Source organism: Syntrophotalea acetylenica (genome assembly GCF_001888165.1).
GTDB classification, from domain to species: Bacteria; Desulfobacterota; Desulfuromonadia; order Desulfuromonadales; family Syntrophotaleaceae; genus Syntrophotalea; species Syntrophotalea acetylenica.
In genome coordinates this window covers 1,203,701-1,261,371 of the sequence record NZ_CP015455.1, presented here as the reverse complement: position 1 = coordinate 1,261,371, position 57,671 = coordinate 1,203,701, and the positions used below count along the sequence as shown (strand labels likewise).

At 54.6% G+C, this 57,671-nt stretch carries 55 protein-coding genes and 1 tRNA gene (2 of these 56 running past the window's edge); 18 read left to right on the top strand and 38 right to left on the bottom strand.

Annotation, left to right across the window (positions count from 1 at the left end; genetic code table 11):
* The 7 genes from A6070_RS05715 to A6070_RS05685 form a co-directional block, all read right to left on the bottom strand.
* Positions 1–324: the 5' end (the start) of a bifunctional diguanylate cyclase/phosphodiesterase gene (locus tag A6070_RS05715; protein ID WP_072502024.1), read on the bottom strand. The gene continues 1,794 nt to the left of window position 1, outside the view; only the first 324 of its 2,118 coding nucleotides appear in the window; the start codon lies at positions 322–324; its stop codon lies off the left edge, out of view.
* On the bottom strand, positions 315–2,099 hold the full coding sequence (locus tag A6070_RS05710; protein WP_072502022.1) for a PAS domain-containing protein: 1,785 nt from the start codon (positions 2,097–2,099) through the stop codon (positions 315–317). The genes A6070_RS05715 and A6070_RS05710 overlap by 10 nt, the downstream gene beginning before the upstream one ends.
* Positions 2,100–2,393: 294 nt before the next feature.
* Positions 2,394–3,044, bottom strand: a complete 651-nt coding sequence (locus A6070_RS05705) for a class I SAM-dependent methyltransferase (protein ID WP_407703135.1) — start codon at positions 3,042–3,044, stop codon at positions 2,394–2,396.
* A gap of 292 nt (positions 3,045–3,336) precedes the next feature.
* Positions 3,337–4,410 carry a permease gene (locus tag A6070_RS05700; protein ID WP_072287440.1) on the bottom strand — a complete coding sequence of 358 codons (1,074 nt, stop codon included), beginning with the start codon at positions 4,408–4,410 and terminating at the stop codon, positions 3,337–3,339.
* Positions 4,411–4,504: 94 nt separating this feature from the next.
* The gene (locus A6070_RS05695) at positions 4,505–5,899 is read right to left on the bottom strand and encodes a heterodisulfide reductase-related iron-sulfur binding cluster (protein ID WP_072287439.1); all 1,395 of its coding nucleotides are present in this window, start codon (positions 5,897–5,899) and stop codon (positions 4,505–4,507) included.
* 66 nt (positions 5,900–5,965) lie between these two features.
* On the bottom strand, positions 5,966–6,304 hold the full coding sequence (locus tag A6070_RS05690; RefSeq protein WP_072287438.1) for an ArsR/SmtB family transcription factor: 339 nt from the start codon (positions 6,302–6,304) through the stop codon (positions 5,966–5,968).
* Entirely contained in the window at positions 6,301–6,717 is a 417-nt protein-coding gene (locus A6070_RS05685; RefSeq protein ID WP_072287437.1) for an arsenate reductase ArsC, read from the bottom strand. The genes A6070_RS05690 and A6070_RS05685 overlap by 4 nt, the downstream gene beginning before the upstream one ends.
* Positions 6,718–7,464: 747 nt before the next feature.
* Between A6070_RS05685 and A6070_RS05680 the strand changes: the two genes are divergently transcribed.
* Both A6070_RS05680 and A6070_RS05675 read left to right on the top strand, forming a co-directional pair.
* Positions 7,465–8,157, top strand: a complete 693-nt coding sequence (locus A6070_RS05680) for a PilZ domain-containing protein (protein ID WP_158514029.1) — start codon at positions 7,465–7,467, stop codon at positions 8,155–8,157.
* Between the two features lie 337 nt (positions 8,158–8,494).
* Entirely contained in the window at positions 8,495–9,817 is a 1,323-nt protein-coding gene (locus tag A6070_RS05675; protein WP_072287435.1) for a penicillin-binding transpeptidase domain-containing protein, read from the top strand.
* Here the strand turns inward: A6070_RS05675 and A6070_RS15545 are convergent.
* Entirely contained in the window at positions 9,783–10,208 is a 426-nt protein-coding gene (locus A6070_RS15545) for a hypothetical protein (RefSeq protein ID WP_158515870.1), read from the bottom strand. The two genes, A6070_RS05675 and A6070_RS15545, sit on opposite strands and share 35 nt — an antisense overlap.
* On the opposite strand from A6070_RS15545, the gene A6070_RS15540 reads away from it, so the two are divergent.
* Positions 10,209–10,526, top strand: a complete 318-nt coding sequence (locus tag A6070_RS15540; protein WP_158515869.1) for a hypothetical protein — start codon at positions 10,209–10,211, stop codon at positions 10,524–10,526. It begins immediately after the preceding gene.
* Between the two features lie 37 nt (positions 10,527–10,563).
* Here the strand turns inward: A6070_RS15540 and A6070_RS05665 are convergent, their stop codons facing one another.
* Both A6070_RS05665 and A6070_RS05660 read right to left on the bottom strand, forming a co-directional pair.
* The gene (locus tag A6070_RS05665) at positions 10,564–11,412 is read right to left on the bottom strand and encodes a sulfotransferase family protein (protein ID WP_072287433.1); all 849 of its coding nucleotides are present in this window, start codon (positions 11,410–11,412) and stop codon (positions 10,564–10,566) included.
* A gap of 12 nt (positions 11,413–11,424) precedes the next feature.
* Positions 11,425–12,051, bottom strand: coding sequence for a hypothetical protein (locus A6070_RS05660; RefSeq protein ID WP_072287432.1), 627 nt, complete (start codon positions 12,049–12,051; stop codon positions 11,425–11,427).
* Between the two features lie 204 nt (positions 12,052–12,255).
* Here A6070_RS05660 and A6070_RS05655 point away from each other — a divergent pair, with 204 nt between their 5' ends.
* The 3 genes from A6070_RS05655 to A6070_RS05645 are packed head-to-tail and all read left to right on the top strand — an operon-like array spanning position 12,256 to position 15,227.
* A complete protein-coding gene (locus tag A6070_RS05655) occupies positions 12,256–13,056 on the top strand; it encodes a hypothetical protein (protein WP_072287431.1) in 801 nt (266 codons plus the stop codon).
* Between the two features lie 45 nt (positions 13,057–13,101).
* Positions 13,102–14,004, top strand: coding sequence for a hypothetical protein (locus A6070_RS05650; protein WP_072287430.1), 903 nt, complete (start codon positions 13,102–13,104; stop codon positions 14,002–14,004).
* A complete protein-coding gene (locus tag A6070_RS05645; RefSeq protein ID WP_145926426.1) occupies positions 14,001–15,227 on the top strand; it encodes an ATP-grasp domain-containing protein in 1,227 nt (408 codons plus the stop codon). The genes A6070_RS05650 and A6070_RS05645 overlap by 4 nt, the downstream gene beginning before the upstream one ends.
* An 85-nt stretch (positions 15,228–15,312) precedes the next feature.
* Here A6070_RS05645 and A6070_RS05640 read toward each other — a convergent pair whose 3' ends face one another.
* The 3 genes from A6070_RS05640 to A6070_RS05630 form a co-directional block, all read right to left on the bottom strand.
* The gene (locus A6070_RS05640) at positions 15,313–16,359 is read right to left on the bottom strand and encodes an acyl-CoA thioesterase (protein ID WP_072287428.1); all 1,047 of its coding nucleotides are present in this window, start codon (positions 16,357–16,359) and stop codon (positions 15,313–15,315) included.
* Between the two features lie 112 nt (positions 16,360–16,471).
* Complete coding sequence (locus A6070_RS05635; RefSeq protein WP_072287427.1) at positions 16,472–16,684, bottom strand: DUF1232 domain-containing protein; 213 nt, start codon at positions 16,682–16,684, stop codon at positions 16,472–16,474.
* A gap of 15 nt (positions 16,685–16,699) precedes the next feature.
* Positions 16,700–17,473 carry an SDR family oxidoreductase gene (locus A6070_RS05630; RefSeq protein WP_235605413.1) on the bottom strand — a complete coding sequence of 258 codons (774 nt, stop codon included), beginning with the start codon at positions 17,471–17,473 and terminating at the stop codon, positions 16,700–16,702.
* 144 nt (positions 17,474–17,617) lie between these two features.
* On the opposite strand from A6070_RS05630, the gene A6070_RS05625 reads away from it, so the two are divergent.
* The 3 genes from A6070_RS05625 (at position 17,618) to ettA (ending at position 21,806) form a co-directional block, all read left to right on the top strand.
* Entirely contained in the window at positions 17,618–19,681 is a 2,064-nt protein-coding gene (locus A6070_RS05625; protein ID WP_072287425.1) for a [protein-PII] uridylyltransferase family protein, read from the top strand.
* A gap of 143 nt (positions 19,682–19,824) precedes the next feature.
* Positions 19,825–19,944, top strand: a complete 120-nt coding sequence (locus A6070_RS05620; protein ID WP_072287424.1) for an entericidin A/B family lipoprotein — start codon at positions 19,825–19,827, stop codon at positions 19,942–19,944.
* A 176-nt stretch (positions 19,945–20,120) separates the two neighbouring features.
* Positions 20,121–21,806, top strand: coding sequence for an energy-dependent translational throttle protein EttA (ettA, locus tag A6070_RS05615; RefSeq protein ID WP_072287423.1), 1,686 nt, complete (start codon positions 20,121–20,123; stop codon positions 21,804–21,806).
* A gap of 122 nt (positions 21,807–21,928) precedes the next feature.
* On the opposite strand, the gene A6070_RS05610 is transcribed toward ettA, so the two are convergent.
* The 11 genes from A6070_RS05610 to A6070_RS05565 form a co-directional block, all read right to left on the bottom strand.
* Entirely contained in the window at positions 21,929–23,239 is a 1,311-nt protein-coding gene (locus A6070_RS05610) for an HlyD family type I secretion periplasmic adaptor subunit (protein WP_072287422.1), read from the bottom strand.
* A gap of 3 nt (positions 23,240–23,242) precedes the next feature.
* A complete protein-coding gene (locus A6070_RS05605) occupies positions 23,243–25,168 on the bottom strand; it encodes a peptidase domain-containing ABC transporter (RefSeq protein WP_236718927.1) in 1,926 nt (641 codons plus the stop codon).
* Between the two features lie 11 nt (positions 25,169–25,179).
* Positions 25,180–25,335 (bottom strand): hypothetical protein, encoded by a 156-nt coding sequence (locus tag A6070_RS15780; protein ID WP_201787917.1) that lies wholly within the window; start codon positions 25,333–25,335, stop codon positions 25,180–25,182.
* Complete coding sequence (locus A6070_RS05600) at positions 25,332–26,657, bottom strand: TolC family protein (protein WP_158514028.1); 1,326 nt, start codon at positions 26,655–26,657, stop codon at positions 25,332–25,334. Before A6070_RS05600 ends, A6070_RS15780 begins: the two co-directional genes overlap by 4 nt.
* Positions 26,658–26,750: 93 nt before the next feature.
* On the bottom strand, positions 26,751–27,410 hold the full coding sequence (locus A6070_RS05595) for a glycosyltransferase family protein (RefSeq protein WP_072287419.1): 660 nt from the start codon (positions 27,408–27,410) through the stop codon (positions 26,751–26,753).
* Entirely contained in the window at positions 27,407–29,266 is a 1,860-nt protein-coding gene (locus A6070_RS05590; protein ID WP_236718926.1) for a tandem-95 repeat protein, read from the bottom strand. The genes A6070_RS05595 and A6070_RS05590 overlap by 4 nt, the downstream gene beginning before the upstream one ends.
* A gap of 5 nt (positions 29,267–29,271) precedes the next feature.
* Complete coding sequence (locus A6070_RS16015) at positions 29,272–29,856, bottom strand: hypothetical protein (RefSeq protein WP_236718911.1); 585 nt, start codon at positions 29,854–29,856, stop codon at positions 29,272–29,274.
* A gap of 11 nt (positions 29,857–29,867) precedes the next feature.
* Entirely contained in the window at positions 29,868–33,662 is a 3,795-nt protein-coding gene (locus A6070_RS05580; RefSeq protein WP_072502016.1) for a calcium-binding protein, read from the bottom strand.
* Positions 33,605–36,232 (bottom strand): calcium-binding protein, encoded by a 2,628-nt coding sequence (locus tag A6070_RS16475; protein WP_083568951.1) that lies wholly within the window; start codon positions 36,230–36,232, stop codon positions 33,605–33,607. The genes A6070_RS05580 and A6070_RS16475 overlap by 58 nt, the downstream gene beginning before the upstream one ends.
* On the bottom strand, positions 36,225–36,812 hold the full coding sequence (locus tag A6070_RS05570; protein WP_072287417.1) for a hypothetical protein: 588 nt from the start codon (positions 36,810–36,812) through the stop codon (positions 36,225–36,227). The genes A6070_RS16475 and A6070_RS05570 overlap by 8 nt, the downstream gene beginning before the upstream one ends.
* Positions 36,809–37,918 carry a hypothetical protein gene (locus A6070_RS05565; RefSeq protein WP_072287416.1) on the bottom strand — a complete coding sequence of 370 codons (1,110 nt, stop codon included), beginning with the start codon at positions 37,916–37,918 and terminating at the stop codon, positions 36,809–36,811. Before A6070_RS05565 ends, A6070_RS05570 begins: the two co-directional genes overlap by 4 nt.
* Before the next feature lie 279 nt (positions 37,919–38,197).
* Between A6070_RS05565 and A6070_RS05560 the strand changes: the two genes are divergently transcribed.
* A complete protein-coding gene (locus A6070_RS05560) occupies positions 38,198–39,172 on the top strand; it encodes a transposase (protein WP_072287415.1) in 975 nt (324 codons plus the stop codon).
* A gap of 434 nt (positions 39,173–39,606) precedes the next feature.
* On the top strand, positions 39,607–40,971 hold the full coding sequence (locus tag A6070_RS05555; RefSeq protein WP_072286075.1) for an ISNCY family transposase: 1,365 nt from the start codon (positions 39,607–39,609) through the stop codon (positions 40,969–40,971).
* 178 nt (positions 40,972–41,149) lie between these two features.
* Here A6070_RS05555 and A6070_RS05550 read toward each other — a convergent pair whose 3' ends face one another.
* The 6 genes from A6070_RS05550 to A6070_RS05525 form a co-directional block, all read right to left on the bottom strand.
* The gene (locus tag A6070_RS05550) at positions 41,150–41,665 is read right to left on the bottom strand and encodes an alpha/beta hydrolase family protein (RefSeq protein ID WP_072287414.1); all 516 of its coding nucleotides are present in this window, start codon (positions 41,663–41,665) and stop codon (positions 41,150–41,152) included.
* Positions 41,655–42,446 carry a hypothetical protein gene (locus A6070_RS05545; RefSeq protein WP_145926425.1) on the bottom strand — a complete coding sequence of 264 codons (792 nt, stop codon included), beginning with the start codon at positions 42,444–42,446 and terminating at the stop codon, positions 41,655–41,657. Before A6070_RS05545 ends, A6070_RS05550 begins: the two co-directional genes overlap by 11 nt.
* A complete protein-coding gene (locus A6070_RS05540; protein WP_072287412.1) occupies positions 42,443–42,910 on the bottom strand; it encodes a hypothetical protein in 468 nt (155 codons plus the stop codon). Before A6070_RS05540 ends, A6070_RS05545 begins: the two co-directional genes overlap by 4 nt.
* 171 nt (positions 42,911–43,081) lie before the next feature.
* Entirely contained in the window at positions 43,082–44,446 is a 1,365-nt protein-coding gene (locus tag A6070_RS05535; RefSeq protein WP_072286075.1) for an ISNCY family transposase, read from the bottom strand.
* Positions 44,447–44,584: 138 nt separating this feature from the next.
* Complete coding sequence (locus A6070_RS05530; protein ID WP_072287411.1) at positions 44,585–45,106, bottom strand: alpha/beta hydrolase family protein; 522 nt, start codon at positions 45,104–45,106, stop codon at positions 44,585–44,587.
* Complete coding sequence (locus tag A6070_RS05525; RefSeq protein ID WP_072502012.1) at positions 45,106–45,879, bottom strand: hypothetical protein; 774 nt, start codon at positions 45,877–45,879, stop codon at positions 45,106–45,108. Before A6070_RS05525 ends, A6070_RS05530 begins: the two co-directional genes overlap by 1 nt.
* 259 nt (positions 45,880–46,138) lie before the next feature.
* Between A6070_RS05525 and A6070_RS05520 the strand changes: the two genes are divergently transcribed.
* The gene (locus A6070_RS05520) at positions 46,139–47,125 is read left to right on the top strand and encodes a transposase (protein ID WP_327192004.1); all 987 of its coding nucleotides are present in this window, start codon (positions 46,139–46,141) and stop codon (positions 47,123–47,125) included.
* 312 nt (positions 47,126–47,437) lie between these two features.
* On the opposite strand, the gene A6070_RS05515 is transcribed toward A6070_RS05520, so the two are convergent.
* Complete coding sequence (locus A6070_RS05515) at positions 47,438–47,680, bottom strand: hypothetical protein (RefSeq protein ID WP_235605412.1); 243 nt, start codon at positions 47,678–47,680, stop codon at positions 47,438–47,440.
* Positions 47,681–48,028: 348 nt separating this feature from the next.
* Here A6070_RS05515 and A6070_RS05505 point away from each other — a divergent pair, with 348 nt between their 5' ends.
* Positions 48,029–48,274 carry a hypothetical protein gene (locus tag A6070_RS05505; protein WP_072287406.1) on the top strand — a complete coding sequence of 82 codons (246 nt, stop codon included), beginning with the start codon at positions 48,029–48,031 and terminating at the stop codon, positions 48,272–48,274.
* A 38-nt stretch (positions 48,275–48,312) separates the two neighbouring features.
* The gene (locus A6070_RS05500; protein WP_072287405.1) at positions 48,313–48,612 is read left to right on the top strand and encodes a hypothetical protein; all 300 of its coding nucleotides are present in this window, start codon (positions 48,313–48,315) and stop codon (positions 48,610–48,612) included.
* Positions 48,613–48,689: 77 nt separating this feature from the next.
* Here the strand turns inward: A6070_RS05500 and A6070_RS05495 are convergent, their stop codons facing one another.
* The 3 genes from A6070_RS05495 to A6070_RS05485 all read right to left on the bottom strand — a co-directional run bounded on the left by A6070_RS05495 (position 48,690) and on the right by A6070_RS05485 (position 51,654).
* Positions 48,690–49,685 (bottom strand): YhdH/YhfP family quinone oxidoreductase, encoded by a 996-nt coding sequence (locus A6070_RS05495; RefSeq protein WP_072287404.1) that lies wholly within the window; start codon positions 49,683–49,685, stop codon positions 48,690–48,692.
* A gap of 65 nt (positions 49,686–49,750) precedes the next feature.
* A complete protein-coding gene (locus tag A6070_RS05490) occupies positions 49,751–50,602 on the bottom strand; it encodes a DUF4824 family protein (RefSeq protein ID WP_072287403.1) in 852 nt (283 codons plus the stop codon).
* Positions 50,599–51,654 carry a DUF2157 domain-containing protein gene (locus tag A6070_RS05485; RefSeq protein WP_083558770.1) on the bottom strand — a complete coding sequence of 352 codons (1,056 nt, stop codon included), beginning with the start codon at positions 51,652–51,654 and terminating at the stop codon, positions 50,599–50,601. Before A6070_RS05485 ends, A6070_RS05490 begins: the two co-directional genes overlap by 4 nt.
* 214 nt (positions 51,655–51,868) lie before the next feature.
* Between A6070_RS05485 and ppnP the strand changes: the two genes are divergently transcribed.
* Positions 51,869–52,183 carry a pyrimidine/purine nucleoside phosphorylase gene (gene ppnP, locus A6070_RS05480; RefSeq protein WP_072287401.1) on the top strand — a complete coding sequence of 105 codons (315 nt, stop codon included), beginning with the start codon at positions 51,869–51,871 and terminating at the stop codon, positions 52,181–52,183.
* 126 nt (positions 52,184–52,309) lie between these two features.
* Here the strand turns inward: ppnP and A6070_RS05475 are convergent, their stop codons facing one another.
* Positions 52,310–52,573, bottom strand: a complete 264-nt coding sequence (locus A6070_RS05475) for a YkoF family thiamine/hydroxymethylpyrimidine-binding protein (protein WP_072287400.1) — start codon at positions 52,571–52,573, stop codon at positions 52,310–52,312.
* A gap of 152 nt (positions 52,574–52,725) precedes the next feature.
* Positions 52,726–54,141: an FAD-binding oxidoreductase gene (locus A6070_RS05470; RefSeq protein ID WP_083558769.1), complete on the bottom strand. Its 1,416-nt coding sequence runs from the start codon at positions 54,139–54,141 to the stop codon at positions 52,726–52,728.
* A gap of 335 nt (positions 54,142–54,476) precedes the next feature.
* On the opposite strand from A6070_RS05470, the gene A6070_RS05465 reads away from it, so the two are divergent.
* The 3 genes from A6070_RS05465 to A6070_RS05455 all read left to right on the top strand — a co-directional run bounded on the left by A6070_RS05465 (position 54,477) and on the right by A6070_RS05455 (position 57,136).
* Entirely contained in the window at positions 54,477–54,854 is a 378-nt protein-coding gene (locus tag A6070_RS05465; protein ID WP_072287399.1) for a DUF4398 domain-containing protein, read from the top strand.
* A gap of 33 nt (positions 54,855–54,887) precedes the next feature.
* Complete coding sequence (locus A6070_RS05460) at positions 54,888–55,868, top strand: OmpA family protein (protein WP_083558767.1); 981 nt, start codon at positions 54,888–54,890, stop codon at positions 55,866–55,868.
* Between the two features lie 683 nt (positions 55,869–56,551).
* The gene (locus A6070_RS05455; protein ID WP_072287398.1) at positions 56,552–57,136 is read left to right on the top strand and encodes an NAD(P)H-dependent oxidoreductase; all 585 of its coding nucleotides are present in this window, start codon (positions 56,552–56,554) and stop codon (positions 57,134–57,136) included.
* A gap of 95 nt (positions 57,137–57,231) precedes the next feature.
* Here A6070_RS05455 and A6070_RS05450 read toward each other — a convergent pair.
* Both A6070_RS05450 and secG read right to left on the bottom strand, forming a co-directional pair.
* Positions 57,232–57,317, bottom strand: a tRNA-OTHER gene (locus tag A6070_RS05450).
* Between the two features lie 102 nt (positions 57,318–57,419).
* Positions 57,420–57,671: the 3' portion of a preprotein translocase subunit SecG gene (gene secG, locus A6070_RS05445; RefSeq protein ID WP_072287397.1), read on the bottom strand. Its footprint extends 102 nt past the window's final position; 252 of the gene's 354 nt are visible here — the last part of the coding sequence; its start codon lies off the right edge, out of view — the gene reads right to left on this strand; its stop codon occupies positions 57,420–57,422.

Below are 57,671 nucleotides of genomic sequence, written 5' to 3'. Positions count from 1 at the left end.
GTCTTTTCCGAAAAAGTCATCCGTGGTGGAATACAGATTCAAGGTGCCGAAAATGCTGTCTCCCCGGTAAAGCGGAAACAGACCAAAAGAACCGATGCCGCAGCGACGGAGTACACCCTTGACACGCTCATCGGATGCCCCCGCAGCGGCCTGATTGCAGATCACGGAACCTCCGGAAAGCAACGTCCGCGGAGCCTCTTTACGGCCTCCGAACTCATGCAGGGTATGCTCGGGGATCACGTCAAGCAAGGCGGGATCGGCACCGCAGGAAGCAGCAACGGAACAATTCTCCCCATGCGGTGCAAAAACGGTTATCAGGGCCATGCACAGCCCCCCAGTTCCACGGCAATATTGCAGATATCCTCAAACAGCGCCTGCTTGTCTACGTGCCGGACAATCGCCTGGTTGGTCTGACTAAGGACATTGTAAAGCCGGGTAAGGTTCTGGATACGCTGCTCGGCGTGCTTGCGCTCGCTGATGTCGCGAATGATCGATTGGCACCAGACGCGTCCGTCAGCTTCCACCCTCCGGGCGCTGACCTCCACCGGAAAACAGCTGCCGTCCGCCCGCCGGTGAACGGTATCGAACAGCACCCCGCCATCGTAAGCATCCTTCCACCTCGCATCGAAATCGCCCAGCGTATCCGGAGCCCGCAGTTCGCGGACGTGCTTCCCGATCAGTTCTTCGCGAGGGTAACCGTAACTGCTGATGGCGCGGTCGTTGGCCTCGACGACCGTGCCCTCGCCATCGAGCAGCAGAATGATATCGTTGGCAAACCGGGTCAAATACTCCAGGTGCTTGCGCAGCGCCTGCCTCTGCAGTTGTTCCCGGAGTCTGGCCACGGCGAACCCCGCCATCTGCTGTCGCCACCACAGCACGATGCCGGCGGCCGAAGCCGCAATCAGAAACAGCACCGCCATGCCTGAAGCGGCACCGAGACGCTTGAGAGGTCGCTCGACTTCGACACGGTTGACCTTGGCCAGAACCAGCCAATCCGAATCGGGCACTTTTTCCAGCACGGCGAGAACCGGCATACCGTGGTGATCCACAATATCCGCCTGCCCTTGCCGCAAAGCACGCAAAAAAAACGAATGGAAAGACTCGCCTTGTTGGTCAGGGTTGACAACAGGTCCCCGGCCAGCATCCCTCGACAGCGGAACCCCCAGCGGAACCGCGCCCGCCTCACGCTGAACCAGGAAAGTTTCGGCGCCTTGAATATCGGCGGGCAACCATTGGGGATCGGGAAACAGCTCGTTTTCGAGAGCCATGCGAAAAACGAGAGCACCGAAAACTTCCGCACCGGAAGCAACCTCGGCATGCAACGGCACAACGAAATCGACAACCTGCGGACATCCGTCTTGCGGAACATATGCGGCCGAAAAAATCGGACGACCCTGCTGCAGGGCTTTTTTCAGCAACGCATTTCCGGTAAAAACCGCTTCATGGTCCGATCTTCCAACCCGCAGAACGCCTCGGCTGTCAAACAGCAGCAGGGCATGGTACCCGTACGCCTTGCGAAAGGCATCCAGCCTGCGGAGGATACGCTCCGGGGCCGCGGTTCTACCTGCGGGATCCGCCAGCCACGCCCTGAATGACGCCATGACAACCGGATCGTAGGTAATGGTCCGGGCATCCCCCAGCCGCTCCTTGCGCCACGCATCGACCTGCCGGGCCTTCAAGCCGGCCACATTACGCAATGCGGTGCGGGCATTGGCACGCACGGTCCGCGATGCCTGCAGATAGACAGCGGCCCCGGACGCGGCAAGCACCAGGATCATGACCAGAAATATTCCCAGCGGCGCCCAGGGACGAAGGTAACTGGTGGAAGAAAGACCTTTACGGTCCGGGGAGTCCGCGGAAGCACCGTCCAAAAGCGCCGCCGCGACCGTACCTTTTGCGGCATTGCTGCGCATGGCCACGTAGAAAAAGACGGCGGTCCCCAGCACAAACACCAGCCCCTTGACCGTTTGCCACACAATAATTGAGTCAAAGCCGGAAGAAAACCGCCCCAGAAAAAAATCCGTTCCGAGAATCCAGGCGGAGCCGAGAAGAAGATAAAGGCCGATGGTCAGCGCTATGTTTTTTCGTGCTGCGGACATGTGACCTTTTCAAAAGAGGAAGCAGATCAATTTCCAGTGGCAACCACAGCGGAGTCCCATAACGATCCAAAAACCGCGACTGAACCATGTAGAACCATCAAACTTCGTTCAATAATAAATGCTACACGACAACAAATCAAACATCGGCGCAAGCTTTTTCCCGCATTCACGAGACCACCATCATGGACAATGCTAACGAAAGCAGATCCATTGGCGGATTTAAGGCAAGGCTGGCGATGCCTGTTGATGAACACCGCTGAGGTGCAAAGGGACCACCTCGGAAGGGAAAGTGGTTCATGTAAAAGCGGAAGACAGGGGTTTGTGCAGCAGGATGACATCCTGGCCAATGAAAAAAATGTCGCAACCGGCCTGCTCCGCCCACCAGGCCAGGGTCCGGCTGGAAAAAAAACAGACATGGGTGGGATCCCGTCTGTAATGCCAGGTGGCGAAGGCCGCCCGGTCGCATATCAGCTTGGTCATCAGGCCCAGCCAGCCACCGGGCCGCAGCAAACCATGAAGTTGCGCAAGGACCGCACCGGGCCGATAGAGATGTTCCGCCACCTCGCTGGCGGTAATGAAGTCGTAACGCCCCTGCAGCACTCCACTGTCCGCCGCATAATAGGGATCGTAGAGAGCCATGTCATACCCCGCCTCGGCGAACATCAGCGACAGGGTCGGCCCGGGCCCGCTGCCAAAGTCCAATCCCCGCGCCGGGACCGGGACACGCTCTCGCATCGGTTCGAACAACCGCGACAGAAAGCGGCGGTAGCCCCTATCAGACGGATCGTTTTCATGCAGGTCATAGTGGGCTTTTTCCTCAGCCGGAGACAGACGGTCCGCTGGCGGAACAAACACAAGATCGCAACGGCGGCACTGACGGTAGGAACGGCGCTCGTCCCGATGGTAAAAATCAGTGTGCCCATGGCGGCACAGCGGGCAGTCTATCGACAATGGATACTCCGCAGAGGGAAAATGAACGCCTTTTGGCATACTATCGTATCGATCCGAAAACTGCGGATAAACACAGCATGGTTTCCGTACGGGAAGCAAGAAATTTATCTAGTATCCATCCGGAAACTCCGGACGGATACAGCGTAGTTTTCATATGGGAAACGAGCAATTTTTCGTTGTGGCAAGGAAATCAAGGGGTTGCGCGGAGGCGTACATCGGTACGCCGCACAAGCAAGCCTGCGGATTGACGCCGCCACGGCGGAAAAGGGCCGTTTCCGGATGGAAACTAAATGACAAGATTGAACAGGTAACCGACGAGCAGGATACCCACTCCGACGACGCCAATGAAGGTTGCGATGAGCCTCGGTTTGAGGACCTTGCGCAAAATCACCATCTCGGGGAAGGACAGAGCGATGACGCTCATCATAAAGGCCAGCACCGTACCCAGCGCGGCGCCCTTGCCGAGCAGCGCTTCGACCACCGGAATCATGCCGGCGGCGTTGGTGTACATGGGGATGCCGATCAACACAGAAACCGGCACCGACCACCAGGCGCTCTTGCCCATGATACCGGCCATGAAGTTTTCCGGCACGAAGCCGTGAATAGCAGCCCCGGCCAGAATGCCGATGACCACATACAGCCACACCCTGCCGACGATGTCCCGCACGGCGTCGAGGCCGAAACCGACCCGCTCTTCCCAGGTCATGGTCGTGTCAGGTGTTGCCGCGGCGTTGGCATGCATTTCCCGCACCCAGTCTTCCACATGACTTTCCAGTTTCAAGCGTCCGATGGTCCAGCCCGCTACCGTGGCGATGACGATGCCGGTAACGAAATACAGGGTGGCCACCTTCCAACCCAGCAGGCCGAACAGCAGCACCAGGGCAATTTCGTTGACCATCGGGGCGGAGATAAGGAAGGAAAAGGTTACCCCCAGCGGAATGCCGGCGGTGACGAATCCGATAAACAGGGGAACTGCCGAACAGGAGCAAAAGGGCGTTATCACACCAAGAAGGGCAGCCAGCACATTCCCGGTGCTTTCGCGCCTGCCGGCGAGGATTTTGCGCGTCCATTCCGGCGTGATGAAGCTGCGCAATATGCCGACGCCAAATACGACCAGAACCAGAAGCATCAACACCTTGGGGGTATCGTACAGGAAGAATTCCACCGCCGATCCCAAATGCGATTCCGCCCGCAACCCGAACAGGTCATAAGTCAGGAAACGTGAAAGGGGTAAAAGCTGGCGATAGAGCATGAACCATGCGACCAGCAACAGGCCGATTTTAATGCCGAGAAATTTACTGAAAAAATTGTTTGAAAGCGTGTCTTCGGTTACCGGAGACGCGCCGGATTGATTGTTCATGGATGAATCTCCTTCGGGTTTTGCACCGGGGTCTTTAAAATTTGGGCAAACGAAATGCGTACCCCTCGCCCCGGCTTGTATTGACGTATCGCTCTTATTCAGAGGATGCGCTACCACCATAGGCCATCGCCAGCACTTCGACCGGATGGTAAACGGGATATGGCAGGCAGTGCTTGAACTGCAAACGGCAACTCATGCAGTCCGTGACGATCGCCTGCGGATTATGAGCGTGAAATTTTTTCATCAGCGGTTCGCCCAGATCCAGCGACTTTTCATGGAAATGCTCTTTGAAGCCGAAAACCCCGCCCATGCCGCAACAGTCGTAATCGCTGCCGACGGCCTCGATGTCCAATTCCGGAATCAGTTTCAAAAGATCGAGGTAGGGACGCCCCATTTTCTGCTCCCGCAGATGGCAGGGAGCAAAATAGGCCATACGTTTCGGGATCGGTGCAAAATCGGTGGCGAGTTTGCCTTTATCGAGGAGATTTTTCAGGTAAACGCCGAAATCGAAAAGATGATCAGCCAGTTCAATCCGCGCCATGGGATCGATGCTGGCAAAATAGCCGTCATCCTTCAGGAGATGATGATACATGTTCTTTTTCAGATGCCAGAACTGCCCTTCTCCCTTTTCCGGGGCGGGCACCTTGAATTCATCGTCGGCCGCGTTCACCGATTTCTGAAATGTTTCTGAATAATAGGCTTTTTCCTTGAGCAGTTTTTTCAGAAAAAAACCGCAGGTGGGACAGGAATAAATCAGGTCGTTGCCGGCTTGACAGGTTTCGAGTAATTTTTTCATGTTGGCCTCGGCCAACTCCAGGGTACGTTTTCGGTCCCCTTCTGCCAGAAACGGCATGCCGCAGCACTGTTGGGGCGGGACAAACACCGTCGCTCCGTTGTGTTCCAGGATCTCCACCACGCTGCGCCCGATGGCGGGAAACAGATAGCCGGCGGTGCATCCGGCAAAGTAGGCAACCTGATGATTGCCTGATCGCTGCCGGTCCAGTCCCCGGCGCTTTGCCCACTGGAAGAAATTCTCCTTTGGAAAAGAAGGCAAATCCCGATCGGGGTGCAGGCGGAGGGCTTTACGCAGCAGGGGGCCGGAGACCTTGTTCGATTGCAGCGCCTTGACCAGATCGGGAAAAGCACCACACAGCCGGGCCATGCGCGGAACATCGTTGAGCAACCGGGTCGCCAGCGGCATCCCTTCCCGTTCGATAAAGCGGCTCTTGGCCTCCATGACATCCATGGGGATTTTCTGGCAGGGGCACAGCCCGCAGAGAGTGCAGAGTTCGGCCAGATAGCGGAGCTGTTCTTCCGTTATGGGTATGCCATCCTCATGCTCTTGGTCCCAGAGCTTGTAAAGCTCGAGAAAAAAGGCGCAATCTTCTTCCATCATGGTGCGGCAGGTATCGCAATCGGCACACAGTCGCATGACATCGCGAAGGATTTTTTGCGGGGTCTGTTTGTTCTTCTCGTCCGGGCTGTCCATCGTTTCACCTTTCTCCCATGGGGGACAATCTATATCCCTTTTTTCGGATATATTGACCGAAAATATTTATGAGCAGTACCTTTTTTCCATGGAATCCAGAAGATTTTTGCGCGCCATGGCTCCTTCCCGGGTATTCGGAAGGTGACTTTCAAGCATGTCCAGCAACTGGTCCACCAGAGTGTCGTGCCCCTTGGCCAGGGAATAAAGAACCCAGGTTCCGTCACGACGGTCTTCCAGCAGGCCGGCGTTTTTTAAAACGGCCAGATGGCGTGAGACTGTCGATTGCGGCAGGTCAAGAACCTGCATGATCTTGCACACGCACACCTCGCCTTCGAGGAGAAGGCAGATAATCTGCAACCGTGTCCGATGCGCCAATGCCTTGAATAGATCCGTCGTTTGCTTCAATTTAACTCGCTTTTAAAAAATTCAGCCAACTTTTCCCGAATTTCATCACGCACCCGCCGGTAGACGGCAAGCACATCTTCGCTGCTTCCGGTGGCTTTGGGAGGGTCGTCAAACCCCATGTGCAACCGTTTGACTCCGCCCATGAAGAGCGGGCATTTTTCATTGGCGTCGCCGCACAGCGTGATAACGTAATCGAAACTCTGGCCATCATATTTATTGAGATGATCCGAGGTTTGCGTGGTGATGTCGATACCGGTTTCGGCCATCACCTGCACCGCCTTTGGGTTCAGGCCATGCGGCTCGGTTCCGGCTGAAAACGCTTTGATTTTCCCTGCAAAATCATGATTGACCAATCCTTCGGCCATCTGGCTGCGACAGGAATTTCCAGTGCAAACAAACAAAACGCGCTTCATGAAATCTCCGGAGGTTCGCTGAAAAACATTGCCTGCCCTTTTCTGACAATGTTGCTGCAATGATGCATCCTCATAAAACCCTTTGGCCTTGCCCTGTTCGATACGACCGGCGGGTAAAATATCCGCGGATCTTTACCCTCGAAGGCATGGAGCAACCATATAATATCCTTATATCCGGTTTTTGGGATTTATTCAAGCACAAATCACATACCTGGAGGAAGAACGCCTGTCCCATTGACTAAAACAGCATGGCCCAAAGTCTCCGCAATCCGCGCGACTGCGCTTTCTTCCGTCAGCGGAGCAAAAGAATCTGTACACGTCGGATCAAGATGGGTTATCAATATCCGTCCAGAAACTCCGGATGGATACCATCCATAGTCGCCTGCTTTGCCCTGCTTAATAACACTGACCCTTGACACCTCTTACGGATGTTCAGAACCGGGTCTTGAAAAATCTGCTATCATAAAGGGCATGACAGCGTGGAAATGTGACATTATGTCTTTTCCCGACTTTTTTATATAAAACATGAACTCTCTGGTATCCATCTGGAAACTCCGGATGGATACAGGTTAGTTTTCATATGGGAATCGAGCAATTTTTCGTTGTGGCAAGGAAATCAAGGGGTTGCGCGGAGGCGTACATCGGTACGCCGCACAAGCAAGCCTGCGGATTGACGCCGCCACGGCGGAAAAGAGCCGTTTCCGGATGAAAACTCTCTGGTTTTTCAACCCCGGACAAATCGGATCCATGAACAAAGTTCTCATCATTTCAACCAATGCAAAGGCAACGGAGGCCTACCGCAAGGCGGTATCGACTTTGGGTTCGGAGTGTGAAGTCGCCAAAAGCATCGAGGAAATGCAGCAGATCCTACGGAACAGGCCCTTTAACGGCTTGATTCTGGATGTATTGACAGCGGTACGCGCGCCCCACAAGGACAAACCGACAATCCAGCGGTTTTCAGAAATCTATCCGACGTTTCGTGCGCGATGGGATGAAAAAAACCGTAAAATCCGCGGCATGGTCCTGGGACGCAGTCTGGACAAGGCCGACCCTCTGGGAGCCTTTCTGGAAATGTTCTGCCGTCACCGCCCTGCGCGGGTATGCCGGGTCACGCCCCGATATCGAATCCATTTCAACGTTTTGTTGAGCAGGGACGCGAATTGCGCCGAGGCGCAGGCGGAAAAAACCGTCACCCTCGACATCTCTCGGGGAGGCTGCTTTTTAATATCAAATCAAGACTGGCAGGGCACGAAAACGGCCTGGGTGCGCTTCAGGGACATACCCCGGATTCCGCCGGTGCAGGTTGAAATACGCCATTTCTGTGCCTGGGGACATGCCATGCAGGTGCCGGGAATCGGTGTGGAATTCCAGCAGATGGATCCGCTGCATCTGGAAACTATCTGCAGACATTTCCCGATATCCACGGCAACGGACTTATGAAAAGAGCCGATACGCTTTTTACCGGAACCGGAAGCCCGGGACATTGCCTGCAGCGCTGGAAGCTACTGAAAAAGAAAAGTAAGTGGTTGGCCAAATGGCATATAAATGCTATTGTGCGCCGTTGAAAAACCCATGGTTCGAAAAGCGCGGGCGGCATGCATGCGCCCATTCATCCAATGATCAACATGGCCGATTCAGGGCATGTCACATATAAACTATGCGTAAAAAAAATTCATTACCATCGGATGGTCCGGGCGGTTGGCGAGGTTTTCAGTCCGGGTTGCAGAATCAAGGCGGAATGCGGCTGAACGTACGCAGGAATCCACAGGTTGGGTCATTGCGCAAACGTCGCATCGGCAGAAAAATCTGCGCCTTCGCCCTTATGTTTTCCGCGGGAGTGTTCGGCTGCCAGTCGCTGATCAAGAGTGACGTGGCCAAAAACATGGTAACTGCTACCGCAGCGGCGCCCGTGCCGCAAAGTGCCCCGGCAATCTCCGGCAAAAACGATATTCGCAGACTGCTGGACCGGCAGTCTTTTGACAATCTGACCGATGGACGTCTGCAACTGCACCTCGGTCAGCAGACCCTGCAGATCGAGACCAGCCTGGACCAGGACCTGCAGAATTACCTGCTGTCCAACATGGACCGCAAAAATTCCCGGGATATCGGCATCGTGGTCATGGATGCCGACACCGGCCGCATCCTTGCCATGGCGGGCTATGACAAGACCGGAACCGCCGGCAATCCCTGCCTGCGCAGCAACTTCCCGGCCGCGAGCATTTTCAAGATCGTAACCGCGGCTTCGGCGGTAGACATTTGTAACTACTCCGCCGATTCAACCATGCGTTTCAATGGCTACAAACATACCCTTTACAAGCAGCAACTTACCCAAAAGGTCAACAAGCACACCAACACGGTTTCCTTCAAAGAAGCCTTTGCACAATCAATCAACCCGGTTTTCGGGAAACTCGGGGAGCACAGTCTGGGAAAAACGGTCCTGGCGAGAACCGCCGAAACGTTCCGGTTCAATGAAACCATCGACTTTGACATGACCCTGCAGCCGAGTCACTTCCAGATCACCGACGATCCTTACAACTGGGCTGAAATCGCCAGCGGCTTCAACCGCGATACCACCATTTCCCCACTGCACGGGGCGATCATGGTATCCGCGGTCCTGAATCAGGGGCGTAGCGTGAAGCCATCCCTTGTCGATCGCATACTCGACAGTAAAGGCAATCTTCTCTATCAGGGCAGGCAATCCCCCGATTGTCAGATCATGTCCCCGAAAGCGGCGGCGGTTCTCGGCCAGATGATGGAAGCCACCATCACCTCGGGCACGGCCCGCAAATCATTCCAGGGCCACGATAAGGACGAGACCCTGTCACAGCTTCAGATCGGTGGCAAAACCGGGTCGATGGACAACCAGACCCACGACATCCGCTATGACTGGTTCGTCGGTTTTGCCAGAGCGCTGAGCGGCAAGGCCAATCTGGCCGTCGCCGTCCTCGTGGCCCACGAGGATTACATCGGCACCCGCGCCGGCCAATATGCGCGCATGGCGATGACTCAATATTTCAAGAAAATGTTCAGCACCGCCGCGGATCGATCCGCCACCGCCGGCATCCTCAAACATGCTGAAACGGCAGGGAATCAGCCGTAACGCAATGCCTTTGCATGGTTTCGCATGTGGAAAGGTAATTCTCATGAGCTGCTGAAAGCAGATTTTCATCGAGAACAATGGTGGTGTAATCGGATTTTTGGGAAAGAATCTTCCCGGCCTTGATGTTGGCGGAAGGGTCGCCGTGCTTTTCCTGCCCGGTGTATCTGAACGTGGAGTAGGTTGACTGCAGCTTTGCCTCCAGATCCAGCCAGGCCGACAGTGCCTCCAGCAGCCTCCCGGGGCGCTGGATCATATCCCCGGATTCGATAAAAAATCCCGGGATCTTTGTCCGTTTTGCGTAATTGCCAAGGGTTTGCAGCCGTTGATTGTAATAGCTGAAAACCGCAACCGGATCGGTATGCCAGGCTACATTTTTCAGCGTATGGCCCATATGGATAATGCTTTTTACCGCTTCGGCCGGCGGCCTGAGCAGGAATATTTTTTTGATATGGGGATGGTCGCATATGCTGGGGGAAAGGATTTGCGCATCGTGCAGCATTTTATCCAGCGCAAATCGTCCGACAGGGCTTTTTTCCCCACGCTGCTGGAGCTGGTGCCGCAGCCAGAGAAGATCAACAGGAGTTTCATAGGACTGGTGCATCTCGGCATAACCGCAAATACGGGGATGACTGCCAAGAATATGCGAGAGCAGCGTCGACCGGCTTCGCATGTGGCTCAGAATGAATACATAGTCCTTTCTGCCCCATAAAACCCAGGGATGCCGTAAACTCTTACAGACAAGTTTTTTAAGTTTTTTCCGAAACTTCATCTGTTTCATCCAAAATATCCGTTCCAATCACCGGCAAAGCTCCGGAGGACAGGATTTCCGGTGTGCGGACACTGTATCCGAAACGCGCCGCCCGTTTTTCAAAACATCGCGCGAAACATACGGCTTTTATTCCCCAGCCCCTCACACCCTGGCAGTCTGCGTGCCACTGTTGCAGGTATTTTGCATTGATGTCGGTGCGAACCTGCTGATCAAAGGGAAACCTGTCGACACCGAGCCAATCGCAAAGCTTGTCAACATGAAACGCGGGACACCGGACAAATTCTTCATAACGCAGGATCCGCACATGATCAAGCATGACCATGTCCAGGATAAATCGCTCATGACAACGCAAATGGTGTTCAATGAGGGCGGGAATACTGGAATGACACCATTTGCGGGTTGCATAAGCTACCGCAAGCGGATGGCGCAGCACAACGATAAACCGGCTGCCGGGAAACAATTTCTGCAAAAACCGGGTGCGCACCAGATTCGGCGGAGATTTCTCCAGAAGCACGGGTTTGGAGACATCCCAATGCGGCCGCCACTGTTTGTACAAAAGCGTGGCGTTTTCAGGCGTGGCCAGGGGATGGTCATCCGCCATACAGCTGGCCTTGTGGAATCCGAAACGACCCGGACCGCCGAACACCCTGGCGGCAGGATAAACCGTCTGCAGATGCTGCCCTTCGTCTTCCGGCACGCCGGTATCCCGGAAACCGGAAATATCCGGGTGCGAGCGCAGGATATCGTGCAGCAGGGAAGTGCCGCTGCGATGCAGACCCGCGATAAACACCATGCGTTTTTCGGATATTTCGGCGTCATGCGGCATGGCATTCCCCCATTACACGGTCAGCGTCGCCGTGAAACCTGCCAAGGGTTTTTCGGGGTAAAAACTGTGAACGACGAGATGTTCAGTGGCGGCAAGCGTCGCGCAAAACCCGAACCAGTTCTCGTACAGCGCCATGACCTCCGAGGGGGCACTGTACAGGCGACTTTTTCGGCCAAGCCGCCTGTAGCGCTGGCAAAACAGACGGAAACGCCCGCTGGCCAGGAGGCGCCATGTTCTGCGACGCCGCTGCAGACAACGTCGGCAAAGTACCTCCGGGCACTCCCGGAGTGTCAATATAAGCAGTTCGCCACACGATGCCAGCATGCCGATGATCGGATCCGACGCATAATCGGGAAAACCCTGGTCCATCAGCCTCAGAATATCGTAATGCAGCACCAGATTGGATATTTGCGTCTCAGGCGAATCGGACATATGCATGGCATCCCTGAAATGCCAGAATGCGAGGTCACCCATTTTCAAACGGTTCTGCAAATCGGGCAGCAACCCCCGCCGCAGTTTTTTCATCAGGGTTGTTTTGCCAGCGCAGGACGGTCCGGCGACAAGGATAATTCTGCCGATCTTGTGCCTGCGGCCTCCGAACTTCTCAACTTCCGGGAAAGCAGAGATTTTTTGTTCCATTGAGAGATTTTTCCCATTAAAATACCGGGTGTCCAGCGAAAACGGTCATCCGATCCGGTCACAAACCTGACATTATAATTATCGATATAACGGATCGATTCTTATTTAAAGATTTCCCATTGTCAATAAAATTGCCGCTTTGCCACCAAGCACATGGGTCAGCAGCAGGCAGCGGCGCAAATCGGAATGATTGAGGGGTTTCACATGATCAGTCAGGCCATTCTGTTGCTCACACATCTGGCGGCGCCGCGTCATTGCCATGAATTCAACAGAATACATGAAACCCTTTCATCCTTCACCGACATATTCACCCTGTTTCACTGCAATGACGGGATCAAACCGGATTTCCCCGGCCAGGTTTATCCGTTCACAACGCCGGATATGCAACAACTGGGCTTTCCCATGTTCCGCGACACCCTGGTTCCCGGCAGCACCCACTTTCCTGTCATGGCTTTTGCGCGACAGCGCCCAGGCTACGACTATTACTGGGTCATCGAATACGACGTATGGTTTCGCGGGGACTGGAATGTCCTGCTCGGTCATTTTTCATCCAGCAAGGCGGATCTTCTCACCTGTCACATCAGAAGCTACGAAGACGAACCTAAATGGTGGTGGTGGGGACTGAATCACCCGCGACATCACATTCCCCTTACGCGGCGCTATCGCAGCTTCAACCCCGTGTACCGCATCTCCGGTCCGGCGCTACGCTACGTCGACCAGATGCACCGCACCGACTGGAGCGGGCATTACGAAGAGTTGCTCCCCACCCTGCTGTTCCATGGCGGCTACCGCCTGCAGGACTTCGGCGGCACCGGACAATTCGTGAATCCCCAGGACAGGAACAGATTTTATATCGACAGCACCTGCGACCGGAAGGGCCGGATGAAAACCGGAACCATGCGTTTTCGCCCCGTTTTCACAAAGCCCGGATGGCGAAAAAACAAACTCTATCACCCGGTAAAAATCTCCGACAACGGCAAGCGCATTCCATTTTTACCCTTTTAAAACCGTCTTGGTATTGACGCAACACAGGGGAGGCCCGAAGCAGACATGACGTCGAAAATCGCCATATTGACCCATGAGAGGCAACAATTCGAATCCGTCTCCTACCTGCTGCATCCCTTGCTCAGCCTGTGGGCGAAGTCGGGAATTGAAATTGTGGTTCTGCGCGGCCCAAAACATTATGAGCCGGCCGATGCTCTGTTCATGCACATAGACCTGACCGTCATCCCCGAAGAGTATGAACATTTCAGCCAACGCTACCCCGTCGTCATCAACGGCCTGGTCAAGGACATATCCAAGCGTCATATAAGCACCCTGATCCTTGGCCGGAAGGACAACTACCAGGGCCCGGTCCTCGTTAAAACCAACCGGAATTTCGGCGGCGGCATGGAAAAACGGCTGGTGCGGCGCACGCCGTTTTCCCGTCTGGCAAAAAAGCTCCAAAAACGCCTGCCCTGGTACTGGAAAAAGCACCTTTCCCCCGACAACTACCCCATATTTTCCGGTCCGGGGCAGGTGCCCAAACCGGTCTGGTGGAACAGGCATCTGGTCGTTGAAAAATTTCTGCCTGAACGGGAAGGCAATCACTTTGCCCTGCGCCAATGGGTATTTTTCGGCGACCGTGAAATGAGCCAGAGAGTCGTTTCCCCCAATCCGATTGTCAAGGCACGCAATATTTTAAGCCGGGAGACCGGCATTGCGATCCCCGATGACTTGCGCAAGCGCCGCAAGGACCTTGGTTTCGATTATGGAAAGTTCGATTTCGTCCAGATCGATGGGCAAACCATTCTCCTGGATGCCAACCGCACCCCTTCATTCAACATCCGCACCCCGACGCCGGCCCAAGCTGCCATGCTGGAACATCTGGCCGCGGGGGTTTTTGCGTACCTGCCCTCCCGCGACAGGTTTACCCCCGTGCAGGACAACGCCGGCCGCGAGGACAGGTCGTGAAGCCGAGACTCTTCCCTGTCCGGTCCCTGGACGCCATCTACGGGGAAAAGCTGGCCTTCTGCCCGCGTCCGACGCCAGGTTTTTGCCACTGGTTGCCGCAGGATCCACTAACCCTGGAGATGCTGACCGGCGGGATGTTGACCGTATCCGGAAGCATGCCCGTAGTGTGCGCCGCAAGCGTTGCCACCCCCGCAGGCCTGCAACTGTTGCGGGATGCCGGTTTTCCCGAGCCGCGCACACTGCTTTACAAAAACAATGCAGAGCATGAGCGTCTGTGCGCCATATTACTGGATAGAGGTTTCAGACTGGCTTTGCAGCACGCCCCCTGCCCGGCGGAAAGGAATTCTGAAAAATACTGGATCGATCCGGATGTGCTTCGTCTGCTCAACAACAAGGGGCGTCTTTCGGATTTTGTCGATCCACCGTATTTGCCCGAGCGCCGCGTCATGCCCCCGGCGCAGCTGGGTCGTTCGCCGTTTATCCGCAACCTGCCGGTGGTCATAAAAGTCGCAACCTGCGAAACCACGGGAGGCGGTCGGGACATCAGGATCTGCCGTACCCCGAAGGAAGTTCGTAAAGCCTGGAATGATTTCAGGCATTGCTCCCAGATTGTTGTAGAGGCATTTTTGTCCATTCGCCGTAATCTTTGCCTGAACTACGCCATTGCTGAAAAAGGTGAAATCACTTATCTCGGCAGCAGCGAACAGATTGTCGATCAGAGGGGAATTTATTTCGGCAACTGGCTTGAAACCACGGATCCTGCCCCCGCTGCCGCGATCGACGCCGGAAAGCGCATTGCCAAAAAAGGCCGCGACATGGGCTACCACGGCTGCGTCGGCATGGATATGGCCATCCTGAAGGATGGTGGAATACGTATTTACGATCTTAATTTCCGCCTCAACGGATCGACGCCCGCTCTTTTACTGGCGTCCGAAATCCGCAGGAATTTCTGCTACCCAATGATGCGCCTGGCAGGAATCCGATGCGGTAAAGGTTTCACGGCCATGATCGAGGCCATTTACAGAGCGATGCACAAAAGAATGTTCGTCCCCCTGGTTACCTGCGACCCCCGATATACCGGAATGCCTGAGGCACCGGCCCGCGCCAGCGGACTGATTCTGGCCCGGAACCGCGCGCAGGCTCAGGAATACTGCGCACAGTTGCAGGCCATGGGGCTCGAAGTAATGTCTCCCGGCAATTCGTCAAGCCTGCAAACATACTGATGGATGGCAGAAGCTGCCCGGGCATTCCTTGAGAAAAGCCCGCACATGCGGGCTTTTCTCAAGAATTGGGCAAAGAAATATCCGTTCAGATCATCTGCCGGTACTTTATCAGAGTCTGGCAGCTTCGGTGGGCAGCCAGGTAACGGGCATCCTCTCCATAGTTGGTGGGATAAACCAGCGGCACCGGCTGGTGATTGAGTTCTTCATCGACGTTTACAAAGGTAAACAGACAGGAGTTGGATAACGCCTTGGTAGTACGATCACGGCTGATGCGCTCGATATTGGCCTCCACGCAGATCAGGCTGCCGCTGGTATAGACCACCCGGGCGGTATAATGGAGCTTGTCCCCCATGCGCACCGGATGGAAGAAGTTGATGCGATTGACCGCCGCGGGAATGGGACGGTCGGGCGCCACCTGCTCGGAACAGATCGACGCCAGCTCATAGGCTCGGCGAATCAGGTACCCCCCGAAAATCTTTTTGGGTACATTTTCCTGCTCGGGATACATGCGCTCCCAGGCATCCGCGGTAAGCCGACTGGCCAGCAGTCCGGAAAACCCCGGCTCGTCCTGCGCCGAATGCAGACAGGTCAGCATCTCGAATTCCTCACGGCTGGGCGGTTCACGCAGCAAAGCCTGTTGCTGTTTGTACTCCTCGCGCCTTTTAAGTGCCTTGGCGGCGCGTTGCTTTTCGATTTCCTCGACATACTCCAGGCCCGGCAGCGCCACGCTGACCGCATCTTCTCCCACCCCGGAGCGCGCCACCATAGTAAAATAACAGGAGGCGATATGCCGCACCGGCCCGCCTGGCTGCTCGACCCGGATGCCGATTTCCAACGAGGAGCGGCCCACATGATTGATGCGGGCCTTGAAGTGCATGTCCCGTGACATATCCGTGACGTGACGAACCACGATGTTGTCAATGGCTGCCGTAACGACACGAGCTGTGGGGAAAAACCGGTTGACGTAATTTAAAGCAGCTTCTTCCGCCACCTTGTCGAGAACCTCAAGCAACAAGCCAAAGCGCATGTTGGCCTCGATAGGCTCGTCGAGAACCATAAAGCGCCGTCGCAACGCCTCATCGCTGGAAAGGGACAGAACTTTGGTAAAGGACGTATCTACCGGTCTCATCATAGTTGTCTCCTGGTTTCGAATTTCATCGACAGTTCAACGTATACGCCACATCATAGCGAAAACACACGGCCGATCCAGTCTTTTTTGCATAGCGGGCAATCCGGACCTTCTGCTACGGTCGTTTCTGAGTGTCCCGAGGCAAAAACCGGGTCAGATCGATGCCGAAATACTTCAGGCACATGATCAGCAGACCGGCGGCAACCGCTTCATCGAGGTTGCCGATAAAGGGCAGATTGTCCGGTAATACCTCAAAAATCCCGGCGCCGGGATTCATCAGATAAACCGCTGCGATAATTCCCGTCAAAAACACCAATGCATTTTTCATGGATCCCCCTTTTTTCTACTCAGCATAAACCATCCTGCGCGTCATGCCGCCATCGACAACAAAATTCTGTCCGGTAATAAACCCGGCTGCGGGTGACACAAGAAACGCCACGATTTCCGCGATATCCGCTGGGCGGCCCACGCGGCCCACGGGATGTTGCGCATGATCTTCAGGGCGCAGGATCGGCCCCCCGGGCGTGCCTTGCGTTTGGGAATCCGCTGCGGCAATCCATCCGGGGCTGACGCAGTTGACGCGGACATCCGGGCCAAGGCTCACGGCCAGGGCATGGGTCAGGGCAACCAGACCGCCTTTGCTGGCGGCATACGCTTCACCATGGGGCTCCGACTGCAGAGCGCGGGTCGAAGCGATATTGACGATGGCGCCGCGACTGCGGCGCAACAGCCCGGCAGCGTGCTTACAGCAGAGAAAGGCCCCGGTAAGGTTGCTCGTGAGAATGTGATTCCATGCCTCAAGCGCCAGGGATTCCAGCGGGGTACCGTGAGCCGGCCCGTGCCCGGCATTGTTGATCAGGGCATCGAGCCTGCCGAATTTTTCGCGGAGTTGATCCATGGCGGCCGCAACGCCTGCCTCATCACCTACGTCCATGCAAAAAACCGCCAGCCTGCCATCACGGGCGTATTGTCCGGTCAGCGCCTCGCAGGCTTTTACATCCCGGTCCGCAACGGCCACCCGCATGCCCATCGCCAACAGCTTGTCGACGATGGCCCTGCCGATCCCCCGGGCGCCGCCAGTGACCAGAGCCACACCCTCTTCACAAAACCCTTGCATGCCCATCCTCCTGGTATGTTTTTTTCAGCAATTTAATGTTATCTTCACGATACAGCGCTATGATCCGGTCAGCATGACAATTGTATCGACAATGTCACCATCAGGCTACCGCTTTACCAGGCATCCCGGTCAAGAGAGAAAAACATGGCATCTGACTTACTGAAAAACACAACCTTTAAACCCTTTGAACACCTCTTGAAACAGGTTCGCCAGGCGCAGGATCTTGCCTTTGAAGACAACGCCACTTCCGGCCATCTTCGGAAAATCGCCCTGTCAACCACCGACAAGGAGGGCCTTTTGTCGGTAATTGCGGGTTTGTTGACGGCCCATGGGGCCGATATCCACAGCGCCGACATCACCACCTTGCGCTTTTCTCCGGAGCCGACAGACCCGGCGTCTTGTCCCAAAGCCATCATTCTCGACGTCTTTATTCTGAGCCTGCCGGAAAACCAGGTCATGGGAAAATTGCGTGAGGACCTGGAAAATCTCAATCGGGAAATGGCCCAAAACGGTATCGAGGCCATTCGCGACAGTCTCATCGACAAAGTCGCCAGTGCCATCGCGTCGCGGGCGCCTTCCAACGAGCAGTTGCTCCCGGTGGATATCGCCATAGACAACGACCTTTCGGATGCGGACACGATCATCAACATCATATCCCGGGACATCCCCGGCTTTCTGTTTGCCTTTGCCAATGCCCTGGCTCTGCTGGAAATCAATATCGAACAGGCAACCATCCGAACCGAAAATGGCGAAGTCAGGGATACCTTCTGGATCCGCGATCTGCATAACCGCAAAATTGTCGATGTGGAAAAGCTCCAGGAATTGCGCTTTGCCTGCGCCCTGATCAAACAGTTCGCCTATCTTCTGCCCCACTGCCCCCACCCCGGGCAGGCCATCCGCCAGTTCCGCGACCTTGCTTCGCGACTGCTCGAAGACCCGGGCAGAGCTGCAGACTTTACCAGCATTCAATCCGCGCAAACCATGCAGACTCTGGCCAGCCTCATGGGTGTGAGCCGGTTTTTGTGGGAAGATTTTCTGCGCATGCAGCATGAAAACCTGTTTCCGCTGATACGCACCCGTACCGAATTGGAAAAAACCCTCGACAGGCAGCAATGGACAGCCATGCTGCGAGAGCAACTGCAGCCCGGTCACAGCCACCAGGAAAGGGTCCGGATTCTGAATGATTTCAAGGACCGGGAGATGTTCCGCATCGACCTGCGGCATATCACTCACATTATCGGCGACGTGACCTTCGCCCGCGAACTGACGGCGCTGACCGATGTGGTGGTCACCCAGACCGCGGCCCTTTGCCATGCCGATATCCGAAGCCGCTTCGGACGCCCCATGGTGGACGGGAAGCCCTGCGACTGGGGCATTTTCGCCGCGGGCAAATACGGCGGCAGCGAAATGGGTTTCGCCTCCGATCTGGAGTTGCTGTTCGTCTACCGGGGGCAGGGTTTTACCAACGGGGAACGTCGGGTTGACAACAGCCGTTACTTTGAAGAGTTCGTGCGCGCCTTTCTCAAGGCCCTGAAATCCCGCAAGGAAGGTATTTTCGAAATCGATCTGAGACTGCGGCCTTTCGGCAGCAAGGGCACCCTGGCCTGCTCCCTGGCCGCTTTCCGCGACTACTACACTCCGGACGGCCCCGCCGAACAGTTCGAGCGGCTGGCCATGGTCAAGCTGCGCCCGATCACCGGAGAATATCCCTTGCCGGACGAAGTGATGCAGGCCCGGAACGCCTTTGTCTACTCGGGACGCTCCATCGACTACGCCAACATACGGCACCTGCGCGAAAGGCAGATCGCGGAACTGGTGGGCAGCGGCAAAGTCAATCTCAAGCTCAGCGCCGGCGGACTGGTGGATATCGAATACTATCTGCAGGCCCGGCTGATCGAGTGCGGAGCGGAGCACCCGGAAGTACGGGTACCCAATGCCATGCAGGGCCTGAAACGTCTGGAAGCCAGGGGCATCCTCGCATCCGACCACGCCAGGGACATACGGCGCGCCTACAGCTGTTTCCGGCGCACCATCGATGCTCTGCGGGCGGTGCGCGGCAACGCCAGGGATCTCACCGTGCCGGAGATCGGTTCGCCCGATTATCTTTACCTGTCACGCAGGCTCGGTTTCGAAAGCCCCGAACAGCTCGAGGCCGAGATTGAATGGAGCCGGCAGCTGAGCCGCTCACTGTGGGCCGACGTGTCCTGACACGCCGGGGCTTCGGCCAGCGGGCACGCAGGACGATTTTTATATTGAAATTTTCCGGGATCTCGACCTATCCTCTGTTATGATTGTGGCCATGATCCGGACCAAACAGTTCAATTCACTTATCCCTGCAATGGAGAATCGTCATGAAAAAATTAGCTGTTCTGCTTGTGCTGGTTCTGGCGCTGAGCGCCTGCAACACCCTCTCCGGCGTCGGCAAGGACATCGAAAAAGCCGGCGAAGCCATCCAGAAAAGCGCCGACTGAGTCATGCCGGCCGTTATCCGGATTTTGCAGTCCCTGCAACGAAAACTTCAGAACATTGTCTTCCGAATACCTTGCCAGTGCGGTGTCCAGGCTTGATGGGCGCCGCTTTCAGGCAGCCACTATTCCACCGCGACTGATTCCGCATCCCTAATATCATTACATCAGGAGTCCCTTTTATGAGCGACGACGGCCGCAAGGTCATCTATTCGATGATCCGGGTCAGCAAGCATCACAACAAGAAACCGGTTCTCAAGGACATCTCCCTGTCCTACTTCTATGGCGCCAAGATCGGCGTGCTGGGCCTGAACGGCTCCGGCAAGAGCTCACTGCTGCGCATCCTGGCCGGGTCCGACAAGGACTTCAACGGCCAGACCATCCTGTCACCCGGCTACACGGTCGGCTATCTGGAACAGGAACCACAACTCGAGGCCGGCAAAACCGTGCGTCAGATCGTCGAGGAAGGCGTACAGGAAACCGTCGATTTGGTCAATGAATTCAATGACATCAATATGAAATTCGCGGAACCGATGTCGGACGACGAGATGAACGATCTGATCGCCCGTCAGGGCGAAGTACAGGAAAAGCTCGACCATCTCGACGCCTGGGATCTGGACAGCCGTCTGGAGCAGGCCATGGACGCGCTGCGCTGCCCCCCCGGCGACACGCTGGTCGACGTGCTGTCCGGCGGCGAACGACGGCGGGTTGCCCTGTGCCGCCTGCTGCTGAAAAAGCCGGACATCCTGCTGCTCGACGAACCGACCAACCACCTCGACGCCGAAACCGTAGCCTGGCTCGAGCAGCATCTGCAGCGTTACGCCGGCACCGTCATCGCCGTCACCCACGACCGCTATTTCCTGGACAACGTGGCCGGCTGGATCCTGGAACTCGACCGCGGCCACGGCATTCCCTGGAAAGGCAACTATTCCTCATGGCTGGAGCAGAAGCAGGAGCGCCTGCGCCAGGAGGAAAAGCAGGAAAGCGCCCGGCAGAAAACCCTGCAGCGGGAGCTGGAGTGGATCCGCATGTCGCCCAAGGGCCGCCACGCCAAGGGTCAGGCCCGCATCAACTCCTACGAACAGCTGCTCAGCCAGCAGACCCAGGATAAAGATCGCGATCTGGAGCTGTTCATTCCGCCCGGCCCGCGCCTCGGCGATGTCGTTATCGAAGCCGACAAGGTCAGCAAAGCTTATGGCGACCGTCTGCTGATCGACGGCATGAGCTTCCACCTGCCGCCGGGCGGCATCGTCGGCATCATCGGCCCCAACGGCGCGGGCAAGACCACCCTGTTCCGCATGATTACCGGGCAGGAACAACCCGACGACGGAACCATCCGTGTCGGCGATACCGTCAAGCTCGCCTATGTCGACCAGAGCCGCGAGGCCCTCGCCCCGGACAAAACGATATGGGAAGAGATCAGCGGCGGCCAGGAAATAATCGAACTCGGCAATCGCACCATGAACAGCCGCGCCTACGTGTCGCGTTTCAATTTCAATGGCGACCAGCAGCAGAAGAAGGTCGGTGTCCTGTCCGGCGGCGAGCGCAATCGCGTCCATCTGGCCAAAATGCTGCGCAGCGAATCCAACGTACTGCTTCTCGACGAACCGACCAACGACCTGGATGTCAACACCATGCGCGCGCTTGAGGAAGCCCTGGAGAACTACGCAGGTTGCGCCGTGGTCATCAGCCACGACCGCTGGTTCCTCGACCGTATCGCTACCCACATTCTGGCTTTCGAAGGCGACAGCCAGACGGTCTGGTTCGAGGGCAACTGGTCAGAATACGAAGAGGACCGCCGCAAGCGCCTCGGCGCCGCGGCCGACCAGCCCCATCGCATCAAGTATCGCCACCTGACCCGCGCATAAACACAACGGGGCAGCGGTGCTCACCGCTGCCCCGTTGCGTAAGGTCATCCTTAGGTTGCCAGTCACTGAACACCGGTTTCTGTCTTGACCGATTTCAAGGATACCGATTGAGAAAACCCTCGCTATTTGACGCTTATCCCCTCATCCAGGTATTTGATCAGTGGATAGATGAAAAACTCGATCATGCGTCGCTTCCCCACCTTGACTTCCGCAGTGACGCTCATACCGGCGGAAATGGGCGTTGGTTTTCCCTCGACCAATAAAGTTTTCTGTCGGGGCTTCACGTAAATCTCATAAATCAACCCCAGGTTCCGGTTCTCGATACTGTCTCTGGAAATTTGCAGTAATTCTCCGTCAAGAACCCCGTATTTCTGAAAATCGAAGGTATCGATTTTGAGAGAGACGGACATGGACGGCCGCAGAAAGCCTACATCTTTATTCTGAACCAGTGCCCGGATCAATAAAGGAGAATCCAGCGGCACAATCGTAGCCAGTTTTTCCGCCGGCGTTACAACGCCACCAGTGGTGTGGCACAACAGTTGAGCTACATGCCCTGTAACCGGAGATTCAATCCGTTGGCGACTGCTTAAAAACTCCGATCGCTCAATCTTTCCCTGCAGATATGCCAGGCGCTGACGCTTTTCCGCCACCTCATCCAACAACCGTTGTCGCTCTTCCTTGCGAACCAGAGCGATTTCCTGCTCGACACGATGCATCTCTGTCTGCAATTCCTCGATACTGCAGGTCTCGATTTGCATCTGCGTTGCGGCTGCTCTTATATCGTTTTCGGCCTTTTCCAGTTCGTCCTTGCTGAGCAGATCCTTGACCTCGTTCATCCTTGCAAAGCGTCTTTGAGCTACGTCATGTTGGTAAACTGCCTGCCGACGAGCGTTTTTCCGCCCTTCGAGACGCTTGCCGAGCTGTTCCCTTTCCTGCCGTTTAACATTGATCCGGTTTACAAGCCTCTCCCGGGTGCTGTGATAAATATTTAGTTGGATTTGCCATAGGCCGACATCGAATCGTTGATCAGGGGGACCAAAACGGGTGTCATTCAACAAGGCATCCAAACGGATCAACTCCAAACGGATCCGGGCCAGGTCCTTTTGCATCGACACCAGTTCGGGATCGATGTCTGAAGGATCGATCTCCATTAAAACCTGCCCTTTTTCAACATAGTCACCGGGCTGAACCAGAATTTTTCGCACCACCCCCGTGGTAAGAGGTTGTACCACTTTGGTCTCCCCGGCCGGGATGACCTTGCCACGGGCAGTAACAACGACATCGGTCTTCCCAAGGACCAGCCACAGGCCGAAGAAAATAAGTGCGACGATGATCACCCAGAAAATCATGCGTCCAAGGGGGTTAAGGGGTTCCTCCTCGATTTCCACCAGCAGCGGCTTGAATTCGTGTTGGTCGTGTTGTTTACCTGACATGGCTTAAGCCTGCTGTGCATAAAAGTGATGATATATACCTTGATTCGAAATCAGCTCTTCGTGTTTGCCGGTTTCCACGATCCGCCCCTTGTCCATGACCAGAATGCGGTCGCAATTCCGGACGGTCGCCAGACGGTGGGCGATAATGAATGTGGTACGGCCTTTTTTAATCGTCTCCATATTGCTCCGGATGAGTTTTTCGGATTCGTAATCGAGAGCCGAGGTGGCTTCATCGAAGATCAACAAACGCGGATTGGTAATGAGCGCCCGGGCAATGGCAACCCGCTGCCGCTGGCCGCCGGACAGTGAACTGCCCCGCTCGCTGACTTCGGTGTCGTAGCCTTCCGGAAGCTGGGCGATGAACTCGTGGGCCCCGGCCATTTGCGCAACTTCAAGAATCAGCTCCATCGGAGCATCGGGCCTGGGCAGGGCGATGTTCTCCCGGATGGTGCCGCTGAACAAATAGTTCTCCTGAAGCACCACCCCGATATTGAAACGCAGCCAATAAGGATTCATGTGCCGGATATCGATTTCGTCGACGTAGATGGCGCCCTCGCTCGGCAAATAGAGCCGCTGCAGCAGCTTGGCCAGGGTGCTCTTGCCACTGCCGCTGCGCCCGACGATGCCGACGCTGGTCCCCGGCTCGACGGTGAAATCGATGCCGTTCAGAACCTTGGAACCGTTAGCGGAGTATTGAAAACACACATTTTCAAAACACAGCTTGCCTCGTAATTGCGGCAGGGTGATCGCCTTGGCGGAGACAACCTCCAGGGGATGGTTCAGAATGTCGCCCAGACGGTCCACCGACAGCAGAGCCTGCTGGAATTCGTTCCAAAGATTGACCAGACGCAAAACCGGGCCGGAAAACTGCCCGGCAAACATCTGAAAAGCGATGAGCTGCCCGATGGTCAGCTCTCCCTGCAACACGGAGCGCACCCCGATATACAGAATGGTGATGGTCATCAGCCGTTGCACCGTCGAGGATATCGCCCCTGAGATTTTACCCATGTTGGCCAACCGGAAACCGGAACGAACGTATCGTCCCAGATGATCCTCCCAGCGCCTCTGCATCGAACCTTCGATGGACAGCGACTTGACGGTCTGAATGCCGGTCACCGATTCCACCAGGTAGGAATTGGACGAGGCCGCCATCTGGAACTTCTCCTCCAGCCTCCGGCGCAGTTCGGGGGTGATGACCAGGTAAAGAACAGCGATGACCGTGACGAAACCGAGCACGATCAGGGCCAGCTTGACGCTGTAGAGCAGCATGACCGCCACGAATACCAGCGAGAAAAACAGGTCGATGATCACGGTGACCGCCTTGCTGGTGATGAACTCGCGGATGGTGTCGAGCTCCCGCACCCGGGCGGCGATGTTGCCGACTTTGCGGGCCTCGAAGAACATGAACGGCAGGCCGATCAGATGCCGGAACAACTTGGCTCCGAGCTTTGCATCCAGCTTGCTTGCGGTATGAATGAAGATATAATTGCGGGCGATGTTGAGCAGCAGTTCGAAGCCGGCCACCGCGACAAAGGCGACGGCCAGCACATCCAGTGTGGTCAGGGTGCGGTGGACGATGACCTTGTCGAGGATGACCTGGGTAAACAAAGGGGTGACCAGGCCAAACAGCTGCACGACGAAAGAGCCGAGCAGCACCTCGCCGATGATCCGGCGGAACTTGCGTATTTCCTGAAGAAACCAGCGAAAGCCGAAAGCTACCTGTGAGCTGATCATCTTGTGACGCAAAACGAGAAACCGATCGATCTCTGCTTCGAATTCGGCGACCAGGTGCTCGACGGTCCTCTTCTCCACCAGGTCGAAAGCCAGCACCTTGCCCGCTTGCGCATCGATTTTGAGCACCACGGTATAGGTGCCGTCCTGGTGCACCGCGATGGCCGGCAAGGGATAGCCCTGGGCCAGCTTTTCCAGCGAGATGGCTTTCAGCTTGGCCTTGAAGCCGAAATGGCGGGCGATGCGCAGCAGCTCCTCGGGGACGCCTCCCGTTCAAGACCGAATTCGCGGGAGGCCGCGCGGATGTCCACATCTACCTTGTTGATGCGGGCCACTACATCCAGGGCAATCAGACCCGCGCTCATGGCGTCGCTCCGTCCGCCCAGAGGCTCAGTTGCCAACCGGCCAGTTGGCGCTGCAATTGGGTGATTTTCATATCCCGCTCCTGCTCCATCAGTTCTATGCGCTGCTCCAAAACAGTAACCCGGTCGATAACCCGCTGTTCCGAGAGACGTTCGAGTGCATCATCGCTTTGTTTCAAAATCCTCTGCCGTTCATCAACCCTGTCATGCGCCTCTTCGGCCAATTGCCAGATGCGTTCAGCAGTACGAACCTGCTGTTGCAGTTGATCCATTCGGCGGCCTTTTTCCAACCGCAACTGTTCAACCTGCAGGCGCAACCGGTTGAGGCGCGCCACATCCCGGAAGCCGCTGAAAAACTCCCAACGCGCTACCAGCGACAAGGTCGCATCACGGGCACGCAAACTGTTCAGGGAGTTGTCGAAGTCGTCTTCATCGGCCCCGTACATGCGATACCCGGCCGTAAAACCGATGGTCGGAAGCATTCCCCGCAGCACTATGGCGCGTTCTGCCCGTGCCCCGGCGATCTGCGCGTCAAGGCTTTTGATATGAGGGAAAGAGGCAAAATCGGGCAGGCTCTCCGTTGCAGGGACCGCCGGCAAACCGGCAAAGGCGGTGTGTTCCAGGGAATATTGTTCGCCGGTAAAGTAGCTGAGGTTTTCCAGCGCTTTCACCATGAGATCGGTCAACTCGTCCCACAGGCTGATATCTTCCGCCAGATCCACCGCTGCGTTGTTCAACCGCACCTGCCCGACGATCCCCGCCTCCCGGAGAGCTTGAAGGGCCTTGAAGGTCTGCTTGCGTAACCGGACCATCTCGCCGGTCATCCGTCTTTGCAGAAATAGCTGCAGGCATTGCCCGTAAGCATCGAGGACATTCAGGCGCGTTTCCAGCAGGGCGGCGTCCCGACCGAAATCCGCTATGTCGATCTCACGCCGGGCTTTTTCCAAGCGAAGCTTTCGGGCACCGAAATCGTACAACACGTAAGAAAGACCAAGGGTGAACGAATGCTGAAAGGTGGAAGCGTCGTTGGCGCTGACCTGGTCGCCGACGGAAACGACGCTGTCGCCATCGCCGAGAAAGTCGACATATTCGTTGTCGAAACGCAGGGACAGGGTGGGATAGTAAGCCGAGCGAGCCTCCATAAGCCCGTATCTGCTGATGTCGACATCCTTCTCGGCGATCCGGATTTGCCAGGCATGCTCGTGGGAGCGGTCCAGAACCGAATTAAGTGTAAGAGTCCTGCTCCAGGCGGAGAAAGGACGTCCCAAAAGCCAGAAAATTGCCAGGATCAAAATGACCGGACAACTCAACGCACGACTACGCAAAAAAATATTCCTCCTAAAAATATAGCAAGGCAACGGCGGCCCAAATGGGCCAACGGCCCTGCTCAACATGGTCTCTTCGCAAAAAAAGTCTGTTCAAACCAGTGTCGCATCAACCTTTATGGTGGCACTGCAGGCTCTGGCAGCTTGCTGCAGAGTGGGAATGACCCGCCAGCGGGCCGCGTAGACATGCATGAGAGATTGGCGTTTATGGGCCGCATTCCCGCTCATCCGCCATTTGTAGCCGAAGCGATTGACATGAATCCATGGACCGTGAGCGGTGATAAGTCCTTTTAGAACGAATTCAGCCATGTTGGGCCAACGCCCCAACTCCAGAAGGTATTTCTGCATAAAACGACGTCGCATGACATAAACAGGATGGAGGTATTTGGGTTCCAACTGCAGGAGGGGGTTCCAGGGCATGCCGCTCCAGATTCCGGGCTTGATCACTTTTCCCTTGGCATCAATGAGCAACTGGTCCGTGTATGCACCACACGCCTCAGGGTGATCCTCCAAAACCTTCAGGCAGGCCTCAAAAGCCCCTGGAATGACCAGGTCGTCGGGATCTACGCAGCTAACATAGGGAGCCGCTCCCAGACCAAAACCTCTGGCTCGCCTCCTGCCGATATGCCCGACCATCCCGTCCACAAGATGGAGGTTTATTGGTTCACCTTGCATTGACGCTCGACATTCCTGCCACCAGTCCGGGTTTGAATCCGGCAGAAGGAGAACATGCACGTCAATGGCTTGACTCATTGGTGCCATGCCCCGGCCACCATGGTCATCAATTCCTGATTTTTGCGCACATCGTCCAATGAATTCATGGCGATGCCTTCGTCCACGGCGAAGGCGGCCATCTGCTGGATGAGTTGGTTGACGTCGGCATCGGTCAGATAGCTGCCGTCTTCCAGTTCAATCCTCTCGATGCCTCTTTTGGGGTGGTTTTGTTGCCTGATTTCGAGAATATCGTCATCGCCGTATTGAATCTGCAAAGTGCCCCGCCGCATATACAGGGAGATATCTTCAATATCAATTCCGTTACCGAATCGCGCCGTGTCATGACCTCCGTCACCCTGCCACAGCCACCCCCAACCGCCTTGCACATCGTCGCGCAACAGGTCGTGTCCGTCGCCCTGGTTGAAGATATAGATGTCGTCGCCTGCACCGCCACGGAGATGATCGTCGCCCTGCCCACCGGCTAAAAGATCATTCTCACTTCCGCCGAAAAGGTCGTCATCGCCAATACCGCCATACAATTCGTCCCGACCGTCGCCGCCATTCAGATCATCGTCTCCTGTCCCGCCGCCCAGGAAATCGTCCCCCCGATTACCGGAGAGGCCATCGTTGCCCTGCCCCCCGAACAGGTGGTCGTCTCCCCTGCCTCCGATCAACCTATCGTCTCCATCACCACCGACGAGGGTGTCGCTGCCATGGCTTCCTGATAGCAGGTCATTGCCGGCAAAACCGAACAGGACGTCATTTTGCCCAAAGCCGAAAAGCCGGTCGGCTCTTTGACTGCCCCGCAACAGATCGTTAAGGTTGTTGTCGCCCCAACACCATGTTCCGAAAAAATCAATCCCTGACGTCCCGGCATTCACGATGGTATCCGTAGCCAGATTCAACTTGCCATCGCTGGTCTCTAGCCATTCGAGATTGTTTTGGGCATCGGCAAAAAATTCCTTGAGCAATAGGCTGCCACTATTGCTGATTTCGATCCGTAAATCGTCACCCTGACCGACGAATGTTAGATCCTGACGACGGATGCCCTCCAAACGCAAGCCGGATGGCGCATTGCGGTCAACGATTACATTGCCGCCGGAGAAGACATTGATTGTAAAATCCAGTACGGTTTGAGCCGTCCCCCCTTGCCCGTCTTCGACGGTCACGATTGCCTGGTCGTTGCCGCAGTAGCCTTCTTCGGCGTTGTATACCCAATGACCGTTGTCGCCGATGGTTAAAGTCCCGTGTTGGGGACCGGTGGGCAAGTTGAATGCCAAAGTGTCGCCATCGACATCGTGGGCACCCAGGGTTCCCTCAATGGTGAGCTCTCCCAACACTTCATGGATTTCGTTTTCCGGGGCTACGGGAGTATCGTTCACCGACATGACAGTAAGACCAGCGGCAGCAGACACACCATCTGTTCCGTCGGTCACCTGGTAACTGAACTCCACTAGGCCGTGGTAGTCGGCATCCGGAAGGTAGCGCCATCTCCCTTGTTCCAATGCTTCAAGAGCTCCGGTGCTGACCAGCAGATCTTCTACGGCAAGAGGATCGCCGTCATCATCACTGGCATTGGCCAACAAATCTTCGGCGGCGATGACGCAACTGCCATCTTCCAGCATATCATTCAGAATAACCGGGCCGCTTACGACAGGCGGGTCATTGAAGACTACGCCCAGGGTGTCCAGCAGATGCTGAGAAGACCACGTTGCCCCATCGGAGAATCGGAATGTCTCAATCTGATTGTCAGGATTGGCCCAGCCCTGAATAATGATATTCTGCTTCAGGTTTGAAGGGTCCGGAGCATAAGGCAGACCTTCGCTTTCGGCCTTTAGCTTTTCCACCTCGTCAATGATGCCCAATACCAACTGCTTATTGGCATTGTCCCACATGCCAATCAGGTCGGATGGCCGAATACCGGCACCGAACAGGATGGTATCGTTGCCATAGGCATCCAGGATGGTGTCACTACCGTCCCAGCGATTGTAGATGTAGCTGTCATCGCCTGTCCCACCCCGCAGCACATCTGCTCCGTACCCCCTGCTATGGTGTCGTTGCCACCGGCCGCATCGACCAGATCGTCGCCGTCACCGACGACGATCGCATCATCTGCGTCGCTGCACAAAATATCGCGGCTCTGTCGATGCCATTTGGCAAGTATGATCTGGTCGACATAGCCCTTGGCATCCCGACCATCTGCCTGAATCTGCGCAAGATAGACTTCATTGGCGGCGATATATGCCCGGCTTTCCGCCAATCCATGAACAATCGCCTCATTGCTGATCGAGCTACCGTCGCTGAGGGTAAACTCCTCGATCGCACCACCCGATTGGTAGTACTGATATGGCAGGAGAATATCGTCAGCGTAAACCATCTGGCCAGTTGTGTTCGCGCCAGAACCGAAACCGTTGACAAAGCCAAAACCTGAGGCATCGCCAAAATCGCGCGTGGTCTGATCGGTGGAATCATCAGCGGCGATCAACTCGCCGTACCCTACGTAAAGTTCCCGGTCGTCATTGTAAGAAACAAAAGAAATATCCCGAATATTGAGATCCGCTCCAAAAACAACTTGGTCATTGCCCCCCCATCCGGGTTCGCGACAAAGGATGGGGAGTTATCGAAACTTGTGTTGGCCGTGAAATACGAGTAGGTATCCCGTCCCCGCCATGCTCTGTAAGCCCAATTTCCGAATAGTTCCTCCGCCCCCTCCTTCAGGATATCCCGACCGTCGTTACAATCGAAATAATAGGTATCATCACCTTTCCTTCCGTGGATGAAATCACTGCCCTCGCCGGCGGTAATGGTATCATTCTGCGCCCCGCCCGCCACCCAATCGTTGCCAGCCAGAGCATCGATGGTATTATCGGCCCAGTCGACACCGCGGATGTTCTCGGCCTGATCGGACGACATCATGTCCATGAGGTCATTATTTGTCAGGGTATTGTTTTCGCCTTCGATCACGATATTTTCAATGGTATAGGCAGGATCATAGAATTTAGAGAGTGTAATCGTGTCTTCCTCGCTGCGATATTCCCGGTGATAATTTGAAGAGGCTGTTTGCCGTTCCAAGAAAGACATGACTTCATCCAAGTCGCCGGTGTAACAAACACCAGGGTTGGAAAACGTATCCCCACGACCATGCTTCCCATGCTCCAAAAGATAGGCTAGATACTTTATCGCTTTGTCGCTGAAGCTATTGAAAACCTCTGAATCCAAAATCCAGTCCCTGTCCTCTAGGTCAATAAGTTCGTAGGTATTCCCCTGCCGATTGTATTGCCACCTCTGGGCCGGTCTAGACGCGTAGTAATTGATGATCGTTGAGATATTGACCTCGCGGTTGTTCCAGCTGTCGGAACCATCGCCGGGATTTATTCGCAATATCAAATCATCAGTAAACCAGCCCAAATCTTCTCGTGGTGCGGCCCAATAGGCCTCCAGATCGGCCTTGAGGATATCCCCCTGCAACACCAAGCTGTCGTTGTTTGGTGCATCATCACCACATCCATTTGCAAACAAGCCCCAGCCATAATCATCATCACAATAACTTGTGTATGGGCCCTCTGTATCATATACGATATCGTTCCGATCCTGCCGCTCGAACAGATAGGTGTCGTTACCATTACCACCCAATAAAATGTCATCGCCAACACCTGGCGCCAAAGTATCGTTGCCGCTGTGACCCGACAAGTCGTCACTACCGGCGCCGCCATAGACAATCTCATTGTCCGCGCTACCAACAAACGTGTTCCCGTCATCATGGCCATGATATTCCACGAATTGGTCATGCCAAGCATTGTACTGCAGACTTTTCAATTCCAGGTTCTGGTGAATGGATTCCGCGTCCGTAACGCTATGGCCGGCTAAATCGGCAATGGCGTCCAGCGAAGCCATAACCTCATCACGGCTGATATAGGAACCATCCCTTGTTTCAAAACGCTGCACCCAGTTATTTGTAATACGGAGTTGGTGTTGTAACTCCAAGCCGTATCGCAGGATAAGATCGGGGCCATCCGAGGTAAAAACGATGTCCTCCCGGGCGATGTCGTTAAGGAATCGGACCTTTTCAATACTCCCACCATCGGCAATGATTTCCTGATTTCCCTGATCATCCCCCGGTGCGGTGTTTTTCCCGGTAAGGATATAAGTATGTTCGCCAGCAAAAAGAGACTCCATAATCTCTTGTACCGACATATCCTGTTCGCTTTCAAATCCGATCGTTTCAATCATGTTGCGGTTATTGAACCAATCTTTGACAAGAATACGGTCACTCAATTTCTTAATATCCAGATCGCCTTCACGCAAACCGATGACCAGATCATTGTCATGATCTTCGTATTCGGCTCCGGCAACCGTTTCGCTACCAACAAATACCCCATCTTGGTAGTACCCGCTAAGCTTGCCGCCCCAGGCGAAGATCAAATCGTCTCGACCGATACCGTCAAGGAAGAAAATACGATCACTCCCGCCATCCGACATAGAATCGGCCGGATCGCTGTCCGCGATCACATCCCGGCCATCACCACGGCTAAAAACGTAGGTATCGTCACCGCGACCGCCGTTCAGCAGGTCATCCCCCTCGCCGCCCTTGATCTGGTCCGCGCCGCTGCCGGCAACAACCGTGTCGTCGCCCCCTTTGGCATCGATAATCCGTGGCATAGAGCCGGAAAAAGTCGCCACATCGTCCACATCGGTGAAGAACAACCCTGAGATATCCTCGTAAGAAAGAACCTGCCCATCCGTGAAGACATATTCTTCCACTTTGTTCTCGGGCGTGAAAAAGTTGCGGAGAGTAATAACATCAGCCAACTCATCGAAGGGGACGCCTTCATCTTTCAAGGCCAGTACAACGTCATCGCCTTGTGGCCGCACGATGAGATCTTCGGGCAGAATATCGTCACCGAAAAGCAATCGGTCATGTCCCCCCGCCTCCAGGATACAGTCGCGGCCATCTCCGCGATCGAAAAGGTAGCTATCATCACCGGGGCTACCCAATAACACATCATCCCCGGCTCCGCCTGCCAAGCTGGAACCTTCTTCCAAAGCACGAAGAACATCGTCATCCTCGCTCACCAGAGCAGCCAATATGGCATCGACCTGCAGGATCTCGCCATTTTCGGCGAACTCGACATGCTCTATCCGGTCGTCCGTATTAAACCAGTTTGTAAGAACCACCACATCGCCAAGTTCTTCAAAAGAAGCATCCGGATGGGCCGGGCTTCGTATCCCGATGCTAAGGTTCTGAGTCTCTTCATCCACCCGAAACATTAGATCGTCTAAAGTAATTCCCGATTCAAAACGCAGCCGGTCCGTCTCACCCCCGGTATCCGCCACGATGTCGTGCCCATCGCCACGGCTGAAGAAATAACCGTCATCCCCAAGGCCACCGTCCAGGGTGTCATCCCCCGTGCCGCCATCGAGGTGATCAGATTGATTGCCACCAACGAGCTCATCATTAAGGCTGGTGCCGAACAGTGACTCGCCACTGTCGTCACCCACCCGGACAGCTGCTTCGATTCGTTCGTAAGTCAAGGTGGTTGAGTCCCTCTCGAATTGGATCAAAGGCCTGGCAGTCGTCTCTCGGAAATAGTTGAAAACGGTCAAAACGTCACTACCTACCTCCAGAACCAGGTCATCGGAATCCATTCCGAGTCTTCTAGCTCTTATATCATTGGGCATGATGCTCAGACCGAACTGAATCAGATCTCCTGTTCCACCTTCACTGTTGCAAATAACGCGATCCGTGCCGAAACCGGGTTCGAAGTAGTACACATCGTTTCCTATCCCACCGGCCAACAGATCATCCCCGCGGCCACCTTCAAGATAGTCATTTCCAACTCCACCGTAGAGCTCGTCTGCCCCCGCGCCGCCATTAAGACGATCGTCGCCGCTTCCGCCATCGAGATCGTCATCCCCCCCTCTACCATACAGGGTATCGCTGCCGGTCCCACCCCACAGGTTATCGTTACCATCTCCTCCCACGAGAATGTCGTTGTCTTGGCCACCATTGAGATAGTCATCGCCTTTTCCACCATCTAAATGATCATTGCCACTGCCGCCATAAAACCGGTCATCTCCGTCCTCGACGCGCCAGGCCTTTAGATAATAATCATAATAGGTGTCTTCGAGAGAGTCGTTCCCCGCTCCACCGTACAGGACATCATTACCGAGGCCGCCGACCAGCCAGTCATGATCGTCTTCACCCCACAATTCGTCGTTTCCTGCATTTCCTATCAAAATGTCGTTTCCGGCACCACCGAAGAGCAGATCGTCCCCCGCTTCGGTATCCACATTCCCCCCGCATTGCTACTAAAATGGTTGGGGTACTCTTCAGGGGCAAAGTCCATTTGCCACACAATCGGCTCGTAATCCTCACCGATAAGATTCGGTGTGAAATTTTTTTCGTATTGATCGCCCTGTATGAGATCATCCCCTGCCCCGCCAAACATCATATCGTGGCCGCCGCCACCAAGCAGCATATCGTTGCCGCCATCGCCGAACAGCATGTCATCACCCTTTTTGCCGCCCAGCACATCGTTGTCTTCACCGCCGACGATAGTATCCATACCGTAGGAGCCAAATAGGTAGTCATCGCCGTCTTCCCCCAGCAAAACATTATGCTGGTCTGCATGGGTTGAGTAGCCATCTCCCCATATGCGATCATCCCCCTCACCGCCAAAGATGTAGTCGTTGCCCGCTCGACCAAAAACCTCATCCCTTCCCACGCCAAGATACATGGTGATATCAGCATGGTTCACCGCAGAATATTCAACGCCCTCATAACCAGCCCACTCACCTGACAGTTCCCTGACAAAGAGGGTATCAGGACCAGCTATATCGCCCTTGAAGGTATAATAATCGTGATATTCACTATCACCGTCTTCCTTATAGTGGGACAGATAGTAAGTCCTATCGACATCGTCAGACCCTACCAGCGAAAGTTGGGTTCCCGTCTGTTCCGGCGGCTGAGGTTCTTCACCTTCAGGCAAGGTAAGGCCGTAATCCCCATTCTTAAAATTTGCAATGGATAGGAAACCGCTACTGCCCACCAGTTCCCCTGCCTCTTTCTCGTAACTGACGATCATGTACGAATCGGGATCATCCGGCAGCCTCACTTTATAAACGTCGTCATAAAAATGTTCATATTCCAGATCGGCAATATTATGGCCCTGGAAATAAATGGTACCCGTGTGATCCTCATCTCGGATCAGATCATCCTCGCCGGCGTAGTAGACATCCTGCCCCACACCGCCGTCCAAAATGTCGCAAATACCGTCGTCATCGGTTTCAGTGCTGGCACCGTAAAGGATATCGTTATCCTTACCCCCATAGAGAGTGTCGATCCCTTCATTTCCATAAAGGGTGTCATCGCCCGATCCGCCATAGAGTTCATCATAGCCTCGGCCGCCTTCCAGATAATCACCGCCACCATTTCCTTTAAGCGTATCGTTTCCACCCATGCCGTAGAGACGGTCGCCAACATTATCGTAGCCAAGTAAGGAATTGGTACCTTCAAGCACTTCCCCATTATCACTACCAAAAACGATTCTTTTAGAGCCCACCAATTTATTCAGATGAATATCCTGTCCGAGATCGATACATTGAGCTTCGCTGCCGCTGATCGTAGTGTCTTGGATATTGGCATAAATCAGGTGGGCAAGCATTTCAGCCCGATCGGCCAGATACATACCGCTCAGTTGTCCCTTGCCGGTGTTTGGATCGTACAGCTCCAGTTCGCCGTTCTGATTGAATTGTTGGTAATCCGCGTCCAGCACGGCAAAGGGATTGAGGTTGACCAGTGCATAACGGTAGGCGATGTCGCTGCGGGCCAGAGTTTCTATTTCGGAGGGAGAAAGAGAGAAGGAGTTGCCGTTGTTATCGGTTGTGACAAGCGATTTAATGGCCAGATCCGGCTGCTCCGCAAGAGTTGAGGTGATGATCTGGATATCTGTGTAGAGAGCATCGCGATTGCCGTCATATTCACTGCCGACACGAGCAGGGAATCCCGCAACCACCAACTCACCCAGGGCCGACACTGCTGCCTCAAGGCTGTTTCGCGTTACGGAAGCCGAGGCTTGAAGAATCCCGCCAATGGTACGGAGCCCTTCCTCATTGTCCGGGCCCGGAGCCGCAGTGGCGAAGAGGTTGTAGACGGAGAGAGTGTCGGTTAATTTAACAATGCTGTGGTTATTAACCGGATTCAGGCTGAATTCCGTCTCGATGAGCACCGGCGGAGTTAGTTGGGTTCCCAGGCCTGTAATCATGGAGAACCCGGCGCTGCCGCGTATATTCGTCACAACTGGAACCAATGCCGTGTCAGAAAACCCGAATGCCGCTCGAAAAGCATCCAACACGTTGCCGACCGGGCCTCCCAATCCGGGAGCGTTATACATATAAACATCACCGACCTGAGTACTATTCCAAGTTCCGATTGCCGCCGCCAGATAGCCACCCAAGGAATGTCCGGAGACGGAAAAGCAGCTGGACAATGTGCCATCGGCCAGCCAGGTATCAACCTGTATCTGTAACTGTACAAATTGGGGATTCAGGTAGGAAGGAAACCCCAGAGCCAGGATATAATCGGCATTGAAATCGCCAGGACTTTCTGTGCCGCAAACAGCAAGGTGTCGCTCGCCTGTGGCTTTCTCCTCAAATACCGTTGCGGAAGCGCCGGAAAGATCGGTGTATTGCGCGATGACTGTGTAATTGGCGGCGAAATTTTGGGCTTGGGTGAGGGACATACCTTTGCCGTCAACTTGAAGCGCCTTTATTCCTGCATCATCAATCAAGCCAACATTTAGGTTTGCATATGCTGCTTGAGATAATTCCGCCTGCTGAAATAATGTTTTGGCACTATTCATGGCCTACCTCTTTTGAATTTGATTTAGTGAAAAGTACTTTTAACAACCCACCCTCTCTTGGGTCTGGACAACTGAAAGAGGATGGGTGCCAAGGACCGGGAAAGTCCCCTCCTCCTCGCCCGTAGGCTATACGCTCGCCCAACAGTTTACCGTCAGATCGACGCAAAACTTGAAAATGGTGCCTTACCAATGTTGGGTTTTCTGTTTCAGCTCTCAGAAAAAGGGTTTCGTCTTTGACTAGGTACTCTGGCCCAAGCGCATTTTCACCTTGGTTTGGTCGATAGAAATTAATTTGCCCCCACTTGTTAAATTTCTCCGCAGGCAACGCTACCGTCTCATACACCCGGACACCCCCATCTATTGCACACATCTTCCGCACCTTGGCATCCCAGTACATCTTTTTCCCGGCGACCTCCCAAAACGCTCCGCCAAACCAGATTGAGAAAAGGAGAATTCCAATAACGATATGGAGAATTTTTCGGCGCAGGACGGCCGGTTGCCATCTTCGCCAGAGGCGATAGATAACCTTGCCGATAAACAGCCAGATGGCCAAAAGTGCCAATATATAAAAGGCACTCATGCCGCCCACCTTCCGCCTTGATTTTCAATTGCAAAACGGTCTTCAGGGCTATGGTTGAGATTGATCAGGGCGTAACGATTGGCGAGATTATTGGGGGCGTGTTTTGCGATTTCGTCGGGAGGCAACTCCCAAAATTTGCCGTCGGAATCGGTTGCAAAAAGCGCCTCGATTGTCAGTCCAGAGGGGTCGGATAGGGCTGCCGTAATAGCTCGGATATCAGCATAAAGATCATTGCAATCGGGATCGTATGCGCTGCCTGCCCGAGGGGTAAATCCAGTCAGCAACAGTACTCCCAGCGTCGACACCGCAGCCTCCATGCTGTTGAGTGACTGATTAGAAGAAGCTGCTAATATGTTTCCGATGGTCTCTACGCCTAACGTCGGATCAACGGTAGCGAAAAGGTTATAAACAGCAAGAGCGTCGGTAAGATACTTGATCGAATGGTTGCCAAGCTGATGGTCCTCGATCTCAATCCCGACCACCGGCGCAAGGGTTTGCCCTAAACCTGAAATCGGAGAGAGACCTACACTGGCCCGGATATTGGAAATATTGGATAAATCGATAGAGAGAAAATCAGTACCGAAGATCTGATTGAACTGGTCGATCAGCTCACCGGCGAAACCAAACAATCCAGGCGCATTGTACAGATAGGCATGTTCAATGCTATCAGGGAATTCAACGGCTAATGCTCCCGCAAGCCATCCTCCTAATGAGTGTCCTGCTACTGTAAAGGAATATGGCAATACAGTGGATTGTTGCCATATTTCAATCTGGTTTTTTAAATCCTGATACTGTGCTGATTTGTCAGGAATGCCATTAAAAAGAGTGCCTCCATCTTCTACAATTTCGTCCGGGTCGGTTATTTCTTTTCCCCTGATGGCAAGATAACGTTTACCATCGATAATGTTCTCGAAAACAGTTGCCGAAACTCCGGAAAAATCCGTGTATTGGTCGATGACTCGCCACTTGCTGGCGAAGTTATCGGCTTGGTTAAGGCTCATTCCGGCGTTGATCAATTCATTTTGATCTGGCTCACCCTTACTAAAAGTTGCATATGAAGCTAACGCCAATTCAGACTGAACGAAGAATTCATTAATCTGACTCATGCACCACTCCTATGTTCATGTTGATAAAAACTTGTTTTTTTAAATACGGGGAACCCAAAGGGGGGGACGTTGCTAGCCAGTCAATTAGCCGGTTCTTCTTTCCAGACCCGCCACCGATCTCTTTCCAACCCACGCATAACGCCACCAGAAATCACAATAACTTTTTTTAATGTTGGATCCTTGCAGATTTCGGTTGCATTGTCAATTTTTTTTAATTGGTTTTTGCTTTGGGACATTGCTAGCCATTGCTCATTGCGCCCATCTAGGATACTTCACCCCATGCCTCGATCCGCGCGCCTCGATATCCCCGGCCTGCTCCAGCATGTCATCGTTCGCGGCAACGAACGTCGCCCGATCTTTCTGGATGATCAGGACCGCTCCTTTTTCCTGGAACGCTTTTCGGTCCTGCTGCGGGAGACGAATACCGACTGCCTGGCATGGACCCTGCTGACCAATCACTTTCATCTGCTGCTGCGCCCGCGTTCGGGATGCCTGGCCACTTTCATGCGACGCCTGCTGACCTCCTATGCCGTGACCTTTAACTTGCGGCATGAGCGCAGTGGCCACCTCTTTCAGAATCGATACAAATCCTTTGTCTGCGAAGAAGAGAGCTATTTTCTTGAACTGGTGCGGTATATTCACCTTAATCCCCTGCGCGCCGGACTGGTTGAGAGTTTGACCGAACTGGCCGCGTATCCCTGGTGCGGCCATGCCGTGGTACTGGGTCACCGGATGCTCCCTGGCCAGGTTTGCATCGAGGTGCTGGAGCGCTTCGGGCAAAACGTTCAAGAAGGCCGAGCGGGCTACACAGCCTTTATCGCTGCCGGCCTCGGTCAGGGGGCTCCAGATCCGGAGGAAAACAAAGGACTGCGGCGCTGGTTGTCCAAGCAGGTGGGCCAGGAAGAGAACTTGGCTGCCGATGCGAGAATTCTTGGAAGCGAGGCCTTTTTTCAGACGGTCCAGCCTATCGCGACTGCGCCTCTTTCAAAGAAAATCCCGCTGCCGGGATTACTGATGAAGGTGGCAGAGATTTTTGAGGTATCGCCGGAGTTGCTCTCCCGGCGAACTCGTCTGACCGGTGTCGCCGAGGCGCGGGCGGCATTCTGCTATCTGGCCGTTGGTGTGATGGCGTGCAATGGTGCGGAGGTTGCTCGAATGCTTGGGATGTCGCGGGCCGGAGTGAGCATCGCGGTCGGCCGGGGAAAGACCATCCTCGAAGATAATCCATCGTTACTGGACAGTCTTCTTAATTGACTAATTAGCAACGTCCCCTTTAGCCCCCCGGATTCAGGCGCTATGTCTGGAGCAATGTCGTCTCGTACAACCTGCTGGTTCTGGCACGCATCGAACTGGCCCAGGGCTAACGCGACAAAAAAGGCTGTAAAACTCGCCCCCGACAGGAATCGTGCGTCCTTATGCCGCACTTTTGGGATAAATCGGGGGTGCTATGAGACTCAACAATTTCGAAACCCTGCGGATCTGGCATTTGTCTTGCCGCCAGAGTGGCCACGCCTGACAAAAACCGGGGTTTCCGGATGGACACTAGCTAGTGTCTATCCGGAAAGTCATAAGCTGTTGTAATTACGAACAAAATACACGTTTTTGTACTTGAATTCTTGAGCGTGGCATGACAATATAACCCTCTAACTCGTTGAATTTATTCAACTTCAATACGGTCAGGAGGGCTTGTGAGGCGAAAAATCAATCGACAAATGTCCATCTTCGAGCTCATGCATACCAGCGCCATCGCCAAAGAGCTGCGCTGCATTTCGCAGATTCTGGATCACACGCCGGATATCCTCGATGCTGTTCACCGCGATCTGCTTCAGGGTCGGCGCGAGGATACCGGGCGCTGCGGGCTGACGGCTGACCAGGTGCTGCGCTGCGCCGTTCTCAAACAGTATCGCGAGCTGACCTATGAGGAACTGGCCTTCTACCTGGAAGATTCCGTCGCCTTCCGCTCTTTTGCTCGCCTTGAGATGGGCGTTTATCCCCGCAAGTCGATCCTCCAGGACAGTATCAAGAGCTTGACGGAGTCAACCTGGGAGGCCTTGCACCACCTGATCCTCGGCTACGCCGCCGGGACGAGAATCGAGACGGGCAAGAAGGTGCGCATCGACTCCACCGCCATTGAGACCAACATCCATCATCCCACCGACTCCTCGCTGCTGTGGGACGGTATTCGGATCATGACCCGTTGGATGGTCGAGGGCCATCAGCTCAGGCCTCGTCCGGATTACCCATTTTCCGATCATCGCCGGGTAGCCAAAAAGCGCGCCCTAACCATCCTCAATGCCCGCAAGCAGGAAACCCGCGTGGCCGCTTACCGCGACCTGGTGGAGGTAGCCCGCAAGGTCTGCGGCTATGCCCGGGAGGCGATCCCCGTTCTGGGCGCCTACCAGGGCGGCAGCTTCCAAGACGGCTGCACCGCGCACCTTCTGGCACAGCAGCTGGAGCGCGCCCTGCGCATTCTCGAAAAGGTCATCGACCAGACCGAGCGGCGTGTTTTTCGCGACGAAAAGGTTCCGGCCTCGGAGAAAATCATCTCCTTTTTCGAGAGCCACAGCGACATCATCGTCAAGTCGCGCCGCGAAACCGAGTACGGTCACAAGGTCTTTTTTACCGGTGGCGCCTCCAATCTGATTCTGGACTGCGTGATCGCCCGCGGCAATCCCGCCGACAGCGATCAATACATCGACATGCTGGAGCGCCATCAGCAACGTTTCGGCACCATGCCGCGCCAGGCCAGCGCCGATGGGGGCTTTGCCTCCAGGGATAATCTGTCGTTTGCCAAAGAGCATCAGGTCAAGGATGCCGTCTTCTCCAAGCGGCGCGGCCTTGGGGTGCTCGACATGGCCAAGAGCAATTGGGTCTACAAGCGCCTGAAGCACTTTCGCGCCGGGATCGAGGCCAATATTTCCGCCCTGAAACGGCGCTTTGGCCTGACCCGCTGTACCTGGAGCGGATGGCGCGGATTCAGGCGCTATGTCTGGAGCAATGTCGTCTCGTACAACCTGCTGGTTCTGGCACGCATCGAACTGGCCCAGGGCTAACGCGACAAAAAAGGCTGTAAAACTCGCCCCCGACAGGAATCGTGCGTCCTTATGCCGCACTTTTGGGATAAATCGGGGGTGCTATGAGACTCAACAATTTCGAAACCCTGCGGATCTGGCATTTGTCTTGCCGCCAGAGTGGCCACGCCTGACAAAAACCGGGGTTTCCGGATGGACACTAGCTAAGCGGCATAGGCGGAAGGCTGCTCAGAAGATTTGCACCATAAGGATTGAAGGAATACCCTTGAATATGCAGATCTGCCCCGACAGCTTGCGTGATAATACCCCCCAAAGAATGTCCGGTGAGGGTGAGCTTATTCGTCGCTATGGAGTGTTTAGCCATCATTTCCTGGACAAAAGCTTTTCCCGCGATGGCTTGGGGGTTGAAATTGGCAAGTCCAGTCAACCCATTGGAAATCCAATCCCGATCACTATTCGGCTCAGTCCCACGGAAAGCGATGACATACTCACCAGTTGGATTTCCTCCACTGTCATTCTTCTCCAAAAGAATGGCCTGCATGTCGGTCCAATGTGAGATGTAGTCCTTTACGGTGTAGGAAAAATTTAGAGCCAAGGAGCGATCTTCAACAGTACTTATAACTTCACCATAGTTAATAAATGTCCCGCCATATTCACTATAGGCAATATCTGCAAGCATACCCATATCTGTTATTGTTTGTTTATCATTTAGCATTTTCATCTCCCTCCAATTTTTTGAATTTCTTGAATAAATCCCTATTTACCCCTATGTGGGCAGGTTGCCATGGAACAGTTTTATAAAAAATAAACAAATTTTCATCATACCCATATATATAGTTCTCTCCGCAAATTGCCCTCGGACTGTAATATCTGTTTCCAAAGGCAAAATCCGGCGCGATCATGTACCATCTGCGCATCAACCTGCGGTTATACGCAATCACTTCATCTGTGTTGTTATCCGTAATTCTGACTTCATCGCTCCAAAGATAGCGCCGCTGAAATGAGGTCAGGGGCACCGGGCTCAGAATCACGCTGTAATTCGTCCTTGGCATGGCTTCACGAGTAAAGAGAGCGCCCCGCGCCGCTATGGCTTTGGCCTCGACGTCCAATTTATCAAAATAGTTCGGCTCTCCGCGCCGCACCTGCCAATCTTCCTCTGTAGCCGTATAGACATAGATCGTTCCATCCGGCCCATTGAGGGCCATGGTTTTCAGATGCACGCCATCCAGATAGTTGCGGATCATCAACAGGCGGTCTTTTTCGTCAAAGCCGGGGTAGATGTTGTCTTCCCAATAGATGCTCTCCGGATACTCAACAGTCTTTTTTATGAAGGTTTTTGGCTGGGGATCGGCTTTGCAGATGCGGTAGGCAAGGATATGGGTGATAAGGATGTCGTGGGTCAGAAACAGAAGCGCAGTTGCAAGCAACAACAGTCCGGCCCACATGATCCTATGCTTTGTTGATTTTTTAGCAGTAGGCGGCGCTGGGAGATTCATGCGGCCACCAGTTCTTCAAACACGGTAAAGGGGTTGAGATTCACCAGGGCATAACGATAGGCGACATTGTCGCGGGGGTGGTTTGCGATATCACAGAGGGAAAAGGGCCCGTCTTTCCCTCCCAACAGGTACGCTGTCGACAGGTCGGTGAAGGTAGTTTCTTCGCTAAATTTTGCAAGGATTTCGTTGTATCGTTTGATTGCGGCATTCAACCCAGGAATGCCATGGCCAGGGACGAGCCCGACATTGTCTCCAAATATCGGCAATACTCCCCCTAAGTGATCATTCCCAGCAATAAGCTCGCTGAATTCGGTCAGCAGGTTGGACAGGATGTCGCCATTAAGCGATCCGCTATCTTGGTAGGATACCGTCAAAAGATTTTCTTTAATCCATGGATCATTCTTATCGCCCAATCCGAACAAATCCAGCACTTGCCCCAGAACGCTAAAATAGCTAGTGTCCATCCGGAAACCCCGGTTTTTGTCAGGCGTGGCCACTCTGGCGGCAAGACAAATGCCAGATCCGCAGGGTTTCGAAATTGTTGAGTCTCATAGCACCCCCGATTTATCCCAAAAGTGCGGCATAAGGACGCACGATTCCTGTCGGGGGCGAGTTTTACAGCCTTTTTTGTCGCGTTAGCCCTGGGCCAGTTCGATGCGTGCCAGAACCAGCAGGTTGTACGAGACGACATTGCTCCAGACATAGCGCCTGAATCCGCGCCATCCGCTCCAGGTACAGCGGGTCAGGCCAAAGCGCCGTTTCAGGGCGGAAATATTGGCCTCGATCCCGGCGCGAAAGTGCTTCAGGCGCTTGTAGACCCAATTGCTCTTGGCCATGTCGAGCACCCCAAGGCCGCGCCGCTTGGAGAAGACGGCATCCTTGACCTGATGCTCTTTGGCAAACGACAGATTATCCCTGGAGGCAAAGCCCCCATCGGCGCTGGCCTGGCGCGGCATGGTGCCGAAACGTTGCTGATGGCGCTCCAGCATGTCGATGTATTGATCGCTGTCGGCGGGATTGCCGCGGGCGATCACGCAGTCCAGAATCAGATTGGAGGCGCCACCGGTAAAAAAGACCTTGTGACCGTACTCGGTTTCGCGGCGCGACTTGACGATGATGTCGCTGTGGCTCTCGAAAAAGGAGATGATTTTCTCCGAGGCCGGAACCTTTTCGTCGCGAAAAACACGCCGCTCGGTCTGGTCGATGACCTTTTCGAGAATGCGCAGGGCGCGCTCCAGCTGCTGTGCCAGAAGGTGCGCGGTGCAGCCGTCTTGGAAGCTGCCGCCCTGGTAGGCGCCCAGAACGGGGATCGCCTCCCGGGCATAGCCGCAGACCTTGCGGGCTACCTCCACCAGGTCGCGGTAAGCGGCCACGCGGGTTTCCTGCTTGCGGGCATTGAGGATGGTTAGGGCGCGCTTTTTGGCTACCCGGCGATGATCGGAAAATGGGTAATCCGGACGAGGCCTGAGCTGATGGCCCTCGACCATCCAACGGGTCATGATCCGAATACCGTCCCACAGCAGCGAGGAGTCGGTGGGATGATGGATGTTGGTCTCAATGGCGGTGGAGTCGATGCGCACCTTCTTGCCCGTCTCGATTCTCGTCCCGGCGGCGTAGCCGAGGATCAGGTGGTGCAAGGCCTCCCAGGTTGACTCCGTCAAGCTCTTGATACTGTCCTGGAGGATCGACTTGCGGGGATAAACGCCCATCTCAAGGCGAGCAAAAGAGCGGAAGGCGACGGAATCTTCCAGGTAGAAGGCCAGTTCCTCATAGGTCAGCTCGCGATACTGTTTGAGAACGGCGCAGCGCAGCACCTGGTCAGCCGTCAGCCCGCAGCGCCCGGTATCCTCGCGCCGACCCTGAAGCAGATCGCGGTGAACAGCATCGAGGATATCCGGCGTGTGATCCAGAATCTGCGAAATGCAGCGCAGCTCTTTGGCGATGGCGCTGGTATGCATGAGCTCGAAGATGGACATTTGTCGATTGATTTTTCGCCTCACAAGCCCTCCTGACCGTATTGAAGTTGAATAAATTCAACGAGTTAGAGGGTTATATTGTCATGCCACGCTCAAGAATTCAAGTACAAAAACGTGTATTTTGTTCGTAATTACAACAGCTTATGACTTTCCGGATAGACACTAGCTAAGCGGCATAGGCGGAAGGCTGCTCAGAAGATTTGCACCATAAGGATTGAAGGAATACCCTTGAATATGCAGATCTGCCCCGACAGCTTGCGTGATAATACCCCCCAAAGAATGTCCGGTGAGGGTGAGCTTATTCGTCGCTATGGAGTGTTTAGCCATCATTTCCTGGACAAAAGCTTTTCCCGCGATGGCTTGGGGGTTGAAATTGGCAAGTCCAGTCAACCCATTGGAAATCCAATCCCGATCACTATTCGGCTCAGTCCCACGGAAAGCGATGACATACTCACCAGTTGGATTTCCTCCACTGTCATTCTTCTCCAAAAGAATGGCCTGCATGTCGGTCCAATGTGAGATGTAGTCCTTTACAGTGTAGGAGTCATATAATGATAAAGAACTCCCTTCTATAGAAAATTCTCCCAATAAAGTGTCATCGATTTTTATTGCCGTTCCATATGCTACGTACGAAATTTCTGCCAATTGACCCATATCTGATAGCTTAGTCCGATTCTCTACCATTAAAACACCTCCTTTGATTTCCTATAAATTCTTTGATTTAAAAGCTCTCTATGCTTCGATGGGAAAAATTTTCTTGCGTGTCCTGATACAACGTCCTCATCAAAACGCTCAAACCCATCGTATCCACACATAACCTCCGGACTGTAATATCTGTTTCCAAAAGCAATATCCGGCATGATCATGTACCACCTGCGCATCAGCCTGCGATTATATGCGATCACCTCATCTGTTTTGTTATCCGTAATTCTGACTTCATCGCTCCAAAGATAGCGGCGCTGAAATGAGGTCAGGGGCGCCGGGCTCAGAATCACGCTGTAATTCGTCCTTGGCATGGCTTCACGAGTAAACGTAGTTCCCCGCTCCGCTATCGCTTTGGCCTCGGTGTTCAACCTGTCAAAATAGTTCGGTTCGCCGCGCCGTGCCTGCCAGTCTTCTTCTGTTGCGGTATAGACATGGATCGTTCCATCCGGCCCATTGAGTGCCATGGTTTTCAGGTGAACCCCATCCAGATAGTTGCGGATCATCAACAGGCGGTCCTCTCCGTCAAAACCGGGATAGATGTTGTCTTCCCAATAAATGCTCTCTGGATAATCGACAGTCTTTTTGATGAAGGTTTTTGGCTGGGGACCGGCTTTGCAGATTCGGTAGGCAAGGATATGGGTGATAATGATGTCGTGAGTAAGAGCCAACATCCCCAAAAGGAGCAGCGATGCTGCTGTCCAAAGCCAGACATTTTTTCTTTTGGCAGCGGGTTGCGTTCGCAAGGAATTCATAAGGTTTTCTCGCTTTCCAAAGGTTGTGTGCAACCACCAGCAGAGGTAGGCCATGAAGGAACCAGGGGCCGTTGCCAGTCAATTAGCCACTTTTTCCTCCCTGTCCCGCTCACTGCTCTTTTCACCCCGTCGGCATGTTTCCATCCAGGATGGAGGTTATGTTTTTAATTTCTAATGTGGGATATTTACAAATCCGGAAACTGATGTCAAACATTTTTAATTGATGTATTCTTTTGGACATTAATAACCAGCACCCTTTCTGATAAATTCCCTCCCTGCCTCAGCCCGTCTCGATATATCCGGCCTGCTCCAGCATGTCATCGTTCGCGGCAATGAACGTCGCCCGATCTTTCTGGATGATCAGGACCGCTCCTTTTTCCTGGAACGCTTTTCGGTCCTGCTGCGGGAGACGAATACCGACTGCCTGGCATGGGCCCTGCTGACCAATCACCTTCATCTGCTGCTGCGCCCGCGTTCGGGATGCCTGGCCACTTTCATGCGACGCTTGCTGACCTCCTATGCCGTGACCTTTAACTTGCGGCATGAGCGCAGTGGCCACCTCTTTCAGAATCGATACAAATCCTTTGTCTGTGAAGAAGAGAACTATTTCCTCGAACTTGTGCGCTACGTACATCTCAATCCCCTGCGCGCCGGACTGGTTGAGAGTTTGACCGAACTGGCCGCGTATCCCTGGTGCGGCCATGCCGTGGTACTGGGTCACCGGATGCTCCCCGGCCAGGTTTGCATCGAGGTGCTGGAGCGCTTCGGGCAAAACGTTCAAGAAGGCCGAGCGGGCTACACAGCCTTTATCGCTGACGGCCTCTGTCAGAGGGCTCCAGATCCGGAGGAAAACAAAGGACTGCGGCGCTGGTTGTCCAAGCAGGTGGGCCAGGAAGAAAACTTGGCTGCCGATGCGAGAATTCTTGGAAGCGAGGCCTTTTTTCAGACGGTCCAGCCTGTCGCGGCTGTGCCGCTTTCAAAGAAAATCCCGCTGCCGGAGTTACTGATGAAGGTGGCAGAGACTTTTAAGGTATCGCCGGAGTTGCTCTCCCGGAGAACTCGTCTGACCGGAGTCGCCGAGACGCGAGCGATATTCTGCTATCTGGCCGTTGGTGTGATGGATTGCAATGGTGCAGAGATTGCTCGAATGCTTGGCATGTCACGAGCCGGAGTGAGCATTGCGGTCAGACGGGGAAAGATCCTTCTCCAGGCGCGGCCGATGCTGCTGAACGGGCTTCTTAATTGACTGGCTAGCAATGTCCCCCCCACACGATTGTTTGGGATGTCGCGGGCTGGAGTAAGCATTGCGGCCGGACGGGGAAAGATGAATTGATGGTAGGGAGCTTGTTTGATCGAGTCCAGTCCAATCGGGATCGACTGAATTCCTATCAACGGGAATTGCCTGCGAAGCTGAGATGCCGAAGCCGCCGCGACGAAAAACGCGTTCGCAGGCGGCTACGGCTTTTGTTGATTGTGGTGACCTATCGGCTGTCGCGATATTCAGCAGGTTCCCCTGCTCCGAATATTTGCTTACAAAGTCGGCAAAAATCAACGGCTCTTATCTGAAAACAGAATCCTTTTTAATTTGATCGATGCGAATATCGTATTCAGATTTTGTAATTTTGCCATCCTTATAATCCTGCTCTACCTTGTCTTCCTGACGTTTCAAATGATACTCATAACCACCGGCTCCAGCGGCAGCGCCGCCCAACGCTCCCAATCCGGCACTGCCTCCGCTGCTGCTGCAGCCAACCAGTACAAAAAGCGCCATCAGGACCATTAATGCTCTTGCTGTTTTCACGGCACACCTCCTGTCGTTCGGGGTTGGGATTTTCAGGTGATCGCCAGTGTGCTTCGACCAAATTTCAGCCGGCCTATGGACAGACGGAAATCTCCCTGAAACCGGCGACCCCGTCCGGTAGCGAAGCCGTTCAGGGTCTGCCGGATATTTTCCGAGACGTATTCTGTAATACTATGACACTGTGATGAGATATCAAGCCCCTTCGTGCCGGCCGATTCTTCGTCACCTCTGGCGCGATAGCTGCAAGAAGCCTACTACAATCCGGCACCGTGCCCGGAGATTGCGTGGCACGACCAGGCCCCCGAACCCTCCAGATCATCAGGAAAAACGGAAAAAAGGAGTCATGACATGGACACCGTCTCCCATCGGAAACAGCTGCTGGATATTGACGAAGTCGCCATGAAACTCGGAACAACCCCGCTGAATGTGCTGCTTTACATCAAACGTGGGGAATTGAATGGAGAGGAAAACGAAGGCAATTGGTACGTCGAATCGCAAAGTCTTGAGGCCCTCATATCCGGCCAGGACGGTGGCGGCGCGGCCCCCTGCACACCGGCCTGCGGTCACGGCAATGGGTGCGGCGGATGCCATTGATCTGCCTGTTTTATGAGCAACCACAAGCAGGAGATGTTATGAATGTAACGATAAAGCCTTCGGATTTATGGTATAAGTATGCGCGCAAAAAAGAAACCCGCGACCGTCCCCGGTTTGCGGGAGCCCCGGACGACCTGCCGTTTGACGCCGATAATCTTTACGAAGTCATTCCCATGTTCGAAGCCGTCATGAACACTCTGGAAACGTGCAGCGAACATGTCCTTCGCGAACTCGAGGAGATTCTCAATCGCGGAGTGCCGGGGTTTTTGACCAGGCGCGACGAAGTGTACGATTATCTTCTCGGATGCATAGAAGAGGTCCTGTTCGAGGACGGGTAAGCACGCAGGACGCCACCCAGGTCATCGACCCTGGCAACGGCATCCTGCGCCTTCCCGCGCCATGCTCCAGACACGTCTCAGGATTGCATATTCACCAGGAGTCTCCCCTTCAACTTCCCGGCAAGCATCCTGTCGACGCATGCATCGACATCATCGAGGAATATCTCTGTGCACATACTTGACAACATGTCCGGTTTCCAGGCATCGGCAAGCTTTTCCCAGAGACGGATTCTATCCGCCATCGGGCAATGCTGCGAGTCAACCCCGACGAGGGAAACGCCGCGAAGGATAAAGGGGTAGACGGTAAGATGCAGATCGGCCGAGGCTACGTTACCGCAGCAGGTCACGATCCCCTGCGGATGGATCGATTTGATCAGGTTTTCCAGAATGACGCCACCGACCGTATCGATACCCCCGGCCCATTGAGCCTGCAGAAGGGGTCTATCGGTGGATTCCTGAAACGACTGGCGAGGCAGGATGCGGCCGGCTCCCAGACCTTCCAGAAAAACCCGCTCTTCGACCTTACCCGTCATGGCTGCAACCCGGTAGCCGAGTCGGGACAAAATCGCCACGCTCATGGAACCGACACCGCCAGTCGCCCCCGAGACCAACACCTCGCCGGCATCAGGCCGGACACGCTCCACCAGTCTGGACACACTGATACCGGCCGTGAATCCCGCTGTTCCGAATATCATTGCCTCCCGCATGCTCAACCCCGTCGGCAACTTGAGTGCCCATGCCGCGGGAACGCGAATATACTCGCCGAACCCGCCGGCGGTATTCATACCCAGATCGTAACCGGTAACGATAACGGCGTCACCTTCCCCAAATTCCGAAGAACCGGAATGCTCGACAATCCCTGCGGCATCGATGCCCGGGGTATGGGGGTAGTGTTTCGTAACCCCTTTATTGCCGATACACGACAAGGCATCCTTGTAATTCAGGGATGAGTAGGCGACCCGGACGAGCAATTCTCCCGCCGGCAGCTCTTCAACGGTTCTGCTCTTGACCGAACGGACATAACCCTGCTCGGTTTCCTCTACGACCAGGGCCTTGTAAGAACTTTTATTCATGGCAGTTCTCCTTGGTATCGCTTCGTTAAACAGAACATTGCGGCTTTCAGATAAATTTTCCGGTTTTACAATGCTCCCTGCTGGTCCCCGTCGAACTTCTCGATCGTCTTTATCCACGGCTCCAGCCGTTGCCCGAAGGCAACCACGACCTGATATCGGACCATGGCCGGCGTCTTGGGGTTGTAATGGGTATATCCGGGATGGATACAGGTTTTCCCCGGCAAAGACTTCAGGGATGCATGAAATTGTAGCGGGACATGTATCCGCTCAACCATAATTCCCTGAATTTGTCCGTAAAGCCTTTTTTTGCTATTGCTACCTTCGGAGGCACGCCAGTCAACCTGCATGCGAACCTGGGAGGGCAAAATGATATAGCGACCTTTGTCGGCATAGCGCCGGCGCAGGTCTACGGCATCCAGACCGGCATCGACAGCGAAAAGACGCGAGGCAACGGTCAGCTGAAAAAGTTTCTCTTGTTTCTGGCGGGCAGCCGCTTCCGCCGTCAATTGACCCTGCCGCTGTTTGAGAGGCAGGGCGGCAATCTCTTCCAGCTGCCGCAGCCGAAAACGCTGCCAGGCCTCGCCGTTGTACTCCAGTACCACCAATGCCTCTTTGGGCAACACCCTGTAAACATCCCGGGAATCCGAGTCCTTTACGCGTCCCACGGAAAATCCAAGCTCGGCCAGCTTTTGTTCATCGAACCAGGTCCGCTCTTCGATATCGGAATTAACGTTGAGCCACAGGGATACCCCGCTGTTCTCCCGTCGATAAAAGGTACTGGTCAGGGGCAGCTCGCGCTCGGTCAGGGTCAATAAGGCATCCGGAGCGCCGATACGATTGCGTACAACGCCCGCAAGCACCACTGCGTTGACAAGAATAACCAAAGCCAGTGCACCATAAAGGTAGCGCCGGTTCATGACATACCTCCCCTCGCCGCAGTCCGCAATCGCCTGAGCACCAGCAAGATCAGAACCGCGCTCAAACCGATCAGCAGAAAAAACAGGTATTTGGGCATCCAGTCCCACCACCAGTCGAACAGCTTGGTATAGAGATAAAGCACAAAAAAGGTCGAACCCAGATGGGTCAAACCGGGCCACTGCCGTCGAATCCCCAAGGCGATGACAGCGGCAGCCAGCAGGAATCCGAAAATCTGGTAGGCCGCCTCGATCACCCCGGGAGACCAGGGAAGGTAACTGCCCCTGCCCCAATTGGAAAGGATCAGGATGGCGATAAAGATTGCCAGCAGACCGTAGCCTCGATAAAGGTTGGGGAAATTGTCATGCTCACGGTGCGGCACGGTCCCCGGCAATGCCAGCAGAGCGCCGGCGAAAATGAAATTCTCCGGCCGTTCTCCGAAGGAAAGCCAGTAACAGCCCCACCAGGTTCCGACGGTCGCCGCCAGGTAGCCCATGAGGCAGGTCATGCCGGCTATCAGCATCAGTCTGAGCCCGGATGCATAGGCCAAAAGCATGGCAAAGGCCCCCCAGACCAGAAACGCATTCTGGCTGGGTGTGATATTGAATATCGTGCCGAGTACGGAGAGATCGAGAACGAAACAGGTAAAGGCAATAAGACTCAGCAGGGAAGCGAAATAGAGTGTCTTTTCCCGTCGGGCCGCGCAGTCGACGCCGGCCACGGCACAGAGAGGAGCGCTGCCGAGAATGGCTACCTGTACGCCGGTACCGAGCCCTCCCCAAAAACGGTAAAAGAAAAAAAACACCGCAGCCGACAACGCCAGCGCCCCTAAAAAAGCGGCGATACGCATACTCCAGCTGAGCTGTTTCTCGGCACCGCCGATGTCAACATCGTATCGGAAGGCGTAGCGATCCAGCAACGAGCGGTGATAAGAAACAAGATGCTCCTTCTGCCAATCGTCCAGAACCAGGATTCCCTCTTTCTCCAGGTCCGCCAATTCTTCCCGGAATGCGCCTATGCGATCAGCGCGTTTTTGAGCCTGATCCTTTTGCATACGGCCCCCTGAGTTCATGAATTAAAACCAATAACAGGATATAAATGGCGTTGCGATTCTGGTCAAGCACAAAAATCGAGCATCTACAGCAGGTTTTCATTTGACATCGGTCTTATTTCAAACCATGATCCTGCGGCCGAATTTAACCCGCCACATCATTGGCCTACCGGCCCGGTGGACCCATTCCTTCATATCATGTCAGGAGAACAGATCCATGTCGGAATTCAAAAACGTCACGATCGTGAAAAAAGCCAACGTCTATTTCGATGGCAAGGTCACCAGCCGCACCGTCCTGTTTGCCGACGGCACCAAGAAAACTCTCGGCATCATGATGCCGGGCGAATACGCATTCGATACCGCAGCAGCCGAGGTCATGGAAATGCTCGGCGGTTCCATGGAGGTGCTTCTTCCCGGCACCGATACCTGGCAAATTTTCAGCGAAGGCCAGAGCTTCGAGGTGCCGGCCAATTCGAAATTCTCACTCAAAGTCAGGGAAGTCGCCGATTATTGCTGCTCATACCTGAAATAGTGTCTGCATGCATCATAACCAGAGGTTGCAGTGGAAGCCTCCGGTAGTATTGATCGCCTCTGCATGCAGCGCGCCTGCTATCCGTTAATTCCGATGTCAGGCGCCAATTTTTTTGCACAGATAAAGCTACTTTGCGACCTCGCAACTGTCCGTCGGGCAGGCGTTGGAATACTTGACAGTCAGCACCACCTGATGTTCATCGGCCACCCGGGCAAAGCTGTCGGCCACGGCCTCGAAAACAGCCTGACGTTCGCCGCTGATCACGGTGCTCATGGCGCCGCTGCGCAGGCAGATACCAGGTCGCCGCAATCCCTCCATAAAGGCATCGATGGCGGGCGTCAAGGACGGCTCCCGCAACGGATAAAGACTCACTTCAGCTTGAATGTTCATGGACCCATCCTCACTACGGTGAAGGCACCGCTTTTCAGTCCAACAGATTGCCAGACCGTTTAACCAGAAATTTTCACGGTCTGCATTCCGGATCGCGCATTTTCCCCGGCGGTTACGCGAAACAAGGCTCCGGGTAAATCTCTTCTGCGGTTTCAGGGTTTAATATTGAAGCTTCCCCGCCAGATGTTTTCAGGATCGTAACGTCGCTTGATCTTGCATAATCTGGCGAAGTTTTGATCATAGCAACCTTTTACCAGCTGGTCCTGCTCTCCCGCGGCACCGGGAAAGTTGAGATAAACACCGGTCCGCGACATCGGCCGCAACGCATTGACAAAATCGGCAACCCAGGCTCTGTTGGCATCGGCATGTTCCATCCCTTCCCAGTTGGCTTCCACCGCTACCATAAAACGACAATCCCGTTTGCCAAAAGCGGTATCGGCGGCGTGAACACCATTCATGGCGCCGCCAAGAGCCCAGATATTCACCGACGACAGGGGGGATGCGCTGCGTGCGGAGTGGCCGACAATCCGGGTGATGGTGCCGTTATCGAGGGCCTTGAAAAACAGGGAATCCCAGTAATAGCATCGCCCCGGTGGATAATCCTTGTCGAAAAGGCGCTGCACCCCGAGATGAAAATCCATGGGACCGGACAGGTCCGCCAGCGGTTTCGACCATTCCCGAAAGGGGCGGATAACCTCTTCGCCGCGTTCGAAAGGGCCGGAATAGCAGGCCAGAAAAGCCACCACGGGCTGGCGATCGGCTTTGCCTTCGGCCGACCGCATGGGCCGGCTGCGCAACACGCAGAAACTGCTGAGCTCCACCGGCGCACCGGCCATGAAGTCACGCCAGAATGCGATGGCCCGCTCTGCTTCGGAAAAAGGGTACAGCACCGTGGCAAACCACACCTGCGACGCGATGGGCCTCAGGCGGTATTCAAAGGCGGTCACAATCCCGAAATTGCCTCCGCCGCCGCGCAAAGCCCAGAACAGATCGGGATTCTCGTCGGCACTGGCGGCAATTATCTTCCCTTCCGCCGTCACAATTTCCGCGCCTATAAGGTTGTCGATGGTCAAACCGTCTCTGCGCAAAAGCCACCCCATGCCACCATGCAGGGTCAACCCCGCGATCCCGGTTCTACTGACCACCCCGACGGGAACCGCCAGCCCGTAAGGCCGGGTTGCCGCGTCGACGTCCCCCAGACGCGCCCCGGCCTGGACGCAAGCAGAAGGAATCCCCGAATTGACCTTCACCCCGGCCATGCCGCCGAGATCAATGACCACCCCGTCGTCGCAAAGTGCCTTGCCGGCCACGTTATGCCCGCCACCCCGGACAGCAACCCGCAGGTTGTGGGATCGAACGAACCTTACCGCGGCGACGACATCGTTTCTTTGCGTGCAACGCACGATCAGGGAGGGACGCCGATCGATCATGCCGTTCCAGATCAGGCGGGCTGTTTCGTATTCATCATCACCGGACCGCAGCACATCCCCCTCGATTGCAGCGGCAAAATCGCCAAGCGCGGCTTCAGGAACTTCTGCCCATGCGTCGTTCAGGGTAGCAATTTTCAAAGGTGTTTGCTTCCTTTCCGCGGTTCGTCTGCCGCTTTCAGATTCGATAATCCGCCAAGCCGTGTTTGCCGTGCTCCGACCGACAGCGGGAAGCGCAACCTTCCTGACAGGCTTCGCCTTGCAGCAGGCCAGGCCCTACCCTTTTGTTCGGAAGGTTATTTTTTATTATACCCCGAAATCCTGCCAAGCTCTTGAAACGGCATAACGACATGATAATGTTAATAAGAAATACTCTCTAAAAACCTATGCACTTTGCAACTTGCCTGGCCCGGCAAGGTCGGGTGACCTTTGCGCCGGACTACAGTGGTCAACCAGAATCGATGGAGGTAGACATCATGAATGTGCGCACCTGCAAACAAACTATTATTGTAAGTATGGCCGTAGCGGCTCTGGCGGCATGCGCGCCGGCCAAGCAACCACCAACCAGCCAGATGGCCCTTGCCCAGGCCGCGGTGGACAAGGCGACAGCCGCCGGCGCCTACGAATACGCGCCACTGGAACTGCAGGCATCGCAGAACAAGGTAGATGCTGCAAAGACGGCTATCGCCGCTAAAGACTATGTCAAGGCCGAGCACCTGCTTGAACAGGCTGAGGTCGACGCGAAACTGGCGGAAGCCAAAAGCGGTACGGCAAAAACCCAGAAAGCCGTGGACGAACTGCAAAAGAGTATTGATATTCTGCGTGAAGAAATTCAACGCAAACTTCCTCAATAACAGCCTTTTTTCTTAAAAACCGGAGGTAACCCCATGACTATCCGAATCCGCAGCTACAAAATCGCCACCGGCATAACCGGGATCATGTTGGCGGCCATGGCCCTGTCCGGATGTGCGCAAAAAGTTACAACCAATGCCGCCCTGGAGGAAGCCAGGGCCGCCTACAAGGCAGCTCAGGCCAATCCCACGGTGATCCGTAACGCGGCACTGGAGCTGAAAAAAGCGGAAATGGCCCTCACCCAGGCGGAAACATCCTTCCAGCAAAAAGCGGATCTGGCCACGGTGGAACATCAGGCCTACCTGTCCAAACAGCATTCGGCCATTGCCCAGGAAATCGGCAATCAGAAAATCGCCGAAGCGGCCATCGAACAGGCGAGTGCCGAACGTAACAAGGTTCTGCTAGAAGCCCGCTCCACCGAGGCCAGTCTTGCCGAGCAGCGTGCAGCTGCCGAAAAAGAAGCGGCCCTGCAGGCTCTGAAGGAGGCCGAAGCCCAGAAAGCCGCCGCCGAACAAGCGACCATGGAAGCGACCGAACAGCGCCTGGCGGCGGAAAAAGCCATGGCTGAAGCCACTGAAGCCCGGGAAAAAGCCGCCAAGCTCGAGCAGGAAATGGCCGAGCTGCAAGCCGTCAAAGCGGACCGGGGGCTGGTGATGACCCTTGGCGATGTGGTATTCGATGTCAACAAGGCTGACCTGAAACCGGGCGGTATCGTCACGGTCGATAAACTGGCCGCATTCCTGACGGAATACCCCACACGCAAGGTAATGATCGAAGGATTTACCGACAGCACTGGTAGCGCGGAATACAACCAGGTTCTGTCCGAACGGCGTGCCCTTGCCGTGCGCCGTGCTTTGATCGACAAGGGGATAGAAGCGTCACGCATTGAAATTCATGGTTATGGAGAGGACTTCCCGGTGGCCACCAACAACACGACTGCCGGCCGTCAGATGAACCGCAGGGTGGAAATCATCATTTCGGATGAAGAAGGCACCATACCGGCCCGCACCAAATAGGCCCTCTTTAGATAGTATCCATCCGGAAATTCCGGATGGATACAGCGTAGTTTTCATATGGGAAACGAGCAATTTTTCGTTGTGGCAAGGGAATCAAGGGGTTGCGCGGAGGCGTACATCGGTACGCCGCACAAGCAAGCCTGCGGATTGACGCCGTCATGGCGAAAAAGGGCCGTTTCCGGATGAAAACTAGATAGTATTGTTTTCGATTGCGCAACCGGGCTGATCGTCATGACGAACAGCCCGGTTTTCTTACATTACGTTACAAACCTTGATATCCCCTCATTTTTAAAAGATTCGCAATCGCGAAAGACAACAACCGCCCCGTCATCTGCAGCAATCCATATCTTTGTGAGTCTCTTCACGGATTTTCTTCAGCAACCGCAGTGTGCAAAATCAAATTCCGGGCCGAACAACTCGGGGTCCTCACGGACTACAGCCGCCGTAACGGGATTGAAATGGCGGAGTAAATACAGCAATTGATCGGCTGATCGGGCGCACTCTCGGCGCAAAAAGGCGCTTCAGCCGTCTGCCCGGAAAAATTCCCACCCGACAGTTGCATCCTCGATGCTTCTGGCTATAGTTTGAAAATTGATTTTTTCAAAGACATAAAGGTTCAGAATATTGGCACCTGGCTTTAGATGCAGTCGTAGCCGTACTGCGAAGGGTCAATGGGGGATTCCATGAAAGTTCTCGTTCTGAATGGTTGCAGCGATGAAAAATCGGCCACACAGGATCTGCTCAAGGGAATCTGTGACGGCATACCCGCCCCTCATGAAATCGCCTGGATCAACCTTCATGGCCTGGCTATCCAGTCCTGTCAAAAATGCCACAAGTGTTTTCCATGCGGCGAGTGTGTTTTACCCGAGGATGACGCGCATGCCGTTGCTCGCTCCATGTTCTCCGCAGATGCCCTGATCATCGGCCTCCAGGCTTCGCCTCAGGACATCCACATAGCAGTTGAGAGACTTTTTGAACGTTGCATGAGCGCCATGGCGTTCAAAACCCCGCAGGGCGATTTTCGCCCGTGGAGACAGGGCCGTTTTGCCATACTCGCATGCCACGAAGCATGCTGCGTCGCTGTCAATGAATCCAAATCGCCACAAGCGGATTCATCCTCTGTTGCCAAGGCTCTTGAAATCGGCGGCTTCAATCTCATCAAGGTAACCACTCAAGCCAAAACCGGACAGGCGCGGGATGATTTCTTTCCGGTAGAAAAAGCACGGTCTCTCGGTTGTTCCCTGTCCTGCATAATGATACCCAGGTAAATCCGTAATATTTTACGCCCTTCGACACCCGGACATCCAAACGGCTAAAAAAAACAAGGCCCGCAATCTCGCTGATTGCGGGCCTTGATAATTTCTGGTGCCGAAGGCGAGACTCGAACTCGCATGGGCTTTCGCCCGCCACCCCTCAAGATGGTGTGTCTACCAGTTCCACCACTTCGGCGTTAAGCGAAGAACTTTATACTGTTTTGACAAAAATCTGTCAACATGAAATTGGGTTGAAAACGCATTTACTTTGTTTTCATCCGGAGCTTCCGGATGGATACTAGTCTGCAGACGGACCAGACTCCTGCGCCGGGACGCTGGCTGCGGGAGCCGCTTCGGCAGGGCCACCCTGTTCCACGGCCGCCGGAGTCGTCATGCTGGCAGGCATGATGCTTTCGACACCCGGAATTTTGTAAAAATAGGCCAATACCAGGCTGGTCAGCATGAACACGACCGCTGCTCCGGTGGTGAGCTTGCCCATGAAACTGGCGCCACCGCGCGCTCCAAAGACCGTCTGGCTGCCGCCGCCACC

Bases quoted from the DNA above. Each gene is read 5' to 3' on its own strand.
- A6070_RS05685 (WP_072287437.1), bottom strand. From the start codon at position 6,717: ATGAAGCGCGTTTTGTTTGTTTGCACTGGAAATTCCTGTCGCAGCCAG.
- A6070_RS05545 (WP_145926425.1), bottom strand. From the start codon at position 42,446: ATGAATCTCCCAGCGCCGCCTACTGCTAAAAAATCAACAAAGCATAGG.
- A6070_RS05570 (WP_072287417.1), bottom strand. From the start codon at position 36,812: ATGAGTGCCTTTTATATATTGGCACTTTTGGCCATCTGGCTGTTTATC.
- A6070_RS05495 (WP_072287404.1), bottom strand. From the start codon at position 49,685: ATGAATAAAAGTTCTTACAAGGCCCTGGTCGTAGAGGAAACCGAGCAG.
- A6070_RS16475 (WP_083568951.1), bottom strand. From the start codon at position 36,232: ATGAATAGTGCCAAAACATTATTTCAGCAGGCGGAATTATCTCAAGCA.
- A6070_RS05490 (WP_072287403.1), bottom strand. From the start codon at position 50,602: ATGAACCGGCGCTACCTTTATGGTGCACTGGCTTTGGTTATTCTTGTC.
- A6070_RS05465 (WP_072287399.1), top strand. From the start codon at position 54,477: ATGAATGTGCGCACCTGCAAACAAACTATTATTGTAAGTATGGCCGTA.
- A6070_RS05460 (WP_083558767.1), top strand. From the start codon at position 54,888: ATGACTATCCGAATCCGCAGCTACAAAATCGCCACCGGCATAACCGGG.
- A6070_RS05475 (WP_072287400.1), bottom strand. From the start codon at position 52,573: ATGAACATTCAAGCTGAAGTGAGTCTTTATCCGTTGCGGGAGCCGTCC.
- A6070_RS05660 (WP_072287432.1), bottom strand. From the start codon at position 12,051: ATGGAACAAAAAATCTCTGCTTTCCCGGAAGTTGAGAAGTTCGGAGGC.
- A6070_RS05540 (WP_072287412.1), bottom strand. From the start codon at position 42,910: ATGGACACTAGCTATTTTAGCGTTCTGGGGCAAGTGCTGGATTTGTTC.
- ettA (WP_072287423.1), top strand. From the start codon at position 20,121: ATGAGCGACGACGGCCGCAAGGTCATCTATTCGATGATCCGGGTCAGC.
- A6070_RS05620 (WP_072287424.1), top strand. From the start codon at position 19,825: ATGAAAAAATTAGCTGTTCTGCTTGTGCTGGTTCTGGCGCTGAGCGCC.
- A6070_RS05625 (WP_072287425.1), top strand. From the start codon at position 17,618: ATGGCATCTGACTTACTGAAAAACACAACCTTTAAACCCTTTGAACAC.
- A6070_RS05655 (WP_072287431.1), top strand. From the start codon at position 12,256: ATGATCAGTCAGGCCATTCTGTTGCTCACACATCTGGCGGCGCCGCGT.
- A6070_RS05630 (WP_235605413.1), bottom strand. From the start codon at position 17,473: ATGCAAGGGTTTTGTGAAGAGGGTGTGGCTCTGGTCACTGGCGGCGCC.
- A6070_RS15545 (WP_158515870.1), bottom strand. From the start codon at position 10,208: ATGGGCCATACGCTGAAAAATGTAGCCTGGCATACCGATCCGGTTGCG.
- A6070_RS05530 (WP_072287411.1), bottom strand. From the start codon at position 45,106: ATGGTAGAGAATCGGACTAAGCTATCAGATATGGGTCAATTGGCAGAA.
- A6070_RS05710 (WP_072502022.1), bottom strand. From the start codon at position 2,099: ATGTCCGCAGCACGAAAAAACATAGCGCTGACCATCGGCCTTTATCTT.
- A6070_RS05525 (WP_072502012.1), bottom strand. From the start codon at position 45,879: ATGAATTCCTTGCGAACGCAACCCGCTGCCAAAAGAAAAAATGTCTGG.
- A6070_RS05485 (WP_083558770.1), bottom strand. From the start codon at position 51,654: ATGCAAAAGGATCAGGCTCAAAAACGCGCTGATCGCATAGGCGCATTC.
- A6070_RS15780 (WP_201787917.1), bottom strand. From the start codon at position 25,335: ATGAGCGCGGGTCTGATTGCCCTGGATGTAGTGGCCCGCATCAACAAG.
- ppnP (WP_072287401.1), top strand. From the start codon at position 51,869: ATGTCGGAATTCAAAAACGTCACGATCGTGAAAAAAGCCAACGTCTAT.
- A6070_RS05695 (WP_072287439.1), bottom strand. From the start codon at position 5,899: ATGGACAGCCCGGACGAGAAGAACAAACAGACCCCGCAAAAAATCCTT.
- A6070_RS05650 (WP_072287430.1), top strand. From the start codon at position 13,102: ATGACGTCGAAAATCGCCATATTGACCCATGAGAGGCAACAATTCGAA.
- A6070_RS05550 (WP_072287414.1), bottom strand. From the start codon at position 41,665: ATGCTAAATGATAAACAAACAATAACAGATATGGGTATGCTTGCAGAT.
- A6070_RS05700 (WP_072287440.1), bottom strand. From the start codon at position 4,410: ATGAACAATCAATCCGGCGCGTCTCCGGTAACCGAAGACACGCTTTCA.
- A6070_RS15540 (WP_158515869.1), top strand. From the start codon at position 10,209: ATGGATAATGCTTTTTACCGCTTCGGCCGGCGGCCTGAGCAGGAATAT.
- A6070_RS05560 (WP_072287415.1), top strand. From the start codon at position 38,198: ATGCCTCGATCCGCGCGCCTCGATATCCCCGGCCTGCTCCAGCATGTC.
- A6070_RS05590 (WP_236718926.1), bottom strand. From the start codon at position 29,266: ATGTGGGACAATGCCAATAAGCAGTTGGTATTGGGCATCATTGACGAG.
- A6070_RS05610 (WP_072287422.1), bottom strand. From the start codon at position 23,239: ATGTCAGGTAAACAACACGACCAACACGAATTCAAGCCGCTGCTGGTG.
- A6070_RS05665 (WP_072287433.1), bottom strand. From the start codon at position 11,412: ATGCCGCATGACGCCGAAATATCCGAAAAACGCATGGTGTTTATCGCG.
- A6070_RS05595 (WP_072287419.1), bottom strand. From the start codon at position 27,410: ATGAGTCAAGCCATTGACGTGCATGTTCTCCTTCTGCCGGATTCAAAC.
- A6070_RS05455 (WP_072287398.1), top strand. From the start codon at position 56,552: ATGAAAGTTCTCGTTCTGAATGGTTGCAGCGATGAAAAATCGGCCACA.
- A6070_RS05680 (WP_158514029.1), top strand. From the start codon at position 7,465: ATGAACAAAGTTCTCATCATTTCAACCAATGCAAAGGCAACGGAGGCC.
- A6070_RS05635 (WP_072287427.1), bottom strand. From the start codon at position 16,684: ATGAAAAATGCATTGGTGTTTTTGACGGGAATTATCGCAGCGGTTTAT.
- A6070_RS05505 (WP_072287406.1), top strand. From the start codon at position 48,029: ATGGACACCGTCTCCCATCGGAAACAGCTGCTGGATATTGACGAAGTC.
- A6070_RS05500 (WP_072287405.1), top strand. From the start codon at position 48,313: ATGAATGTAACGATAAAGCCTTCGGATTTATGGTATAAGTATGCGCGC.
- A6070_RS05565 (WP_072287416.1), bottom strand. From the start codon at position 37,918: ATGAGTCAGATTAATGAATTCTTCGTTCAGTCTGAATTGGCGTTAGCT.
- A6070_RS05640 (WP_072287428.1), bottom strand. From the start codon at position 16,359: ATGATGAGACCGGTAGATACGTCCTTTACCAAAGTTCTGTCCCTTTCC.